Source organism: Actinomadura vinacea, from assembly GCF_039532545.1.
In the GTDB taxonomy this organism is placed as follows: Bacteria; Actinomycetota; Actinomycetes; order Streptosporangiales; family Streptosporangiaceae; genus Spirillospora; species Spirillospora vinacea.
Window position 1 is genome coordinate 224,353 of sequence record NZ_BAAARW010000038.1, and the last position, 54,743, is coordinate 279,095.

Here is a 54,743-nt window from a genome sequence, read left to right on the forward strand (position 1 = left end):
CGTCCCGCGCCCCGCGGCGTCCGATCGCCGTGCCCGGGGCCGTGCGGCCCTGGCGGAGAGGAGCTTGGCCGTGGCCGAGAACGAGTCGTCCGCCGCGCGTGGATCGCGGCGGCTCCAGCGGCGCACCGCGATCATCCTGGCGGTCGCGCTGGTGCTGGTCGGAGGGCCCACGCTGAGCGCCCTGCTCGGCGGGTACGAGCGGACCGGGGGCGGGGAGGTCGCGGTCGTCCGCAACGGGGGCTTCTTCGACGACAACAAGATCCGCCAGGTGATCCCCCAGGGGTCGGGCCGCACCTGGGTCGGCCTGTACTCCAAGGTGCACCGCTACCCCGCCCAGCAGCGCTTCTACACCATCACCTCGGAGGCCAAGAAGGCCGAGACCTCCGGTGTCGACGTCGTCACCGTGCCCAGCGCGGACGGCGTCAACATGGGCATCGAGGGCACCCTCTACTTCACCCTCAACCAGGACCGCGCCGCGCTGCGCGCCTTCGACGACAAGTTCGGCACCCGCAAGTTCCGCGGCGGGGGCGGTGACACGTACTACCCGTGGGAAGGCGACAAGGGCTGGCTGGCCTTCCTCGACCAGATCGTCCGGCCGGTGATCGACAACGATCTGCGCAGCCAGGTCAACAGCTTCCGGTGCGCCGAGCTTGTCTCGTCCTGCGCCCTGGTGCAGAACACCTCCGCGAAGCCCCGGCAGGGCGCCCAGGCGCAGAGCAACAACGCCAACATCGCCAAGGTGCAGACGGCGATCAACACCAGCCTGGCCGCGGATCTGCGCTCCACTCTCGGCGGCGACTTCCTGACCAACATCCGCTTCAACCTGGTCAAGGTCGCGCTGCCGGACCGGGTGCAGGACGCCGTCGACCGCGCGCAGGCCGCGTTCGCCCAGGTCAGCGAGGCGCAGGCGAAGGTCGCCACGGCACAGGCCGAGGCCGCGGCCAACAAGGCCCGCCAGGACGGGTACAACAAGTGCCCGACCTGCGCGCGGATCGAGGAGTTGAAGGCGCTGCCGCAGGGCATCACGGTGTACGCGCCGGGCAACCCCAACGGCGCGCTCCTGCCGAAGGACTGAGCCGGCCGATGCGAGCGCTGATCATGCTGGCGATCGCGGCCCTGATCGTCGTGGTCGCGATCCTGGTCTACTACGCCGTCACCGACCGGAAGGCGGCGCCGCCCGCGCGCTGGGAGACCCACACCGAGTCGTCCGGCGGCGTCACCACGGTCATGGTGCGCCAGGTCACCGAGGCCGGACGCGAATTGGGACGGCAGACCGTCGCCTCGATCCCGGACGGCGATCCCGAATGGGAGACCCGCTACCACGAGGCCATGGCGCAGGCCCGGTCGAGGGTCGCGGCGCTGCAGATAGAAGCCGACTGAAAAGGCGGGCCCCACCGAGTTGTTGACCGGACTACCGAGTGACACGCCGTGACGTAGAGCGCTTCCGTCGGGCGGTCTCGGTAGAGGTTGCGCATCCCCGACGAAGGAGCGCAACGCAGGTGATCGAGACGACTCGTGACATCCGGACGATCTGTCTGCCCCGGTGGGGGCGGGTGGCTGCTGATCCGGGGGTCGTTCCCTGGCTGGTTCTTGATGAGGAAGGAGAGGCTGTGCGGCCGATCCGCAGGTTCCTGCTTGATTTCGTTGCCTGGAACAACCGGACCGGCAGCGTGCGCAGCTACGCCTTCGATCTGCTGCGCTGGTGGCGGTGGCTGCCCGCATCCTGGGCCACAAGTCCCTGACCACCACCCAGGCCTACCTGGCGGTCTTCCAGGACGACCTGGTCCGCGCCTATCGCGGGTTCCTGGACCGGCGCCGCGCCGACCGGCCCGCCGAGGAATACCGCGACCCCACCGACCAGGAATGGCTCGACTTCCAGCAGCACTTCGAGCTCCGCAAGGTCTCCCTCGGCAACTGCGGACGCCCCTACGGCACGCCCTGCCAGCACGAACACGCCTGCTTCTCTGAACTACTGGCAGAGCTTACGGCGTGCGAAGAGAAACGCTTGTGAAGTCTTCTCAACCGGGTCGAGCAGCATCTGGGCCTCGACCTCAAATCCGGCGTCACGCAGCCAGGCGGCCACCTGGTCCGGCTGACGGCGGTGGACATGAACCTTCATGGGGTGACCACCGTAGCCCTGTGTCTTCAACTGCGACTCGTCGCCGACGTGAAACAGAAGCTGCAGAGGTCCGCCTGGACGCAATGTGCGATGGAAGTGCCCGAACACGGTCGGCACCTCGTCGTCGGGTATATGGATCAACGACTGCCAGGCGAGCAGGCCGGTCACTGAGGCGGCCGGGAGGTCCAAGTCCGTCATCGAGCCCACCTCGAACCGCAAGCCAGGGTGTTCGCGCTGGGCCACGTCGATCATCCCCGGGGAGAGGTCGATACCGAAGGCGTCGATGCCGAGCCTGTGCAGGTGGGCGGTGACTTGTCCGGGGCCGCAGCCGACATCCGCTACCGGCCCGCCGCCCGCGGCCCGCACGCTGTCGGCGAACAACGCCAGAGCGGCGCGAAGGTACTGGTGCCCGGCGATGGCATCGCGCACTTGATCGGCGTAGCTGATTGCGACCGTGTCGTAAGAGGTTCGGATGTCGGTCAACCAGTCGTCCGTGCTCATGCCCGGCACGGTAGTCCGTGATCACGAAATGCTGGTAAGTGATGAGGCAGCAGGCGGGTTTGGGGAACGCTTCGTGGATGTCGGCTCAGGGTTTGCTCACATCGCTGGTGTGGGCGACGATCTGATCGAGGGTGGGGATGCCCAGGATAACCGGGGCCCGTTGGCGTTCTTGTTGTGCGTCGAGTTGAGCGAGTTTGCCATCGGCGCCGGCGAGGTTGACCCGCAGTCCCTCAACCTCACCGAGCCCAGCCTTCACGTTCGGCTTCGGCGATGAGCAGGCCGTTGCCGGTTTCGAGGGGATAGATGCCGCCGGCGCTGGCGTGCAACGTGTCGCCGAGCTGGCGGGGGGGGGGGCAGGGTGGTCACGGGGTTCCTTCGGGTGCGGGCGGGACGGACCGGCCGGCGATGTCGGGGAATGCGGGCATGCCGAGGCGCACGCCCTGTTCCTGGCGTTGCAGGGAGGTGTCGATCTGTGCGAGCTTGTCCTCGGTGCCGGCGAGGCTGACCTTGAGGCCCTCGATCTCGCCGAGCCAGCCTTCGCGTTCAGCCTCGGCGATGCGGTCGTGCAGGTTGTCCCGGATCTCTTCGAGACGGCTCCGCTGGGCGGGGTCCGGCCTCAGGAGTGAGCACCTGACGCACGCGTGTTCATGGACGCAAGGTGACGCGAACGCGCGGGCGCAGGTGCCCACGGACACCTTCCGCTTCTCGAAATGCGCGAGGAAAGCGTCCCACTCTTCCTCGGTGGGAGTACGGTATTCCTCGCTGGGCCGGGTCGCTCGTCGACGGGCGATGAACGCCCGGTGGGCCTCGATCGCCTCGGCAGGGTAGACGGCCGTGTACCCGATCGTGGTGTCGATGGTCTTGTGCCCGCAGATGACCTGGGCGATGTGGGGCGGTAGGCCGCTCATGATGGCGTCGGTCACGAAGATCCTGCGGAAATCGTGCGGGGAGAACATGAGTGGGTCGCCGGCGGCGTCGGTCAGGCCGGTCGCGGCGAGCGTGTTGATGAGCAGTTTGCGGATCGCGCTGGGGGTGAATGCCCGGTTCTCGCTGCCGATGGGCCGTTGGAAAAGCAGCGGCATCGCAGGGTTCCAGACCCGTTCCCGGACGTCGTAGGAGACGGTCAGCGGGACGCCGCCGCTGGGGCCTCGGAGTCGGCTGATGATTGCCGACAGGATGTCGGCCAGCTCGGGGCTGACCAGGAGAAGTCTCTCGGTATCGGTCTTGCTCGGGGCGATCTGCAGCAGCGGGACGAGCTCGCCGGTCGAGGGTAGCCGGTACTCGGTGATGCCGTGGTGGGTGAGTTCCAGGAGCTCCTCGCAGCGGATCCCGGTCAGCCTCAGGACCTCGATCGTGGCGAACCCCCAGAAGGCTTCTTCTTCCTCATACGACAGGTTGCGGCGCTTGCCGGTGGCGGTGTCGTCGGCCCACACGTGCCTGCCGTTGGCCGTGGGCGTCATGGCCCTGCGCAGTGTCCCGCCGGTTCCTTCGATGATTTCGCCGGGCGGTGTCGTCGTGGCGGCCTGGAGGTGGCGGGCGGTGGTGGCCCTGCGTTCGGCGGCGGTGCGGGTGAGGACGGGCAGGACGGGCAGCCGCTCGCGGGTCCGCTGGTCCATCCGGGCCTTGCGCCGCCTGCGTTCCTTGGCCCAGTTGATCTCCGCGTCGCTGACCGGGCTCGGTACCGCCCACTGCGCCCAGCGTTCCGGCTCCTCCATGGCCCACTGGGCGATGTCGAGATAGAGCGCCCGGACGCGTATCAGCTCGTCCTTGGCGTTGATGCGCGGGCGGGTGACGACGGTTTTCTTCCCGTCGGGGCCGGTGACGCTGCGCTTGATCGTCTGCAGGTCTTCCTTCCAGGCCCGGGCGACCTCCGGCGGCAGCCGTAGCGTCGTGATGCCCGGGGACAGGGCCTCGACCCTGGCCCAGAACAGGCCCGCCAAGGACGCTGAGATGGTTTCCAAGCTGGCGTAGTCGAGTGCGGGCTGACGTTCCTTCAGGTAGTCCACGAGCAGGTCACGGACCGGTTTGCACTGCAGCCGATAGCGGTCGACAAGTTCCTCGATGGTCAGCTGTCCCTGGGCCATGCCGAACGCGCGGATGGTGGCCGGGGCGTCGGTGGGGAAGATTCCGAGAGCATGCAGCCGGAGGTAGAAGTCGACCTTGTTCTGACCGCCGCGGGAGTGGACCAGCCGCTGGGTGTCGGCCATCTCCACGCAGTCCCCGACGGCGATGTCGCTGATGACGCCGCCCTTGCAGGCCAGGATGGTCGCGATCCTGGTGGCCGCGAGCCTGGCGTCCTTCAGGGCGGACGCTGGCCCGGCCTCGGCGAGCTCGCGCAGCCGGGCGAACCCGGCGGGGTCGCGTACTTGCGCCATGACCGGGGCCAGGTGCCTGTGGGCCCGGGTCACCATCCAGGCCATGCCGGGGCGGATCACGTCCCCGCAGATCAGCATCAGCAGCCCCGACGAAAGGTCGTTCTCGTCATAGGAGGCCGCGGTGCCGTTGTCGCGCAGCCAGCCCAACGGGAGCAGCAGCCACGAACTGCCCGGATGCTCCTCGGCCCCGGAGGCTTCCCACCGCTGCTGCCAGGTGTCTCCGGGAAACGAGGACAGCCAGCGCAGCAGCTTGGCCGTTCCTCGGCGCCGTCCCGCCCGGGTCGCCTTCACTTCCGGGAGGAACGGCGGCGAGGTCAGCCGCCGCAGCACCTCGTCCTCGCCCTGGGCCGTCGCCGGCCACCATTCCTGGGCGACCCGGGGTGGGAACTGCCTGCGCAACTGGCTGTTGCGCGGCTGCGCCGGAGCCGCACTGCCCGCCGTTGCCTGCTTGCTCCGGATCGTGTGCTTCACGACAGCGGTCATGACGGCCGCCCGAACAGCACCGACAGCGACTGAGGGTCATAGCCCGGTGCCGGCTGCGGCGGCGGAGCCTGCTCCGCCCGGGACTGGCGGGCATGGTGGGCGAGCACGCCCTCGATCACCTCGTCCCGGGTGGGGGTCAGGTAGATCTCCGTCGTGGTCAGGTGCGCGTGCCCCATCACCCATTGCACGTCGGTCAGGCTGAGCTCGCCGTCACGGGCCATCCTGGATGCTGCCGAATGCCGCAGGTCGTGCAGCGTCCAGTTCGCTCCGAGTGAGGCGTTCACCCGCTCGAACATCCGGTGCGCCCCGTGATAGCTCAGCGGCCGGTAGGGCCGCCGCAGCGTCCACCAGGCCGGTTGCCGTCGACCCCGGGGCGTTCCCATCCGGAGCAGTTCCTGCTGGTAGAGCCGATGCCACACGAACGCGTCCGCTGATGCCGGGAGCTCCTGCACGGCCCGCGTGCCCTTGCGGACCACGCTGATCAGCTGCTCGCCGGGACGGAAGTCGCACTGCCGCATGCCCAGCAGCTCTGCGGCCCTGGCTCCAGTGGAGATCCAGAACGCGACAAGAGCCCGGTCCCGGTGCGAGCGCAGAGACGCGAACAGCTTGTTGAACCACTCATCGGGGATGGCCCGCGGGATCCGCTTGGGCACCGTCGGCCGGTAACGCCCGGCCCGCTCTGACCTCCACTCGTCCATCGGGTTGTGATGCGCGTTCGGGCGACCGCGACGGCGACGGGAGGCATCCAGCGGGAACGGGTTCAGCACCGGGCCGGTGCCGCAGTCGCGGTGGAAGTCGTAGAACCGGCGCAGCACCGTCTCGCTATGCGCCACAGTGGACGGCGCATACCCGTCGCCAGACGCCGGCTTGCCGGTCACCAGGTTCGGCGCTCCCGCTACCAGCGAGGACAGCCGGGCTGCCTGGGGCCGGGACGTCTGCAGCCGCTGCTTGGCCGTCAGCTGGATCCAGCAGCTGAAATCCCTCGCCTCGGTCCGCGACGCGCGATTCCACTCCACGGCGACGGCGTCCAGGAACCGCCACCATCGCAGGAGGTCAATCGAGTACGACCTCAGCGTCGACTCCGACCTGCCCGACGCCAGCAGGTCCCGCAGGAAAACCGACACCGGCTCCACGACCTCGCCGCCGGGACCCGCGATGCGATACGGCTCACCGGCATCGCCGGTAGCCACGAGACGACCCGCCCGCGACACCACGAGCCGGGACAGATCGCGTCCTTGTTCCCCATCCGATTCGATCACGCGGACAAATTAGCGCCAGTCATCGAAACTCGCCATGAACTGCTGAAACATCGGAGTTAGTTCAGTTAACGGGGCATCCGCTGCCCCGTCCTCCAACTCGACCCGGACCAGAAGCCCTGCCTCATCGAGATCATCGGCAACCTCCGCGACCGCGTCGCCGAAGCGAAGGCCAATGGCTGGCTCGGTGAGGTCGAAGGCCTCCAGGTCAGCCTCACCGCCGCGACCGCCAAGCTCACCAACCTCAACCGCACACCCGCCGACGGCCGCCCCCAACTAGTCGCCCTCGGCATCCCCACCTTCACCGACCCGCAACGATCAGGAGAACCCCGACCATGAAACCTCTCCTGTCCCGTCCACGCGAACCTTGCGAGTTCCGGATTTGCCTTGCGAGCGGCTGGACATCGACGGCTGCTGTTCGGACCTACCTTGCGAGTCCCTGCTCAGCGACCCCGGGCGCTCGCACGCCTCGGCCGGAACGGACACCTGTGACCGAGCACACTGGTTGGCGGATGAGCACCGTAGCTGGCCGCTTCGGTGCTCGGTGAGCCGATGACGTCTTTCAGTCGAGGATCGCGGTGGCTTCGATCTCGACCAGGTGGTCGGGGACGTCCAGTGCGGCAACGCCTATCAGCGTGGCCGGCGGGGCCGGGGTGACCCCCAGCTTCGCGGCTGCGCGGGAGATCCCTTCCAGGAGTGCCGGCATCTTGTCGGGGGTCCAGTCGACGACGTAGAAGGTCAGCTTCGCCACGTCGTCGAAGGAGCCCCCGATCTCGGCCAGGGCGGTGCCGACGTTGAGATAGCTCTGCTCGACCTGGGCGGTGAGGTCGCCTTCGCCGATCGTGACTCCCTCGGCGTCCCATGCGACCTGCCCGGCGATGAAGACCAGCCTCGATCCTGATGCGATCGACACCTGCCGGTAGACATCGATCTTGGGCAATCCACTGGGGTTCACAAAGGTGATGGCCATGCTGTCCGTCTCCTCGTCCTGAGCGCCCGTGGGTTCGCGTCCGCGACTACTAAGACACTCTTGATCTCTTGTGGTTACTCAGGAACTGTAGGAGAGTGGCTGCTGACATGGAAGAACGCACTTTTCAGTGACTGGAGAACCTTATGGTGACCAAGCAGTTCACGGGCTCGCCCGAGGACGCGGACCTGGCGCGTGCGGACTCCTTGGCGCGGGAGATCTTCTCCGACGTCGCCAACAAGTGGGCGTTCCTGATCGTCGAGGGTCTCGGTGATCGCACCCTGCGCTTCAGCCAGCTGCGGAACGAGATCGAGGGCATCAGCCACAAGATGCTCACCCAGAACCTGCGCATGCTGGAGCGCAACGGCCTGGTCGAGCGCACCGTGTATCCCACCGTCCCACCACGCGTCGAATACACCCTCACCGAGCCAGGCCAGGCCCTGCGAGCGACAGTCGACGGGATGTGCGGCTGGACCCGCCGATACCTCGGCCACATCGAGGCAGCCCGCCGTCACTTCGAGCGCTGACTTCTGTGGCCAACTGGGGGGCAGCCCACATAAGCCCAAAACCCACATTGGGATGATCTTGAGTGGATCCCGGGGGTGATACTGGCGGAAACGGGATGCGGGATGGGACAGCTACTGGTCAGCCTCGCGTGAGTGCTGAGTAGGCGGTGGAGCGGCCGATTTTGAGGGTGCGGGCGGCTTCGGTGACCGAGGCGCCGTCGTCGACCAGGCGGCGCAGCGTGGCCAGTTCGGCAGGGCCGATAGCGCGCGGCCGGCCGGTCTTCTTCTTGTCGGGCAGCATGGCGCCAGTGGCTTCGCGACGTTTGGCGGCGGCGATCCCCTCGGCCTGGCGTTCGGCGCGTAGCTCCAGTTCGTACTGGCGTGATGGGCCAGCACTCGCCTGAGGACCCGCCAGAGCAGGCCGTCGGCGACGACGGCGAGGACGCCCTGGATGCCGATATCGTTCAGTTCGCCACCTTGGAAAGCAAAGGCCCCTGGGTGCTGGCCTATCTGGTTGCCAGACAGGTCGAGCCCGGCGAAGGCTCCGGCGTCGGACTCGAACAAGAGTCCACGAAGCGTTTCGGTCGAAACACATCGTGGACTGATGTTCGAGATGTTGCGGACCGAAGCAGCTTCCGGCGCATCAGTGCCCGGGAGTTCGCCCGCCGGGCCGGCACCAGCGCCAAGCGGGTCATGGCCCTCTGGGACGTCTGGAACCGCCTGGCCGCCGAGGGCGTCGTTCCGCACGCCCTCGCCATGCATCCCGGCGACGACGTCGAACTTCCCGATGCCGAGCAGTATCCGTTCGATGGCAAGAACGGCTACTACCGCGGCTGGGATGCCAGGAACATCTCGCCCAAGCGGCGCGAGGCGATCGAGCGGGAGGCGGAAAAGTCCGGAACCCGCCCCTCGGCCAGCACCTACGTCATGACCCACCCGACGGCGGTCAAGACCGCTCTGCTGGCCGATGAGGGGTCCCGGGCGGCGGCGCGGGAGGACCTGGAGGAGTTCGAGGCCCGGCAGGCCGCCGCCGATGCGGCCGACCGCGCTGCGGCCGCCGAGGTCACCAGGCATCGGCAGAGCGAGTACGACAGCGAGTACGACGGCGAGTACGACGAGGCCGTGCGCGCCGAGCGGGAGTCGCTAGCCGCCCAAGCCCGCACGGCCTGTGACGGAACCGAGGCCGATGCCTCCATGGACGTCTTCAACGCCATGGCCGAGATCCGCATGGCCGCCTCGCGGCCACTGTCGCTGCTGCACAAGCAGCAGATCCGGTTCACCGCCGACCGCGCCCAGGCCAATCGCCGAACTCTGCGACGGTGCCGAGGCGGCCATCACCGCCGTCCGCGACCTGGCCACCGGCTCAGCCCTGGACGACGCCGCGAAGAGGTGTCCGTCCTCGATCGTCCGGAAAATCTTGCCCACACATATGGACGCCACGTTCATTACGCGATTATATGTACGTAGCGTTCATATCAATCGGTAAGGGAGAACCCCATGAACACCTCCACCACCGATCGCGTCGCGCTGGTCACCGGCGGCTCGGGCGGCATCGGCCGTGCCGTAGCCGAGCGGCTCGCCCAGGACGGTTTCGCGGTCGCCGTGCAGTACGCGGGCAACAAGGCCAGGGCCGAGGAAACCGTGTCCGCGATCACCGCGGCCGGCGGCAGGGCCCTGGCAGTGGGAGCCGATGTCGCAGACGAGACCGCAATGAGCACGGCGTTCGACGCGGTCGAGTCGGCCTTCGGCGGCGTCGACGTGGTCGTGAACACCGCCGGCATCATGATCCTGGCGCCGATCGCAACGTTCGACCTCGCCGACCTGGACCGGATGCACCGCACGAACATCCGCGGCACCTTCGTCGTCTCCCAGCAGGCGGCGCACAGCGTCCGCCCGGGTGGCGCGATCGTCAACTTCTCGACCTCGGTGGTCCGCACCCAGCTCCCCGCCTACGGCGCCTACGTCGCCAGCAAGGCCGCGGTCGAGGGCCTGACCCTCACCCTGGCCCGTGAGCTGCGCGGCCGCGACATCACCGTCAACGCCGTCGCGCCCGGCCCCACCGCCACACCGCTGTTCCTGGACGGCAAGGACAACGCCACCATCGCGAAGTTCGCCCAGGCGACCCCGCTCGAGCGGCTGGGCCGGCCCGAGGACATCGCCGAGGTCGTCTCCTTCCTCGCCGGACCCGCCCGCTGGGTCAACGGACAGATCCTCTACGCCAACGGCGGCCTCGCGTGACCCCTGCCGCGCACGCAGAAAACCCGCCCCCGGCCATCACTGCTGAAAGGAACCACGCTCATGTCCACCACCGGCAACGTCGTCGTCATCACCGGCGCCTCCAGCGGATTCGGGGCCCTCACCGCCCGCGCGCTGGCCGACGCCGGCCACACCGTCTACGCCGGCATGCGCCAGACCACCGGCCGCAACGCGCCCCAGGTCCAGGCCGCCGCCGACTACGCCGACGAGCACAACGTCGACCTGCGCTCCATCGAGCTCGACGTGAATTATCAGAACTCGGTCGACACCGCCATCGCACGGATCGAGGCCGAGCACGGCCACATCGACGTGCTGATCCACAACGCCGGCCACATGGTGACCGGGCCGGCCGAGGCGTTCACCCCCGACCAACTCACCGAACTCTACAACGTGAACGTGCTGTCCACCCAGCGCGTCAACCGCGCCGCGCTGCCGGGCATGCGCCGACGCGGACAAGGGCTGGTGCTCTGGGTCTCCAGCACCAGCGTCAAAGGCGGCACCCCGCCCTACCTCGCCCCCTACTTCGCCGCCAAGGCCGCCATGGACTCCCTCGCGGTGTCCTACGCCGGCGAACTCACCCGCTGGGGCGTGGAAACCTCGATCATCGTCCCCGGCTCGTTCACCAGCGGCACCAACCACTTCGCCCACTCCGGCCGCCCCGACGACACCACCGTCGAGGCCGAGTACGAGACCAGGTACGCCGGTCTGATGGACCAGGTGGCGACCAAGCTTGCCGCCCTCGCCCCCCAAGACGCGAGGGCGTCGCTAGTCTCCGACGAGATCGCCCGTATCGTCGCCCTGCCCGCCGGACAGCGCCCCTACCGCGTTCACATCGACCCCGCCGACGACGGATCCGAGGAGGTCTCCGAGACCGCAGACCGCATCCGCCGTGAGTTCCTCACCCGCATCGACCTCGCCGACCTGCTCACCGTCCAGCGCTGAACCCCGGGCCCGGGACGGGTGAGGGACATCAGCCCTCCCGTCCCGGCTCCCCTCACCACCGAGGCGATCACCATGACCACCATCGATACCCCGGCCGCCATCCAGACGTTCATCGAGGCGACCAACCAAGGCGACGCCAAGGCATTCGCCGCCGCGTTCACCCACGACGCCAACCTCGATGACTGGGGCCGCGAGTACCACGGCCGCGACGGCGTGCGCGCCTGGGACCGCACCGACAACATCGGCGTCCAGGCACACCTCGAGCTGGCCGCGATCGATCCCGGCTCGTCCCCCGACACCTATGTCGCGACCCTGACAGTGACCGGCAACGGCCACAACGGCACCGGCCCCATGACCTTCCACCTGCGCGACGGACTGATCGCCAGGCTGCGGATCGCCCGTGACACCGGCCGCGACACCACCCGCCGACTCGACCGCGGGCAGCGCCCGCCTGGAAACCGACACGCCCCCCGCAACCGAGCAGGAGCACACGTGGCGAACAACGCGAACGGCCCCGCCGCCAAGGAAGGCAACGGCCGCGGACGAGGCCGCCGACCCGCGGACGAGGTCCGCGCAGATGTCCTTCGCACCGTCGGCGACCTGCTGCTCACCGAAGGCATCGCCGACCTCACCTTCGAACGCATCGCCAGGACATCGGGCGTCAGCAAGACCACCCTCTACAAATGGTGGCCCTCCAAAGGAGCCCTCGCCCTGGACGGCTACGTACACGCCGTCCAGGAAACGCTCGCCTTCCCCGACACCGCAGACATCCGCGCCGACCTGCTCACCCAACTTCGCGCCTTCGCCCACGTCATGACCCAGACCCCAGGCGGGCGAGTACTGACCGAGCTGATCGGCCAGTCACAGACAGACCAGGACCTGGCCACCGCCTACCGGAAGCTGTACTCATCGCGCCGGCGCAGACTCGCGGCGGAACGCCTCCACCGAGCCCAGGAACTCGGCCAGATCCGCACCGACATCGACGTGCAAGTCCTCATCGACCAACTCTGGGGCGCCGTCTACCACCGACTGCTCATCCCCGACGAACCCGTCACCGACGACTTCATCGTCGCACTCGTCAACAACTTCCTGGACGGAATCCGCCCGACGTAGAACGGTCGTGACCGCGATGAACGCCACGAAGATCCAGATCGGCTGTGCCTCGGCCAGATTGACCCGGTTCGCGGCGGCGGTCAGCTCGACCACACAGCCGTTCCGGACGACCTCGGCCAGTACTTCGTACATCTCGGTCCCGCTCATCCCGGGCATCGCCGCCGCTGTGGGCTCACCGAAATCCTTGGTCAGAAGGTCCGTGACCTGGACCGAGATGTCGAGATCGAGCACCGGCACGCCCACCTCCCGCGCGTTCTGAAGAAGGCCGCATCATGAACGCGCTCGTAGTCCGGAAAAGGGGCCCGCCTGTGTCACTTCCCGTACCGCCGCCTGAACTTCTCCACCGCGCCGGTCGAGTCCAGGACCCTGGTCCGGCCCGTGTAGAACGGGTGACTGGCCGAGGAGACGTCCACGTCGATCACGGGGTAGGTCCGGCCGTCCTCCCACTCGATCGTCAGCCCGCCGCCGGCGGTCGAGCGGGTCAGGAACGCGTGCCCGGCGCCCCGGTCGCGGAAGACGACGGTCCGGTACTCGGGGTGAATGTTCTTCTTCATCGCTACCTCCCACCGAGCCCAACAGAGTGATAACCATTTTCATTCCACGTAGATCGTCCGGCGGGTGTATCTTCGCGAGGAATCCGCCGACGACCGGGAGTCCGATGGGCCGCCGCTGGAGATACCTGGGCCTGGCGCTCGCCACGGCCTTCTGCGTTGTGCCGCCCTCGTCCACGATCGGCATCGACCGTCCCACGGTGGACTCCGAGACGCGGGAACAGCTCACCGTCGCGGCCAGCAGCCTCGTCCAGTTCCGCTCCCGGGCCCTCGTGCGGAAGGTCAGCCACGACCCCGAGCGCGTCCCCACCGAGGTCATGGGCGTCGCCATCGCCCCGCGCCTGGCCCGCGTCCAGGAACGCGCCGTGCGCGACCTGGAGAACCGCAACCGCGCCCCCGTCGAGGGCGGGCCCGCCTACACCGGCGCCCGCACCCGCCTCGCCGACGCCCGGGCCGTCCGCGCCGGCGACCACATCACCCTCGACGCCGTCGAGAAGACCGAGATCCGCCACGAGGCCGGCAAGCTCGTCCAGTCCGTCCGCCGCCGCTTCGACTTCGTCGCCAGCGGCGACCGCATCATCCTCACCGGCGAACGCGTCCTGGACGCGGAAGCCCAACCCGTGAACGACCCCGACCCCCGCTCCCGCTAGTCCCGGGTCAGTCGCGAGGGCTCACATAGGACCCGCGCTGTGGCACGGTGTAGATCAGCCCCTGCTCCCGCAGATACGCGATAGCCCGCCGCGCCGTCACGCGACTGACCTCGAACTCCTCGACGATCTTCTTCTCGCTGGGGATCGGCCCGCCCGGGCGCAGCCGTCCCGCCTCGATGCGCTCCTTGAGTCGGGTGGCGATGCGCTGGTAGGCGGGCGCGCTGTCATTGGTCGACCAGGTGTCGATCACGCTCTCGGACCCGCTCTGGACGACATAGCTGCCACGCTGCGGCAAGGTGCGGACGAGTCCTTCGTCGCGGAGCCAGGCCACCGCTCTGCGGGCCGTCTCGCGCGCGATGCCGAACTCCTCGACCAGCTCCTTCTCGCTGGGGATCCGCCGTCCCGGAGGCAGGGCGCCGGACTCGATCCGACGCTTGATCACCCCAGCGACCTGCTGGTAGATCGGCGCGATGGCTCCCGGATCCCAGTCCATGATCCGGACACTAGACGTCTGCAGACGTCTTACTTTGTCCAGGTACGTCTGTCATACGTCTGTTGGCTAGACGTCTTTAACACGTCTAGATTGCTCGATGAGCGTTGTCGGAAGGGAGAAGAGATGGAGCCCAGGACGAGAGTGATGGTCCGCCGGGCCGGACGGCCGCGTGTCGTGAGTGAATACGGCGACGGCCTCGACCAGGTCATCAGCCGGCGAATCCAGGGGGCGTTCCTCGGATGGAACGTCCTGGTGAGCGACGTGGGGCGGTGGTGGGCGACCCGAGGGCCGCTCGACCGGACGCAACTCCGTGCGGGCTGGGAGGCGTCGCTGGACGCTGACACGCCCGGACAGCTCTGCGAGCGGCTCGCCGACGAGGCCGTCCGGGATCGGAGGCGGCTCGGACGGTGGGGCGTGTGAGTGACGGTGACGGCGTAGAGCGGCTGGAAGAACTGGCCGAAGCCCTGGGCAAGCTGGGCGTCCCGGCAAGGCTCAGGGCAGCGGACGACGGCCGGACCTGTCTGCGGGCCTCCCATCCCCAGGTGCCCCTCAGTACGGACGTGCACGTGCGATCCTTCGAGGCCGGGGCGTGCTTTCTCTCCGAATGGGAGACGATCATTTGCCCGGCGGCGAATACCGCGGAGGCCGTCGCCTACATAGCCCGGCTCCTCGACCTGCGAATTTCTTGACGCAGGGTAATAGGCCACGTCAGGTCATGGACAGAGAGTGATCATTGAGCGGCGGCTGCCCATCGAAGCCCGTGCTCAGACGTGGTCCGCATGGCCGCATCCGGACAGTCCGTCCGTGCGGAAATGCGGCACAATCGTCAGCCGATGATCGATTGGCCGCTGGATTGTCGTGAACGATGAGTCGTAGGCTGTCGGCATTGCCTGGAAAGCAACCCCTGGGCGTGAGGCCGTTCCGGCGACGAAAGGGTCGACCATGACCGACAAGAGAGGCGCCAGCATCGGGGCGCTGGAAGATCTTTCCCGGATGTTCAGCAAGCACTCCCGGAACCTGGACGCTCTGATCAAGGACCTGAACGGTCGCACGGTCAGCAGCCAGGAGATCTGGTGGGGCCCGCAGGCCGACCGGTTCCGCGCAGCGTGGATGGAGGCCAAGACCGCCTTCGACAAGATGGCCGTGGCGCTGGAGCAGGGCGGCCAGGACATCAAGCGTTCGCAGCAGAACATCGAGGCGGCCACCCGCTGACCGTCGCCTCCCGATAGACCGCGGGTCCCGGCCCATCCCCCCGAGGCCGGGACCCGTGCTTGACCTAACCCCGCGCTACCACCTGAGTGACAGGGTGACTCCATGGCGTGACGGATCGTCACGTTCGGTGGAACACTTAGGCGAGTAACGAGGGAGTGCACATTGAACGAGGCCGATCGTTTTCGGCTCCAGTTGCTGCTGGGCAGGCTTCAGCAGTCTTCTTGCGAGGAACCCCGGCCCTTCAGGGCCGGGAGGAATCGCATCCCCAATAGTGCGGCGCGCAGCGCCGCGGCACCTTCAGGGCATCCTGCGACATCCACCGTTCGGTGACTTTGGGTGATAGTATAGGTACGGAATGCTACGGTCGGCGGTGTGAAGCTCGTGGTGCAGGTGAAACTGCTACCCGCTGCCGAGCAGGCGGCGGCGTTGGGGGCGACCCTGCACGCGGTCAACGACGCGGCGAACTGGGTGTCGGCCGTGGCGTTCGAGCAGTACGGACTGAAGGCGCGTGAGAGGCCGTTGCGCAAGCTGTGCTACGGCGAACTCAAGGCCCGTGGCCTGGGGGCGCAGGCGGCCCAGCATGTGATCAAGCGGGTGGTGGACGCCTGCACCACGCTGCGCGCCAACATCCGCAACGGCAACCTCGGCGGCGAGCACTCCAAACGCCGCCGCAAGGCCACCTCCAAGGCCATCGTCTTCCGCCCCGACGCCGCGCACACCTTCGACGACCGCTGCCTGTCGTGGAATTACGACGGGCAGACGGTGAGCATCTGGACGGTGGCCGGGCGGATGAAGAACCTGCGGTTCGCCTGCTCCCCGGACGCGCTCAAGCAACTGATCGCACACCGCAAGGGCGAATCCGACCTCCTCCACCGGGACGGCACGTGGTTCCTGATCGCCACGATCGAGGTGCCCGAACCGCAGGTGCTCGAACCTAAGGACTTCCTCGGGGTGGACCGGGGCGTCGTCAACCTCGCCACCACCAGCGACGGCACCGACCACCAGGGCCGCAGGCTCGCCCGCTACCGGCGCCGGCAGGCCCGCAAGCGGGCCGAACTCCAGGCCAGACGAACACGCTCGGCCAAACAACTCCTCCGCAAACGGGCGCGGCGCGAGCAGCGCCACGCCACCCACCTCAACCACAAAATCTCCAAACAGGTCGTCGCCGTCGCGGCACGCACCGGACGCGGCATCGCCCTGGAACAACTCCAGGGCATCCGCGAACGGGTCACGGTTCCTCGCGACCAGCGGGCACGCCTGTCGTCCTGGCCCTTCCACCAACTCGGGGCCTTCATCGCCTACAAGGCCCGCCGCGCGGGCGTGCCGTTCATCGAGGTGGACCCGGCCTACACCTCCCAGCGCTGCCCGCGCTGCGGCCACACCGCCAGGAACAACCGTCCCTCGCGGGACCTTTTCTGCTGTCGTCGGTGCGGGCTCGCTGGCCCCGCCGACCACGTCGCCGCCGTGAACGTCAGAGACCGTGCACGGACGGCGTGGGTATTTGTCAACATGCCCGCACCGGCCCCGGCATAGCCGGGACCAGTGGATGTGACCCGCGACCGTCCTCCCCAAGCACGGCCGGGAGCATAAACAGAGCCCTATCGAGACTGAGCCAACAAGCTCGCTCCCTTCGGGGCCGAGTAGTTGACACCTTGTCGGACGAGCACTGGCACACGTTCACCGGCTCCAGGCGGGCCATGGACGACCACACCTGGGTCGGCGGCGCGTCCGCCCAAGGGTTCGGCCGCGAACTCGAACGCAGCGACCGCGACCTTCAAACCCAACTCCGCAAGGCGCTGGAAATCGTCCAGGACAACCTCCGCCAAGGACGCCCGAGCCCACTTCAAGGTCGAGAAGGAGAAGGAGGGGTCGGACCACATACTCAAGATCGTGGACGGCAAGAAGGAGTCCTTGGCCGTCCTCTCCGGACTCCGCCCGTACACGGCCGACATCCTCGCGACCCACATCCGCAAGGTGAACGACATCTACGGCACCTTTATCCTCGGTGCGAAACGTGCTGACGCCCCAGTCACCGACGTCGATCTCGACTACGTACTGCTCGACGTCTCCCGGGATGCCAACGCCTTCGACAAGCTGCTCAAGGCCCAGATCGCCCACGCGAAGGTCGACATCCAGAGCGCCGTAGGCACCGGCAACCGCGACCGCCTCAACGGGGCCGTCGTCGCAAACGCCCAGATCTTCGGCCACCTCCTGGAAGCCCGAAACCAGACGGTCCTTGCGGAAGGAGGCCGGGTCGAGGCGGCCAACAAGCAACTACAGGCCAACGTCTCCAGCCTCCTTGGCCTGGTCGGCAACGCGGGCGCGGAAATCGTAGGCCAGCGAGGCGGCGCCCCTGCCCAGATGGCCTACGACGCGACGATCCAGGCCGTCCTGGACAAGATCTCCGCCCAGGCCGTCAAGCCCTTCGAAGAGCAGCCCGCCGACATCACCATGGAGCCCAAAAACAACACCGAAGCCATAGAAGCACTCTTCGGCCAACTCCTGGTCTCCTCACTGATCACGCACAACAAAGCCGATCCGAACGACCTCAAGGGCGAGCCCTTCGCCACCGACGACGACCCTCCGCGCCTACGCCCTCTTGATTCGCTGACACCAGACGAATACGAGAAACTTCTGCAGTATTCGCGAAACAAATTTCCGACGATCCGTGCACTGCAAGGTGATGCTCTCAAGGAGATCGGCAACGGGATGACCCGGGCGACCTGGCACTATCGCACGGAGGATGGCCGTTCCAATGTTCGTCAAAGTGGGCAGGGATGAGATCGTACTGGCCCATTGCCCTGGTGCGCGTTGACGTTCTTGGCGGGAGATTGTAGCGATGGTGAGGGCACGCCCAGGCCGACTGCCGTGCCAAAAGTCGTGCCGATCACAGATGCAGCCCCATACCTATGTGACCTGGTCCCCGTGAAAGCATTTCGAGACGTTACGGGACTGGCAAGCCAGAAGCGTCCTGAGTGGAGTGGCGTCGAGGAAGGTTCGAGGCTGTGCATAGCGCACTCGAATCGTCGGAAAGCGCTGGGTATTCATTGGAGTTATCGTGACGGCGAGAAAATTCTCGAACCGCTAGAGCGTTCCTTTGTGGAGAACAGTCCATCGCGTCTTCCGCGGGAGTTGGGGCGGGGTTTCGCAAGCCCTGATGCGGGAGTCGCGCATCCCAACTATGTAATCAGCCTCTTCCGATGTGGGAAAGAAAGGCCGTGGATAAGTATCGATTTCGTCCCGGTGGTGCGGGGGGCGGGATGCGGTGCAGGATATGTTCGCGTTCATGCGGATCGCGCAGCAGCGGTTCGGTCAGATCTACAAATGCACACCGAGGCCGTCGTAACTGAAGAGGTGAAGCTGCCTCAGCGTCTCCGTGGTGCCGTTTGGGGACGGCGGTCATGCTGGGGCCGCGGATCCCGGTTCGTCTCCGAGGCCGGGATCCGCGCTCGCCCCGCGCTGGTCAGTCGAGGCAGAACTCGTTGCCCTCGGGGTCGGTCATCACGATGTGGCCGGCGCCGAGCGGGGGTGCGGGTTCGTGCCGCTCGACCCGGGTGGCGCCGTGGGAGACGAGCCGTTCGGCCTCGGCCTCCAGGGCCGCCATCCGTGCGTCGCCTTCGAGTCCGGGGGCGGCTCGCACATCGAGGTGCACGCGGTTCTTGGCCTGCTTGCCCTCCGGCACCCGTTGGAAGAACAGCCGCGGCCCGGAGCCCTCGGGGTCGACCACCGCCGAGGCGTCGTTGCGGCTCTCGGGTGGCACGCCTATCGCTTCCAATGCCTGCTCCCATGATTCGAAGCCTTCGGGCGGGTCCTGCAGCCGGTAGCCGAGGGCCTCGGCCCAGAACGCGGACAGCCCGGCCGGGTCGGCGCAGTCGAAGGTGATCTGGACGTCGCGGGCCATGTCAGCTCGCCTCCCGGTGTGAGTAGAGGTCGCGGAGCAGGCACACCTCTGCCAGATGGTGGATCATCTCGCGGTTGATGTGCAGCACCAGCCTTGCCAGTGAGGAGTCGGCGTACGGTCCCTCAGCCTCGCCGCATGGGCGGGCGAGGCCGGTTTCGCCGAGGGACTCGACCCCGGCCAGCCATGTGGCGTACTCCGCGTCGAGCTGGGCCAGTGCCTCGTCCGCGGTCGCGGCGTACTCGAACGACTGGTAGTCGGTGGGCGCGCGACCGAAGTGCGCGGCGTTGCGCACCGCGAGCACGCCGACGATCACGTGCCCGAGCCGCCACGCGATCGTGCTGAACGGCGGCGGGTCGGGCTCCGGCATCGCGAAGTCGATGGTCATCGCGCCGGATCCGGCCTGCACCGGTGCGGTGCCGGTGCCGCGCGGACGCACGCTCCAGCAGTCGGGCACCGGTTCCCAGAAGTACTCGTCGTCGGTGAGCCCGTCGAGGCGTGGGCGCAACTGGTTGGTCCAGTGCCAGGTGAGCTGGTCTCGGACCAGGAAGTTCCAGGTCTGGTCGGTCATGGGACCAGCCTGCCCACAATAGCGGACAGTATCGTTCCTTGATTGTGGAACGATGAGCGCGTGACCGTTGAGGCGACGACAGAGCGGGTGCTGCGGCTGTTGGCGCTGCTGCAGCGGAGGCCGTCCTGGACCGCCGCCGAACTCGCCGCCGAGCTGGGGGTCACCGACCGCTCGGTGCGCCGCGACGTGGAGCGGCTGCGCGCGCTCGGCTACCCGGTGCACGCGACGGTGGGCGTCGGCGGCGGCTACCGGCTCGGCGCGGGCACCCGGCTGCCGCCGCTGCTCCTCGACGACGAGGAGGCGATCGCGACGGCGGTTTCGCTGCGGCTGGCGTCGGGGGGCACGGTCACCGGGGCGGGCGAGGCGGCGCTGCGGGCGCTCGCGAAGCTCGACCAGGTGATGCCGCCCCGGCTGCGCGCCGAGGTGCGGGCGGTGCACGGCGCCACCGAGACCCTCGTCGGCCCAGGGGTCGAGATCGACGCGGAGTTGCTGGTGACGCTCGCGCGGGCCTGTCGCGACGCCGTGCGGGTGCGGTTCCTGTACCCCCTTCGGGACGGAGGGGAGCGCGAGCGCACGGTCGAACCGGTGCGGATGGTCACCACCGGCCGCCGCTGGTACCTGATGGCCTGGGACGTCGACCGCGACGACTGGCGCACCTTCCGCCTGGACCGGATGCGCGAGGTGGTGGCGACGACCTGGCGCTTCCACGCGAGGGAGCATCCGGACCCGGTCGCGTACGTGCAGCGGTCCGTGACCGCGGCGCCGTACCGGTATCCCGCCCGGGTGCGGCTGCACGCCCGGCCCGACCAGGTGCGGGAGCTGGTGCCGCCCCAGGTGGGGCGCGTCGAGGACGATCGCGACGGGTGGTGCGTGCTCGTCATCGGCGCGGAGGACCTGGACTGGATCGCCATGCATGTGGCCCGGCTGGGCTTCGAGGCGGAGGTGCTGGAGCCTCCGGAGCTACGGGAGGCCGCAGCCCGGCTCGCCCGCCGCCTCGCCGCGCTGGCCGGACCCGGCTGACGGCCCGGTGGTGACCCCGCGGATCAGGACGATGAGGGCGGGCAGGGGGAACAGCAGCAGGAACAGGTTGGGCAGCCACCAGGTGAGGGTGAAATCGCCGCGCAGCGCCCAGAATGCCACCGCCTGGAGGCCTGCGGTGCTGGTCAAGGTGAGGGAGACCAGCATCAGCGGACGCCAGGCCGACGAGGCGCACAAGGCGGCCAGCCCGGTGAGACTCGCGGCCAGGTCGAGCAGGACGAACGAGTTGTTCCAGTCGCTCAGGATCGGGTCGGTGTAGTCCTGGTAGGCCAGTTCGGGCGGGATCAGGTGGGTGAACACCACCGCCCAGTACAGAAGCAGGCAGACGTCGGTGACCAGCATGGCGATTTTCGTCGCGCTCAGCAGCACATGTCAGCCCTCCTGGCCGATCATCTCGGCGAGCCGGGCGCGTACCTGGCGGTGCAGGTCGTCGCGGGGCGGTGCCAGGTCCAGCAGCCGCGCCGGCCACCAGCCGTCGACGGCGAGCCGGACGAGGTGGGCCGTGGCCGGATCGAGGCCGTCGCCGGCCAGCCTGTCCTGCCAGACCTGGTAGCACCGCCGCAACGACTCGAGTGTCTCCGGGCCGCCGGACGGCCCGGCGAGCAGAGCGACCGCGACCAGGTCGGCGTGTGCTCCCGCGGGGACGTCGGTGTCAGGGATGGTGGCGTCGAGCCAGGCCCGGGTGAAGGCCCCCGGTGGTGAACCGGACGGGGGCAGTTCGGCCTCGAACCGCTCGACCAGCCGATCGAGCACGCCTTGGATCAGTGTCTGCTTCGACCTGAAGTGGTGGAGCAGGCCGCCCTTGCTGACTCCGGCCTCCGCGGCGACCAGGTCCAGCCGGATGGCGTCGGTCCCGCCCGAGACCAGCATTCGCTCGACGGCGTCCAGAATCCGATCTCGTATCCTCATGCTCCCATTGCCGACCGTCTAGACGCTTAGCCACATCTGGCAGGTCTAGGACAGAAATTGACCGCTACGGGGCCTAGCGTGGTTCGAGCCGGGAAGGAAGCCCGGTTCTGGAGCATGAAAGGCGGAGACCATGGGCGAGACCATCACGGTTACGGGCGAGCGGGCCGATCTGCTGGCGGCGCTGGGCAAGGCGCGGCACTTCCTGCGCTTCACCGCCCGCGATCTGACCGACGAGCAGGCCGGGCAGCGGACGACAGTGAGCGAGCTGTGCATCGGCGGCCTGATCAAGCACGTCGCGTCGGTCGAGCGGAACTGGGTCGTCTTCATTCTGGAGGGGCCGTCGGTCATGCCCGACTTCACGGCCATGACCGAGGAGGACTTCGCGCAGCGGGCCGCCGAGTTCCAGATGCAGCCCGGCGAGACGCTGGAGGGCGTGCTGGACGAGTACGAAGAGGTGGCGCGCCGGACGGATGAGGTGGTCGCCACCCTGCCCGACCTGGGCGCCGCGCATCCGCTTCCCAAGGCTCCGTGGAACCCGCCCGGCGAGGAGTGGTCGGCCCGCCGGGTCATCTTGCACATCGTTGCCGAGACCGCGCAGCATGCCGGCCACGCCGACATCCTCCGCGAGGCCCTGGACGGCTCCAAGACCATGGGCTGATTTATCCGCTGGCTGTCGCTTCGCGCTGTCAGTAGGGTCCCGGCATGGGGAAGTTGCCGGAGTTGTACGTGGCCGTCGATGTCGAGGCGGACGGGCCGATTCCCGGGCCGTACAGCATGATCTCGCTGGGCATGGCCGTCGTCGGGCGGGACGACCTGCGGTTCTACACCGAGTTGCGGCCGATCTCGGACGAGTTCGTCCCCGAAGCGCTGGCGGTGTCGGGGCTTGACCGGGATCGGCTGCTGCGGGAGGCGCCGGCTGCGGAGGAGGCGATGGCCGCGGCGGCGAAGTGGATCAACGGGCTTCGGAAGGAAGGGCGGCCCGTGTTCCTCGCCGGGCCGGCGGTGTTCGACGGGATGTTCGTGCACTGGTATTTCCACCGGTTTCTCGGCAAGAGCCCGTTCAGCGCGAGTGGCTCGGGGATCGATCTGCGCAGTTACTGGATGGGCTTGGAAGGGTGCGAGTGGGTCAGCTCGCGCAAGAGCGTCATCAAGCAGAAGCTCGGCGTCACGGGACTGCCGCACACGCATCACGCGGGTGAGGACGCGGCCGAGCTCGCGGGGGTGTTCGAGGCCATCCTGGCGTCCCGGAAGGAGTAGGTCACCTCTCCGAGTCGCCGCTGACCGGGGGCGGGAGGGCCACCTGGACGCCGGTGGTCATGCCGGTGGCGACGAACAGGCCGCGGCCGGTGGGGCCGCCCAGGGACGCGTTGCGCGGAAGGCGGAGGCCGAAGAGGTCGCCGTCGTCGGGGGAGCCGACCGACAGCAGGACGCCCGAACGGGACCGGCGCGTGTCGGACAGGAAGCCGCGGTAGCCGCGGCCGAGATCCTCGGTGGTGCCGCCGATGACGATGGCGTGCTCCCCGTCGCGGGCGGTGCGCAGCACTTCGCGGAGGGCGTCGTCGAGGTCGGTCTCGTCGAGGAGCTCGGCGTCGTCCACGACGACGACGTAGCGGTGCTCGTCGCCGATGGCGGCGTGCAGGTCGTCGGACTCGGAGTCTGAGGTGAGCAGGCCCAGGACGCCGGGACGGCCGGCCAGGAGGCGCAGGGGCGAGCGGCGCGGGGTGATGAGGACGACGGGGACCAGCCCGCCCGCGACGGTCGGGTCCAGGAGCGAGTGGACGATCGTGCGGAGCGTGGTGGAACGCCCCGAACGCGGTGGGCCCGCCACCACGAACCCTGGGCCTTCGTTGAGGAGGTCGATGCCGACGGGGGCGAGGGTGTCTCCGCCTACGCCGACCAGGCTCCAGAGCGCGGACGGGGCCAGGAAGTCCTGGTCGAGTGCCATCGCCTCCCGGTAGGTGATGCGGACGGGCAGTTCGTCCACGTGGACGGGGCGTTGCTTGCGGGGAAGGCGTCCGTAGCGGCTGACGCAGGTGCGGGCGATGTCCTGCAGGGCCGCGACCTGGGCGGTGCCGGACGGGTCGTCGCCGAGCAGGCCGATCTGCGATTCTCGCAGGGGGAGGCCCGGCGTGAGGAGTTCCAGGGCGCGTCCGGGCGGCATCGCAGCGGGGACCTGCTTTTCCTGGAGGCCCGCGTACCCGTAGTCGTTGGGGTCGGCCATGCGCAGGATGAGGCGGCGGTCGAAGACGGTGGAGATCTGGCCGCTGAGTCCGGTGCGGTCGCCGGTGAAGACGGCGCGCAGGCCCACGGCGGCGCCTTCGCGCAGGAGGCGGAGGACGGCGTCGACCAGGCGGCCGTAGTCGTAGTTCTCGAACGCGCCGACGAAGCCTTCCCAGCGGTCCAGCAGGAGGGTCATGTAGGGGAGGCGGTCGGTGGCCGCCACGGAGGCGCGCTGCTCGGCCAGGGACGCGAAGCCCGCTTCGGCTAGGAGTTGCTGCCGGCGGGCGACTTCGGCGGAGAGGGCGGTGAGCAGGCGTTCGCAGCGGTCGAGCTGGTCGCGGGTGACGACCGCGCCGCAGTGCGGGAGCGAGACGAGGGGGAGGAGCGCGTTCGCGCCGCAGTCGATCGCGTACAGGTGGACGTCGTAGGGCGAGCACGCGCCCGCCAGGGAACCGGCGATGGTGCGCAGGGCGGTGGAGCGGCCCGATTGGGCGGAACCTGCCAGGTAGAGGTGGCCCCCGTTGGCGAGGTCCAGCGCGAGGGGCTCTCTGCTTTGGACGGCGGGCAGGTCGGTGATGCCGAAGGCGATCGGGGGCACGTTCACCACGGAACCCCCTGCGGCCGTGCGGGGCGTTAGGCGGACCTGGTCGGGCAGTGGGGTGAGCCAAGGGGACGGCTGGCGCGGTATGCCGGAGCGTCGGGCCGCCTCGTCTATGGCGTGGACGAGGACGGCGAGGTCGGTGACCATCGTGTCGTCGGCCGGTTCGCGGGGCGCGGGCAGGGGGCGGCCCAGGCCCTGCCACGTGACGGGCAGGACGGTGGCCTCGTTGCCTAGCGCGGCGCCTGGGCGCCGCCCGCCGACGCGGGCGGACTGGACGGCGTGCAATTCGGACGCGCCAGAGCGGATGTAGCAGCGTCCAGGGGTCGCCTTGGAGATGTGCGCGGCCTCGGCCGCGTCCAGCACGTCGGTGGACTCGTCAGGGTCGGTGACGCGCAGCGCGACGCGCAGGTTGGTGTTGGCGCGGATGTCGGCGGTGACGACCCCCGCGGGACGTTGCGTGGCGAGGATGAGGTGCACCCCTAGGGAACGTCCCCGGCGACCGATGTCGACCAGTCCTGTCACGAAGTCGGGCAGGTCGGTGACCATGGCGGCGAATTCGTCGATGACGAGGACGAGCCTGGGCATGGCGGCGAAGTCGGGAGTGCGGGCCCGCAGGTCGTTGTAGTCCTCGATGTCCTTGGCGCCCGCGTCGAGCAGCGTCTCCTCGCGGCGGCGCAGTTCGGCGGCGAGCGATTCGAGGGCGCGTTCGGTGGCGTGGCCGTCGAGGTCGGTGACCATGCCGACGGTGTGGGGCAGCCTGGCGCAGTCTTTGAACGCGGCGCCGCCCTTGTAGTCGATGAGGACGAACGTCATCTCGTCCGGCCGGTTGGCCACGGCGAGGGAGGCGATGAGGGTCTGGAGCAGCTCGGACTTGCCCGCGCCGGTGGTTCCGGCGATGAGGCCGTGGGGGCCGTCCGTGCGGAGGTCGACCTCATGCGCGCCGTCGGTGCCGATTCCGATGGGGACGCGGGTCGTACGGCCGCCTGTGCGCGCCCAGGCGCCCAGTACGTGATCGGCGCTGGGGTTGGGCATGTCGAGCAGGTCCAGCAGCCGCACATTGGACGGGATCGCCTCTTCGGCGTCTTCACGTGACACGTCCCGCACGGGGGCAAGCGCGCGCGCAACGCGGTCGGTCCATGCCGGGGAGACCTGGTCGGCCAGCACTGGGCCTAGCACGTCCAAGCCTTGGCCACGGAGGCGCAGCGTTTCGGGCCGGTCCGGGTCCCAGGCGGCGACGGCGGTGCATTCCTCGGGCAGGAGGCGTTCCTCGTCGTCCACGCAGATGGCGTACAGGCCGTACTCGGGGCCGCGGGACAGGAGCATGGGCATGCCCGGCACGCGGCGCAGTGCGCGTGCCCCGTCCAGCACGATGAGGATGTTGTACGGGACGCTCTCGGCTGGTTTGCCCTGGCCGAAGTGGGCGGTCTGGGCCTGGGCGGTGCGCCGCCGTTCCGTCACCCGGATGGCGAGCTCGGTGATGCGGTGCGCGACCGATTCGGAGTCGGTGCCCACCAAGGCCATGCACTCCTCGCCCTCGCGCGGCGCGCAGTGCGGCAGCCAGCGCACCCAGTTCCATTCGTCCCCGGCCTCCTGGTCTGCGCTGAGCACGACGATGGCCAGGTCGCGGGGGCTGTGCAGCGCGGCGGCCTGCGCGACCATCCACCGTGCAAGCGCGCGCGAGGCGTGCCGGGGGCCGGTGAGGCCGACGACCCCGAGCTCTGGCAGCGGCAAGGCGACCGGTACGAGATGCGCCGTGGGCACTCGCACGTCGCCCAGTTCGGGATCGGTGGTGGAGGTGGCGGCTTTGTCGTCCAGGCCGGCCAGTTCGATACGGGCGGGGAGATCGGCCACACCTAGACGCAGATGCAGCGTGTCGGCGTCGGTGAGGCGGCGCTCCCAGAGGCGTCGCCTAGGGCCGGTCGCCGTCAGCAGCACTTCGGCGGGGTCGGGGTGGATCGCGCGCCGTTCGGCCTCGTCCTCCTTGCGAAGCCCGTCGAGCTTGCCTCCGAACTCGGCGACCTTGCCCTGGTACTCCTTCAGTGCCTTCTTGTACGACTTGCGCCCGTGCAACCGGTCGCCGACCCATTCCCCGACCGTCATCACAGGCCAGGCCAGCGCGAACAGCGCCCACCACCACTGCCCTAGGGCGAACGCCATGACGAGCCCGAAAGCGGAGAACAGCAGCGCGCCGAACAGTCTCAGCCGTTCGCGCGGGTTTCGTTCGGGACGCTTGGGCACCTCCAAGTGGCGGCCCCGTCCGGCAGGGTTGAGACGCGGCGGACGGTTGAACGCCAACCCGCCTTCGGGCAGCGGCTCCAGGTGCGTGTCGGGTGCGGCGCTGGGCGCGACGGTGAGGATGCTTGAACCGATGGCCAGCATCCCCCCGACCGGCCAGGTGGTCTTGCCGGAGATCGGTTCCCCGTCCAGCAGCGCGCCCCCGCCGAGTGTGCGCGCGGACGCCTCGACCTGCACGGCGTCGCGCTCCACGGTGACGCGCAGCGAACGTGCGGGGATCGCGGAATCGTGCACCGTGACGTCCACGTCGGGGCCCGATCCGAGCGTGCTGGCGCCGAGCCCGAGCCGGTGCACCGAGCCCGCCGCCGGGCCCGCGACCACGCGCACCTCGACCAGGCCGGTCGGCTCGGCGAGGACGGTCGCGGCGGCGGTGCGCTGCTCGACGGCCACGACCGCGCCGTCGCGCAGCTCCCGGACGGCGCGCGCCTGCGGGTCGAGCATCCGGCCGTCCATCCAGAGCGCCCGCTGACCGCTGTCACCGCCGTTCGCCGCCGCGTCCTGCACGGGACGGGCCGCGGCCAGTCCGCCGGTGGCCGGGCCGCCCGCGGCGATCTTCGGCAACGACTCCTTCGAAAAGCGTGGTCTCAGGACTCCGGGCCGATGATTCGGCGACGATTCTCCGTCCGCGCCTCCGCCGTGGCCGTCCTTGCCGTCGAGGGCGCTGAAAAGGGAACGAGCGACACCGTCGACGGTCACCTCCGAATCGAGATTGATCACGACATCCCGTGGCCCTCGGCCGGTCAGTGCCGTGAACGAGATCCGCATTCGAGCCCTCCCTGGCGCGCCGCCGCTCGGGTCAGCTTAATTACCCGGCGGGTTCAAGGGGGCGGAGCCGCGGGACCGGCCCGTTCGCCCCGGGCTCCGGGCAGCCCGGCCTTACCTTCGGTGGTCACCGGTCTTCCCCTTTCGTGCAACGTCCCGTTGCTCTCATGACATATCCGACGGTAACGGCAGAAGTCGGCTCCGTGTTGTCAGCGATTTCTGTGACTGTTCGTAAGAACGGAAGTGATCAACGTTAATGCTGGTCAACGGCGCACATCACGTTACGGACCGGCTTCACCTCGCCGAATCCATTGACGCGGCATCATCGGCACCGCAAGCATGGATCGCCCGGTGAAGCGGGATCTCGCGGGGGGCGGGTCCCGCAGGGGCGAGAAGGGAGCACGTGGGCAGTGCGATGAAGTCCAACCAGTCGGCCGTCGCAGGAGGCGTCGCGACCACACCGGCCGGCGGCCCCGGCGGCGACGGCCTCGGCCGTTCCGGGCTGGGCGCCGCGGGCGGCCAGCGGCTTCCGGCCGCCCCGCGCGAACGCAAGCCCGCGCTCGCCGCGCTGGCCGTGCTGCTCATCCTCGGCGGCGCGCTCGCCAGCGCATACCTGGTGATGGCCAGCGGCCAGCGGGTCTCGGCGATCCGGATCGCGCAGCCGGTCGCGGCCGGGCAGCGCATCCCGCTCAACGCCCTCGAGGAGGTCCAGGTCAGCGACACCGGCGCCGACTACTACATCAACTGGACCGAGCGCGCCGCGGTGGCCCGCACCTACGCCGCCGTCCCGCTCGTCCAGGGCGCGCTGCTCACCAACCGGATGGTCAGCCGCACCGACGACGCCGCCAAGGGCCGCGTCGTCGTCGGGCTGGCGCTCAAGCCCGGCCAGTTCCCCTCCCGCGGCATGGAGACCGGCAAGCGGGTCAGCCTGTACGCGGTGGGCGGCGGCACCGGCGGCGGCCCGCGCGCCGGCACCGTCCTGTCCGCGGACGCGATCGTGGTCGGCGTGACGCAGGGCGGCGACAGCGGCCGGCTGCGCGGCGACCAGACCACGGTGGACGTGGCGGTGCCGCCGAACGAGGCGCCGCTGGTGACCCAGGGAGCCTCCGCCGGCACGGTCGCGGTCGCGCTGATCCCCGAGGGCACCCGGGTTTCGGGCGGGCAGCCGCAGCAGCCGCCCCCGACAGGGAACCAGGGGCAGCCGGAGGGGCCGCAGAGCCCCTCGCCCGGCGCGTCCCCGAACGGCGGGACGGGAGGGGCCGGCGGCGCGGGCGGCCGCACCCCGCAAGGCCCGGGCGGCGGCTCCCAGGCCCCGAACGGTACGGGCGGGAACTGACCGTGGCACTCATCGCGCTCGCGGCCGACAAGGGGGCGCCGGGCGTCACGACGGCCGCCGTCGCCCTCGGCGCCGTCTGGCCGCGCCCGGTCCTGGTCGCCGAATGCGACCAGGGCGGCGGCGACCTGGTGTACCGGCTGCCCGCCGACGGCTCCGGAGGCGCCCGGGACGGCGGCATGCTCAACCCGTCCCGCGGGCTGCTCAGCCTGGCCGCCACCGCCCGCCGCGGCCTGCGCCCCGACCAGATCGCCGAGCACTGCCAGCGGCTGGTCGGCGGCCTGGACGTGCTGGTCGGCCTCACCAACGCCGAGCAGGCGCAGGCCATGACCTGGCTGTGGGGCCCGCTCGGCCGCGCCTTCGCCGGGCTGTCCCCGGTGGACGTGCTGGCCGACTGCGGGCGGCTGGGCGCCGGCTCCCCGCTGAACGACCTGCTGCGCGAGGCCGACATGGTGGTGCTGTTCACCCGCGCCACCCTGGAACAGGTCGCGCACCTGCGCGAACGGGTGTCGGCGCTGGCCGCCGAGCTGCGCGGCGGGCCGCCGATCGGGGTGATCGTGCTGGCCGATCCGCGCGACTTCCGCGCCTCGATCGCCGAGGTCGACCGCATCGTCGCCGGCGTCCAGAGCCGGCTGCGCGGCCAGGACGGCGCGCCCGCCGATGCCGACTACGGGCCCGCACCGCCGCCGGTGAGCGTGCTGGGCGGGCTGGCGCTCGACCTCAAGGGCGCCGAACTGCTGTCCGGAAGCTGGGGCGGGCGGCTCGACCGGTCGCTGCTGATCCGCTCGGCGCGCGAGGCCGCGGGCACGCTCGTCAGCCGCCTCGGCGCCGTCCGGCCCGCCGTCCAGCCCCCGGCTCCGCCTCCGCCCGGCGGCACCGTCCAGGACGTCCCGGCACGCCCGCTCCCGGACCCGCGGCAGCAGTACCAGGAAGGGAGGCTCTAGGTGGACCACGGCCTCGTCAAGCGGCTGCGCCAGGAGGTCGGCGACCGGCTGGCCCAGCAGCGGCGGCTGGACGCCTCCGGCGGCCTCCCGCCGATGACCGGTGAGGACGAGCGGCAGTTCGCCCGCGCCCTCATCGGCCAGGTGCTGGAGGAGTTCGCGCGCGGCGAGATCACCTCCGGGCGGCGCCCGCCGAACGCCGAAGAGGAGGAGGCGCTGGCCGCGGGCGTGCACGCCGCGCTGTTCGGCGTCGGACGACTCCAGCCGCTCCTGGAGGACCCGGAGATCGAGAACATCGACATCAACGGCTGCGACCGGGTCTTCATCGGGTACGCCGACGGCCGCGAGGTCATGGGCGAGCCGGTCGCGGAGAGCGACGAGGAGCTGGTCGAGCTCATCCAGATCCTCGCCGCCTACAGCGGGCTGTCGTCCCGGCCGTTCGACACCGCCAACCCGCAGCTCGACCTGCGCCTGCCCGACGGCTCCCGGCTGTCGGCGGTGATGGACGTGACGGTGCGGCCCGCGCTGTCGATCCGGCGCGCCCGGCTGGGCAAGGTGTTCCTGTCCGACCTGGTCGGCAACGGCACCTTCACCCCCGAGATCGGCCACTTCTTCAAGGCCGCCGTGCACGCCCGCAAGAACATCATGATCGCCGGGGCCACCAACGCCGGGAAGACCACGCTGCTGCGCGCCGTCGCCAACGAGATCCCCGCGCACGAGCGGCTGATCACCGTGGAGCGTGCGCTGGAGCTGGGCCTGGACGCCTTCCCCGAGCTGCACCCCAACTGCGTCGCGTTCGAGCAGCGGCTGCCCAACTCCGAGGGGCAGGGCGCGATCTCGATGGCCGAGCTGGTCCGCCGGTCGCTGCGGATGAACCCGTCCCGGGTGATCGTCGGCGAGGTGCTGGGCGACGAGATCGTCACCATGCTGAACGCGATGACGCAGGGCAACGACGGCTCGCTCTCGACCATCCACGCCAACTCCTCGATGGAGGTCTTCAACCGCATCGCCACCTACGCGATCCAGTCGGAGGAGCGGCTGCCGATCGAGGCCACGCACATGCTGATCGCGGGCGCCATCGAGTTCGTGGTGTTCATCGAGAAGCGCAACGACTACGCGCGCGGCGGCCGGCTGCGCCGGTTCGTCTCCAGCGTCCGCGAGGTGACCGGCGCGGACGGCCGGGTGCTGTCCTCGGAGGTCTTCGCCGCCGGACCGGACGGCATCGCCGTGCCCGCCGCGCCCATCGCCTGCGCCGACGACCTGGCCGAGTTCGGCTACGACACGTCCATCGGAGGTGCCTGGTGAGCGTGTCCCTGCGCGGCGCCGGCCTGCGTTGCCGGCGGCAGAGCGGGGTGCGGTGATGTACGCGCCCGATGTGCTGCTGGCCATCGCCGCCGGCGGGCTCGGCGGCGGCGGGATCCTGCTGCTGGTCCTGGCGATCCGGGGGATGCCCGCACGGTCGGGGCCGCCGCCCAAGCGCAGCCGCGAGGAGCTGGTGCGCACCCTCACCACCCGTACCGCGCTCGCGATCATCGTCGGGCTGGCGGTGCTGGTCGTCACCCGCTGGCCGATCGCCGCCGCCGGCACCGGCGTGCTCGTGCTGGCCTGGAACGGTCTCGCGGGCGGCGCCGCCGAGGAGCGGAAGAGCATGGCAAGGCTGGAGGCCCTCGCCGCCTGGACCGAGTCGCTGCGCGACACGATCGCCGGCGCGGTCGGTCTTGAGCAGGCCATTCCCGCCTCGCTGCGCGCTTCCTCGCCCGTCCTGCAGCAGCCGCTGCGCTCGCTGGTCGACCGGATGCACACCCGCGTCCCGCTGCCGGACGCGCTGCGCCGCTTCGCCGACGACCTGAACGACCCGTCCGCCGACCTGGTGATCGCCGCGCTGATCCTGAACGCCAAGCTGCGCGGCCCGGGGCTGCGCGACATGCTCGGCGCGCTGGCCACCTCCGCGCGGGCCGAACTGGACATGCGCCGCCGCGTCGAGGCCGACCGGCGCGCCACCCGCCGCAGCGTCCGCATCGTCGTCGGCGTCTCGGTCGGGACGGCGATCGGCCTGGCCGTCTTCAACCACTCCTACGTCGAGCCGTACGACGACCTCCTGGGCCAGCTGGTGCTGTGCCTGGTGATCGCGCTGTACGGGGCGGGCTTCCTGTGGCTGCGCCGTCTCGCCAAGTACGAGATGCCCAGCCGGTTCCTGACCACGTCGCGTGCGGCGCGTCCAGGCGACCCGGGCGAGGTGCCGACGACGTTCGCCGCGTTGCAGGCCAAGGGCGGCCAGAGCGTGCTGCGCGGGCGGCACGCCATGGACGCCGGAGGCGGTGGTGGGCAATGACTCATACCGCTGAGTCGGAATCGTTGTGCGCGGGATGCGAATGGTGTGAACATGGCCGGACGTCGCTTCTGTGTCGGGGTGGTGTGACGTGACCGGTCCGTTGCTCGCGGGCGCCATCGTGGGCGCCGGGCTCTACCTCTTCGTCCGCGCCATCTTCCCGGCCCGGCCGGGGCTGGCGGCGCGGCTGGCCGCCTTCGACGCCGCACGCCGCCGCGACCTGGAGGACGCGCAAGCCGGGCGGAAGTCGCCCACGCTCGACAAGGTCGGGACGCTGCGCGCCAAGGTCGGCGCGGAGCTGGCCCGGTACTGCGAGTCGCGCGGCTGGAAGCTGCGCTCGATCCGCGCGGACCTGGCCATCACCGAACGCTCGCTGGAAGGCTTCCTGGCCACCAAGTTCCTGCTGCCCGCGGGCGCGCTGCTGTTCATCCCGATCGTGGTGGCCTACTTCGCGCTGCTGGGCGCGGGGGTGTCGTTCCAGGTCCCGATGTGGATCTGCGTGTTCTTCGCGGTGCTGTTCTTCTTCTTCCCCGACATGCAGCTGCGGCAGGAGGCGGCCTCGCGGCGGCAGGACTTCCGGCACGTCGTCGGCGCGTTCCTCGACCTGGTGTCGATGAACCTGGCCGGCGGCCGGGGCGTGCCCGAGGCGCTGATGACCGCGTCCGGGGTGGGCGAGGGGTGGGCGATGCACCGGATCCGGGACGCCCTGTCCAACGCCCGCATCACCGGGCAGACGCCGTGGCAGGCGCTGGGCCGGCTCGGCGACGAGCTCGACATCGCCGAGCTGCGCGACATGGCCGGCGCGCTGGCGCTGGTCGCCGACGACGGCGCGCAGATCCGCAAGTCGCTGGCGGCTCGGGCCGCCTCGATGCGCAGCCGCGAGCTGTCGGAGCTGGAGGGCAAGGCGGGCGAGCGGTCCCAGTCGATGCTGGTCGCCCAGCTCCTGCTCTGCGCCGCGTTCCTGGTCTTCCTCGCCTACCCCGCGCTGATGCGGGTCATGGCGGCCTGACAAACAGAACAGTTCGCAAACCTCGTACCCCTGAAGGAGGATGTGTGGGTCCTTTGAATCCCTGGAACGACCCGGTCGTCGTCTACCTGCGGGCCATGGTCGGCAGCCGCGTCGACCGGCTCCGCAACGAGCCGGACCGGAGCAAGGGGGCCTCGGCGATCGAATGGGCGATCATCACCGCGATCCTCGCCGTCATCGCGATCACCATCGGCGCGACGATCCGGAACCTGATCGTCAACAAGGCCAACAGCATCCGGACCGAGTAGTGGCGGCGCGGCGCCGCGAACCGGGCGACCGCGGGGCTTCGTCGATCGAATGGGCGTTGCTGACGCCGATCCTGATCCTGGTGATGCTGGCCGTGGTGCAGTTCGCGATGGTGTACCACGCGCGCCATGTCGCGCTGGCGTCCGCGCAGGCGGGCGCGCGGGTGGCCCGTACCCAGCCGGTCGGAGGCGGCTGGGAGGGCGCGGCCGAGGAGAAGGCCGCCGGCGACGTGCAGAAGATCGGCCGCAACCTCATCAGCGGGTTGCGGGTGAGCAGCGGCGAGACCGGCGACCAGCGCTGGGTGGAGGTGAGCGGCGAGGCGGTGCGCGTCGTGCCGTTCATGACCTTCCGCGTGTCGCAGCGGTCGCAGGGCCCCATCGAATGCTTCCGCCCGGACGTGGGCGAGGGCGTGGCGTGCGGGGGAGGCGCTCAATGAGACCGTTCCACCGCCTTCGTGCGAGGCCCGACCGGGGCTCGATGTCGATGGAGATGGTGCTGGTCACGCCCCTGTTCGTGGTGTTCCTCATGCTGCTGGCCGGGGCGGGCCGGATGGTGGACGCGCAGAGCCAGGTCGACGGCGCCGCCCGCGACGCGGTGCGGTCCGCGTCCATCGCCCGCAGCGCCGGCGGCGCGGAGCGGCTCGCGCAGGAGGCCGCGTCCGCCAACCTCAACGGGCGCGACTGGTGCGCGGGCGGCCCGGTCGTGGTCACCGACACCACCGACTGGGGGCCGGGCGGACGCGTCGCCGTGACCATCACCTGCGACGTGGATCTGGCCGACCTGTCGTTCATCGGGCTGCCCGGCAGCAAGACGCTGCGCGGCAAGGCGCTCGCGCCGATCGACACCTTCACCTACCGCGGCGGCGGCAACCCCGGGGACGCCGGATGATCCGCCGCACGCCGGGGACGCCGCGCGACCGCGGGACGATCGGCATGTACGTCGTGCTGTTCACCCCGGCGGTGTTCCTGCTGGCCGGGCTGCTGGTGGACGGCGGCCTGGCGATCCACGCCCGGCAGCGCGCGGCGGACATGGCCGAGCAGGCCGCGCGGGCGGGCGCGAACGAGATCGACACCGACGCGCTGCGGCGCACCGGGGAGCCGGTGATCGACCCGGGCCGGGCCCGGGCCGCGGCGTGCGATCTGGTGGCGAGCCACGACGACGAGGTGACCGGCTCGCGCTGCGACGCCGACGAGGAGCAGGTGGACGTGACCGTGCAGCTGACGGTGCGGCTCCAGCTGCTCGGCATTGTGCCGGGGATGGGGGAGTTTACGATGACCTCGACGGCGTCCGCCCATCCAGTCACCGACGAGGATCAGTAGGGGACCCCGATGACGGCACGGCACGCAGGCGGCAGGCGGTCCGAGGGCGTCCGGGACGCCTCGGGAAGGCGGCTGGGGCAGGGCGCCCCCGAGCCCGTGCGGGTGCGCGGGCGGCGCGGCGCGGGCGACGTGCTCGCCGGCCTGGGGGCGCTGGCCGCGCTGGTGGCGCTGCTGGCCGGGGTGCCGTTCGCGCTGCTGACGTTCTTCGACTCGCCGATCCCCGACAGCGTGCCGACGCTGTCGGACCTGTCCCAGCCGATCGGGGACAGCACGCTGATCCCGATCCTGGTCGTGCTGGTCTGGCTGGCGTGGCTGCAGCTGGCGCTGTGCGTGATCGTGGAGGTGTACGCCGGGATCCGCGGGGTGGGCGTCCCGGCCCGGGTGCCGCTGGCGGGCGGTACGCAGTCGCTGGTGCACCGGCTGGTGGTCGCGGCGCTGCTGCTGTTCACCGCGACCACCGCGATCGTGCCCGCGTTCAGCGGCCGGGACCTGCACCAGCGGCCGCCGCAGACCCAGTCGCAGGAGTTTCAGCCGATCGCGGTGGCGCCGGAGCTTCCGATGGAGCGGGCGCCCGGCGCCGCGCAGGCCGCCGCCCCGGCCGTCCAGCCGATGGAGAAGGCCGCCACGACGAAGATCTACCGGGTGCAGCCGCCGGAGGGACGGCACCACGAGAGCCTCTGGGAGATCGCCGACAAGTGCCTGGGCGAGGGCCGCCGCTACAAGGAGATCTTCGAGCTCAACAAGGGCCATGTGCAGCCGGACGGCAGCAGGCTGAACATCGCCAGCCTGATCCGGCCCGGCTGGATCCTGGAGATGCCGGCGGACGCCAAGCACGCCGAGGTCATCCCGGCGAAGGATCTGGACGACTACTTCCGCCACGGTCACGCCGTCCCGGACAAGGCCCCGGCCGCCGAGCCGCAGCCGGACCGTCAGCCCGCGCCCGCGCCGAAGCCCGACGACCGCAAGCCCGAGCCCGACCCGGAGCAGAAGCCGGGTGCGGAGAAGCCGGGCGCGGAGAAGCCGGGCGCGCAGATTCCGGGTGTGGAAGTGCCCGGATCGGAGGTCCCCGACGGGGGCGTGCCCGAGGACCCGCCTCCCCCGCCGGAGCAGACCGGCCCCGAACTGCCGTCCACGCAGGCGCCGCCGCCCGAGCAACCGGCGCAGCAGCCGTCCCAGCCGGCGCCCCGCCCGGACGGCGAGCTCGGCGGCGGTGCGGGCACCGGCGGCGCCACCGTCCCGGGCCGCGACACCGCTCGCGCCCACGACACCGCGCTGCCGTTCGACCTCGGCTGGCCGCAGGGCCTGGCGGCCGCGTCGCTGCTGGCCGCCGGGGTGCTCAGCGCGCTCGGCCGGCGCCGCCGCACGCAGATGTGGCACCGCGCGTTCGGGCACATGATCGCGCGGCCCAAGGGCGCGGCCGCGCTGACCGAGCAGGCGCTGCGCGTCGGCGCCGACGAGGACGCCACCCGCCTGCTCGACCTGGGGCTGCGGCACCTGTCGAAGTCGATGGCGGCGGGCGGCCGGGCGCTGCCCACGGTGTACGGGGTGCACCTGGGCTCCGGCAGCCTGGACCTGTGGATCGCGCCCGCCGACCGCAACCCGCCCGCCCCCTGGCAGGCCTTCGACGACGGCCAGGTGTGGCGGCTGCACGCCGGTGCGCTCGCCGCGCTGGACGAGGCCGACCTCGCCGACGTGCTCGCCCCCTACCCAGGGCTGGTCTCCATCGGCACCAACGCGGGCGGCCGGATCCTGGTCGACCTGGAGGCCGCGCACGGCCTGATCGCGCTGCGCGGCCCGGTGGAGTCCCGGCGCGCGGTGCTGGCCGCGCTGGCGCTGGAGCTGGCCACCAACCGCTGGTCCGACCACATGCGGATCACGCTGGTGGGCTTCGGCGGCGAGCTGGGCGAGACGCTGGCGGAGATCGCGCCGGACCGGGTCCGCACCGTGGCCACGCTGGAGGAGGCGCTGCCCGAGCTGGAGGGGCGCGGCGAGGAGGTGCGGCAGGCGCTGGCGGCGTCCGGGATGGACTCGGTGCTCACCGGGCGCAGCCGCGGCGTGTTCGGCGAGGCCTGGATGCCGCACTACCTGATCATGGCGGACGAGCCGTCCGAGCGGGACGCCGACCGGCTGGTCGCGCTGGCCCGCACCGGCACCCGGATGGCGGCGGGGTACCTGGTGCCCGGCGACGTCCAGGGCGCGACCTGGACGTGGGACGTGGACGCCGAGGGGCGGCTCCAGGCGGGCGTGCTCGGCTTCGAGGTGGACGCGCAGCTGGTCCCCGAGGAGCACTACCGCGGCCTGGGCGAGCTGTTCCGCGGCGCGTCGCGGCTGGAGTCGGTGCCGCTGCCCGACCTGGCCCCCGTGGCGGACGACGACCTGGGCGGCCCCGGCGAGCCGACGGTGGCCGGGGTGCCCGGCGCGCCGGGCGGGCAGCAGCAGGCGTCGGCCGACATCAAGGTCCTCGGGCCGATCGAGGTCGACGCACCCGGGCCGATGGACGAGAGCAGGCGGGCGCTGTGCACCGAGGTCCTGGTGTACCTGGCGGCGCACCCGGGCGGCGTCCACCCGACCGTGCTGGGCGGGGCGATCTGGCCGCGCGGCGTCAGCGCCGGGGTGCGCGACGCCTGCGTGGCGCGGGTGTCGGACTGGCTCGGCCGCGACGCCCGCGGCCGGCCCAACCTGTACTACGACGACCGCGGCCGGATCCGGCTGGGCTCGGAGGTGCGGGTCGACTGGGCGGTGTTCCGCTGGCTGGTGTGGCGGTCGGCGGCCGAGCCCGCGTCCGAGACCGCCTACATGTCGTACGCGCTGGACCTGGTGCGCGGCCCGGTGCTGGCCGACCGGCCGCGCGGCCGGTACGGCTGGCTGGCCGCCGACGACCTGGAGTACGAGGCGACCGCCCGGGTCATCGACGTCGCGCACCGGCTGGTGGTGCTGCGGCTGGACGAGGGCGACGTGCGGGGCGCGGTCGGCGCGGCCCGCGCCGGGCTGCGGCTCGCCCCCGACGACGAGGGCCTGTGGCGCGACCTGCTGCGCGCCACGCACGCCACCGGAGACCAGACCCAGGTGCAGATCGCCGTCGACGAGCTGCGCAACCGCGTGGGCCGCGACCCGCTTCTCGACCAGCTCCAGCCGGAGACCGAGGCCCTGGTCGAGGAGCTCCTCCCGCAGTGGCGCCAGGTAGCCGCCAGCTGACGCTGTGTTTATTTCAATCCCGGCCCAGGGTGCTCGCCTGGCGGCTCGCACCCTGACCGTGCTTGGTGCGAGCGCGACATCGCTTCGCGATCTGGCCGGTGACGCTCGCCTCCGGCGTCGCGTCGCCGGCCAGGTAGCGCGCTCGCGCGGGACCTGAGGCCACGTCGAGACGGCATCAGCGGTAGAGGCCGGGCCCGCCCAGCGAGTAGCGGGCCGGCTGCGGGTAGACGCACGGGTTTCCGGGGCGCCCCCCGACCCGGACCGCGTACAGGGGACGGCCCGTGCCGGTCGACAGCGCGTACACCGTGCCCGCCGCCGGGTCGGACAGCCAGAGCGCCGTGCCGTCGGCGGACACCCCGCCCGGCACCGCCGCCTGCCCGCTGGGCAGCCGCCACAGGTGGGAGACGCGCCGGGTGGCCAGGTCGAGCGAGGAGACCGTCCCGTCGCCGCCCAGCACGTACAGCAGGCGCGAGCCGCGGCCGAGGACCAGGGCGTGCGCGCCGGGCCCGGTGGGGACGAAGCCGGTCGTCCGGAAGCGCGCGGCGTCGACCAGCCACAGGCCGCCCTTGGCGGCGTCGGCGACGTAGAAGGTGGTGCCGTCCGGGGACAGCCGCAGATCGACCGGGCGGGCCCCGGCGGGCAGCCGCAGCGTCCCGGTGACGGTCCGCCGGGACGGGTCCACGCGGACCACGCCGCCGGTGGCGGGGCACGGGGTGACCAGGAACGACGCGTCGGCGGCGAAGTCGGCGCGGAGCGCGCCCGCGCATGGCAGCCGCAGTGCGCCCAGCGGCCGCATCGTGTGCGGGTCGCGGAAGTCGATGCGGGCCAGCCGGCCCACCATGAGGAGCGCGGCGCGGCCGTCCGGGGTGAAGTAGAGCGGCCCGGGACGGGCGATCCGCAGCGCCCTGCCGCGGTGCGCGTAGCGGGGGCCGATGGGCTGGAGCAGGCCGTGGTCCAGATCGGAGATCCAGAGCCGGCGCAGGTCCCAGCCGGGGACGATCAGGGACGGCGTGCCGCCGGTGCGGACGCGGCCGAGCAGCCGTCCGGTGCGCTGGTCGATGACGTCGGCGGTGCCGGTGGCGGCGTTGGGGACGAACACCCGGGGCGGCAGGTTCCGGGCGGCGGGGCCGAGCATGCCGGGGCCGGTCGCGGCGTACACGTCGAGGCCGGGGGCGGCGGCGGTGCCGGCGTCGCGGCCTCCCCGGCGGGCCGCGTCGGGGTGTGAGGCGTGCGTGTCGGCCGGGTACGGCGCGGGGCCGCCCAGCGCGATCGTCGGGGCGTCCGGGGCGCCGTGTCCCGGCGGGTGGAACGGCACCGGCGACTCGCATCCGGCCGTCGGCAGCGCCGCCGCGACCAGGAGGGCGACGGCGGCGGCCGCCCGGCCGGGACGCGGCCGCGGGCCGCGCGGCGCCGTGCGGTGTGCCGTGCGCTGCTGTGTGCGACATGCCCCCATCACGGGCGGGACTGTACCGCTTCCGGCACTCCCCGTGTACGGCTCATCACCAAACGCGTAGGCGGGCGGGCCTCAACCGGACTTGCCGATGCCGATCCCGAACTCGCGGTAGACCCGCTCCCAGAAGCCGTCCCGCAGCCAGGTGCGCGCCTCCTGGTAGGGGCGGAGCGAGCCGCCGAGCTCCTTCTCCGCCTCGATCAGCAGTTCCTTGTCGATCACCGGCGGCAGGATCGGGCCGGGCAGCAGGTCGCGGATGTTGTCGCGGCCGCGCTCGAACAGCCACTTCTGCGCGACATGCTCGCCGATCTCCAGCATGGAGTCGCGGTCGGGGCCGAGCTTGCCGTCGGTGGGGGCCGGCGCGGCGGTGGAGTTCATCGACGCGGCGACCGTGGCCGGGGACGCGGGCGCGCCGGCCGTGGCCGGGACGCCGCCCGCGCGGACGCCCGCCGCCACGTGCGACGGCTTGACCGCCGGGGTGCGGCCCGCGAACACCTGCGACGGCGACGGGACGGCGGGGGTGCGCCCCGCGGCGGCCGCGTCGCGGACGGCGGGCGCGGCGGCGCCTGCGGGCACGGGCAGGACCTTGGCCTTGGTGAAGTAGGGGCGGAGGAAATCGGCCGGTAGCACCTCGACAGTGTCGGACTCCCACACCAGCCACTCGGCCTGGTTGGAGCCGTGCGTGGGCTCCACCCCCCACAGGTGGACGCGCACGCCGTAACGCTGGGCCGCCTCCACCGCGGGCAGCATGTCCTCGTCGCCCGCCAGCAGCACCGCGTCGGTGATCGCCCGGTGCCGGGCCAGCGCCTCCAGGTCGGCGCGCAACTGGGCGTCCACGCCCTTCTGCTGGCCCTGCGCGTTCAGGTTGCCCAGCCGCAGCTTCACCAGCGGCAGATTGGCGATCACCCGCTGGTCGACGGTCGGCTGCCTTTTGGGCGCCGCGTCGAACCAGTAGACGCGCAGCAACTCGCCCAACAGCTGGCTGTCGGCATGGCTGGTCAATGCCTTGATGAGCTTCTCCGCCGCGACCCGGTACTCGCGCCGCGAGCTACAGCCCAATAGCAGCGCACCGGAGGCCGCGTAGAGGTATCCCGCGTCGACGAATACGGCGTAGCGAGCGGGCTGTGGAACGAACTCCGAGGTGGCCATGGCCTTTCACCTTATTCGTGCACGGGCCTGTCCTGGGCGCGAACCACGGTTAGATGTCCTTCGAGCCTGCTCCAAGGCGCGCCGTCCACAAGGGTTCTGCCTGCGTTACTCCACGTTACGCCGGGTGTGCGGCCGATGAACGAGCGGCACCCTTATGCCCCGGGGAAATGTGGAATGTCGGCCGCCCGGAATGGCGCCGGATCAGCGCGGGAACGCGCTGGCCCGCCAGGCGCCCGGACCGCGGGGCCGCCGCCCTTCCGCGACGGGCCCGCGCAGCATCCGGGAACGGTCGGCCCAGCCGGAGACCCGCCCGGCCCCGGCCTTGGACGGCTCCGCCGCCGCGGCGTGCGCGCGGGCGCGTGCCGTCAGCACCGCCACCAGGGCCGCGACCTCCTCCGGGGTGGCGTCGCCCCGGACGATCTGCAGGAACGGCCGATCGGCGGTGCTGCTCACATCGCCTCCTTAACGGCGTGTCGCGTCATTCTGCTCAGAGCGGGATGTTGCCGTGCTTCTTCGGCGGCAGCGTCTTGCGCTTCTCGCGCAGCGACCGCAGCGCCCGGATGATCTGCCCCCGGGTCTCCGACGGCTTGATCACGTTGTCGATGTAGCCGCGCTCGGCCGCGATGTACGGGTTGGCCAGCGTGTCCTCGTACTCGGTGATCAGCTCGGCGCGGCGGGAGTCCGGATCGTGCGCGGCGGCCAGCTCGCGCCGGTACAGGATGTTGACCGCGCCCTGCGCGCCCATCACCGCGATCTGCGCGGTCGGCCAGGCCAGGTTGATGTCCGCGCCGAGGTGCTTGGAGCCCATGACGTCGTACGCGCCGCCGTACGCCTTCCGGGTGATCACGGTGACCAGCGGGACGGTCGCCTCGGCGTAGGCGTACAGCAGCTTGGCGCCGCGCCGGATGATCCCGTTCCACTCCTGGTCGGTGCCGGGCAGGAAGCCGGGCACGTCGACGAAGGTGAGCACCGGGATGTTGAAGGCATCGCAGGTCCGGACGAACCGGGCGGCCTTCTCCGAGGCGTGGATGTCCAGCGTCCCGGCGAACTGCATCGGCTGGTTGGCGACCACGCCGACCGAATGCCCCTCGACCCGGCCGAACCCGACCACGATGTTGGGCGCGTACAGCTCCTGGACCTCCAGGAACTCCCCGTCGTCCAGCACGTGCTCGAGCACGGTGTGCATGTCGTACGGCTGGTTCGGCGAGTCCGGGATGAGCGCGTCCAGCTCCCCGTCGGCCTCCGCCTCGTCCAGGTCGACGGCGAGGTCGAACGCGGGCGGGTCGGCGAGGTTGTTGGACGGCAGGTAGGACAGCAGCGCCTTGACGTACTCGATCGCGTCGTCCTCGTCGGAGCCCTGGTAGTGCGCCACGCCCGACCGGGTGTTGTGCGAATGCGCGCCGCCCAGCTCCTCCATGGTCACCGTCTCGCCGGTGACCGTCTTGATCACGTCCGGGCCGGTGATGAACATGTGCGAGGTCTGGTCGACCATGACGATGAAGTCGGTGATCGCGGGGGAGTACACCGCGCCGCCCGCGCACGGGCCCATGACCAGCGAGATCTGCGGGATGACCCCGGAGGCGTGCACGTTCCGCTTGAAGATCTCGGCGTACAGGCCGAGCGCGACCACGCCCTCCTGGATCCGCGCGCCACCGGAGTCGTTGATCCCGATCACCGGGCAGCCGGTCTTGATCGCGTGATCCATGACCTTGCAGATCTTCTCCCCGAACACCTCGCCGAGGGAGCCGCCGGAGACGGTGAAGTCCTGGCTGAAGACCGCGACGTGCCGGCCGTCGACCGTGCCGTACCCGGTGACGACGCCGTCCCCGTACGGCCGGCTCTTCTCCATCCCGAAGTTGGTGGAGCGGTGCCGCGCCATCTCGTCGAACTCCACGAACGAGCCGGGGTCCAGCAGCGCGCCGATCCGCTCCCGGGCGGTCATCTTGCCCTTGGCGTGCTGCTTCTCGACCGCGCGCGCCGAGCCCGCGTGCACGGCCTCGTACCGGCGCCGTTCCAGGTCCGCGATCTTTCCCGCGGTGGTGTGGACGTCGGTCTCCGCCGCGGGTTCAGGAGCTTCCATCGCCATGCCGGTCAGAGTAACCGGTGGGCCGCCGCGCGATCGGCGCCGGGGCGGCCCATACCCTGGTCGCGTGGCTACGAACACGCGCGACACCCTCCGGCAGGACATGCCCGAACCGCTGCGCCGCGATGTGCGGCTGCTCGGCGCCATGCTCGGCGACGGGCTGGTCGAGTACGGCGGCCAGGGGCTGCTGGACGACGTCGAGCGGCTCCGGCACGCCGTGATCGCCGCCCGCCGCGGCGAGATCGACGGCGCGGAGGTGGCGGCCATGGTCGACGGCTGGTCGCTGGAACGCGCCGAACTGGTCGCCCGCGCGTTCACCGTCTACTTCCACCTGACCAACCTGGCCGAGGAGCACCACCGGATCCGGACGCTGCGGGAACGTGACAACCGGGACGAGACGGTGTCCGGCTCGGCGGCCGCGGCGGTCGAGGGGATCCGGGCGTCCGCCGGCCGGCCGGCGGAGGTGGTCGAGGGCCTGGAGTTCCGCCCGGTCTTCACCGCGCACCCGACCGAGGCGCGCCGCCGCGCCGTGGTCACCTCGATCCAGCGGGTCAGCGACCTGCTGGCGAGGCTGAACGCGGCGCCGGGCGCGAGCGAGGCCCGCGAACTGGAGCGGCGGCTGCGGGAGGAGATCGACCTGCTGTGGCGGACCGCGCTGCGCCGGCACGCCCAGATGGACCCGCTGGACGAGGTCCGCACCGCGATGGCCGCCTTCAACGAGACGATCTTCCGGACCGTCCCGGAGATCTACCGCGCGCTGGACGCCGCGCTCGACCCGGAGGGCGCCGGCACCCGTCCCCCGAAGGCCCGCGCGTACCTGCGGCTGGGCAGCTGGATCGGCGGCGACCGGGACGGCAACCCGTACGTGACCGCGCAGGTCACCCGGGACGCGGTGATGATCCAGGCCGAGCACGTGCTGCGCGCCCTGGAGGCGGCCTGCGACCGGATCGGCCGCGAGCTGACCGCGCACGCCTCCACCACGCCGCCCTCGCCCGCGCTGCGCGAGGCGCTGGCCGCCGCCCGCACCGCCCAGCCCGGCGTGATCGGCGAGATCGCCAAGCGGTCCCCGGACGAGCCGCACCGCCAGTTCCTGCTGTACGCCGCCGCCCGGATCGCCGCCACCCGCCGCCGCGACGCCGACCTTTCTTACGGCTCGCCCGACGAACTCCTGGACGACCTGCTGATCGTGCGCGCGTCGCTGGCCGAGGCCGGCGCGTCCCGGCTCGCCTACGGCCGCGTCCAGAACCTGGTTTGGCAGGTCGAGACGTTCGGCTTCCACCTGGCCGAACTGGAGATCCGCCAGCACTCGGAGGTCCACGAGAAGGCCCTCGCCGAGGTCAGAGCCGGCGAATCTCTCTCCGAGGCGTCGGAGGAGGTCCTGGAGACCCTCCGCGTCGTCGCGTGGATCCAGGGGCGGTTCGGCGTGCGGGCGTGCAGCCGCTACATCGTGTCGTTCACCCGGTCCGCCGGCGACATCGCCGCCGTCCACGAACTGGCCGCCTCCCTCGGCGAGCACGCGCCCGTCCTGGACGTCATCCCGCTGTTCGAGACCGGCGAGGACCTCGAACGCGCCCCCGCCGTCCTGGACGGCATGCTGGAGATCCCGGCCGTCCAGCGCCGCCTCGCCGACACCGGCCGCCGCCTGGAGGTCATGCTCGGCTACTCCGACTCGGCCAAGCAGCTCGGCCCCACCAGCGCCACGCTGCGCCTGTACGACACCCAGGAGGCCCTGACCTCCTGGGCCGCCGCCAACGACATCACGCTGACGCTCTTCCACGGCCGCGGCGGCTCCCTCGGCCGCGGCGGCGGCCCCGCCAACCGCGCCATCCTCGCCCAGGCCCCCGGCTCGGTGGCCGGCCGGTTCAAGGTCACCGAACAGGGTGAGGTGATCTTCGCCCGGTACGGGCACCCGCAGATCGCCCGCCGCCATGTCGAACAGGTCACCAACGCGGTGCTGCTGGCCTCGACCGACGCCGTCCAGGACCGGGCCAGGAAGGCCGCCGCCCGCTACCGCCCGCTGGCCGACAAGATCAGCGACGCTGCCCGCGCCGCGTTCCGGTCCCTGATCGAGACCGACGGCTTCGCCGCGTGGTTCGCCCGCGTCAGCCCGCTCGAAGAGATCGCCGAACTGCGCATCGGCTCCCGTCCCGCCCGCCGCAAGGCCGCCCGCGGCCTGGAAGACCTCCGCGCCATCCCCTGGGTCTTCGCCTGGACGCAGACCCGCGTCAACCTCCCCGGCTGGTACGGCCTGGGCAGCGGCCTCGCCGCCGTCTCCGGCGAAGGCCAGGACCTGGACGAGCTACGGGAGGCGTACGAGGCCTGGCCCCTGTTCAACACGCTCCTCGACAACGCCGAGATGAGCCTGGCCAAGTCCGACCGCGCGATCGCCGAACGCTACCTGACCCTGGGCGGACGGCCCGAGCTGACCGAGACCGTCCTGGCCGAGTACGACCGGACCCGGTCCCTAGTCCTCGCCGTCACCGGCCACGACCGGCTCCTGGAGAACCGCAAGGTCCTCTCCCGCGCCGTCGAACTCCGCAACCCGTACGTGGACGCCCTCTCCCACCTCCAACTACGCGCCCTGGCAGCCCTACGCGCAGGCGTGTCGGACGAGACAGAACGAGAGCACCTGGAAGAACTCCTCCTGCTCTCCGTCAACGGCGTTGCAGCCGGCCTCCAGAACACAGGCTGACGACGTCTCCGTAAGACAATTCGTATTGCGTGACGTGCTACAGTTCGGAGTATGTCAACCATAACGATCAGAGCTGATGAGGCGACCGAGCAGGCCCTGGCCGAGCTCACCGAAGACGGTGCCGAACGGTCCGCCGCCATCCGCGAGGCCATTCAGGAGGCCGCCCGGCTCCACCGTGCCCGCAAGGTCCGGGCCGAAGCGGAGGCGCTGGCGGCCGACCCGGATGACCGCGCCGAGATCGCCGCCGTCCTCAAGGACATGGAGGACCTGCGTGCGTGGTGATGTCTACGCGCTCCGTGCCCCGCGCGGTGCCAAGGGGCACGAACAGCGAGGAGGTCGGTTCGCCGTGGTCGTGCAGTCGGACCTCTTGCCCTTGTCCACATGGCTGGTCGCCCCCACCTCCACCAGCGCGCGCCCGGCATCCTTCCGTCCCGAAGTGGAAGTGGCGGGTAAGACCACCCGGGTGCTGGCCGAGCAGACAACGGCCGTTGCGCCGGAGCGACTCGGTGATCGCGTCGGCGCCCTGACCTTGAGTGAACTTCAGGCGGTGGACGCGGCACTGGTGACCGTGCTCGGGCTTGGTCGCTGACACGCCTTAGGACGGCCAGTTGGGTTTGCGTTTTTCGTTGAAGGCGGCGATGCCTTCCTGGCGGTCGGGGGAGAACGCGGCGGTGCGCCAGGCGTTCTCTTCGATGTCCAGGGCCGCGTCGAGGCTTCCGGTTCCGGCGCCCAGGCGCATCGCGCGTTTGGCGGCGCGGACCGCCACGGGGGAGTTCGCGGCGATCGTCGCGGCGATCGAGAGGGCCTCCTCGCGGGCGGTGCCCGCGGGGACCTTGCGGTCCACCAGGCCGAATTCCCGCGCCTCGTCGACGTCCAGGCGGCGGCCGGTCAGTACCAGGTCGGCGGCGCGGCCGGGGCCGAGCCTGCGGAGGGCGAGCTGGGTGCCGCCGCCGCCGGGGACGAGTCCCACGCTCACCTCGGGCAGGCCGAAGACCGCGGTCTTGTCCGCCACGATGAGGTCGCAGGACAGCGCGAACTCGCAGCCGCCGCCCAGCGCGTAGCCGTGGACCGCGGCGATCACCGGTTGGGGCAGGTCCAGGACGCCGCCGAACGCGGCGCGGAACACGGGCCGCTGGGCCATGAGCTCGGCGTCGGTCATGGTGTTGCGTTCCTTGAGGTCGGCCCCGACGCAGAAGGCCTTCTCGCCCGAGGCGGACAGGACCACCGCGCGGACCGCCGGGTCGGCGGCCGTCTCCGCGCAGATCTCGGTCAGGTGCTGTGCCATCGCCGTCGACAGGGCGTTCAGGGCCTCTGGCCGGTCCAGCACGATCTCGGCGACATGCGGGCTCGTCTCATCGCGCCGTAGCGTCACTCCGTTCACGCCGAGCACTTTAGAGGACGGCTGATGAGCCCTGTTTGGCCGCGTGGGGTTGGATGATGGGGTGAGTGAGTCTCCCTACGCCGACCTGGACCGGCCCCCGCTCCACGAAGGGGCCCTCCGGCGCGCGCTCGTGCGCCCCGACACGCTGTGGCAGGACGTGCGCGTGGTGCCGGAGACGGGGTCCACCAACGCCGACCTGGCCGCCGCGGCCGGTGAGGGCGCCCCGGAGGGCACGGTGCTGGTCACCGAGCTGCAGATCGCGGGACGCGGCAGGCTGGGCCGGCCGTGGGCCGCGCCCGCCCGCTCGGGGCTGATGTTCTCGATGCTGCTGCGGCCCGGCGTGCCCGCCGCGCGGCTGGGCTGGTCGCCGCTGCTGACCGGCGTGGCGGTGGCGATGGCGGTCCGGCGGATGACGGCGTGGTCCCAGGAGGGCGCGGGGTTCTTCGCGGAGGAGGGCGACCGTACCGACGCCGCCGTGGACGTCCGTCTCAAATGGCCCAACGACCTGCTGGTCGGCGAGCGGAAACTGGCCGGGATCCTGGTCGAGAAGGTCGAGGACGCGCTGGTGGTCGGCATCGGCCTCAACGTCGGCCTGCGCGAGAGTGAACTGCCCGTCCCGACCGCGACGTCGCTGGCCATCGAGGGCGCCCCGCTGAGCGACCGGGCGCCGCTGCTGCGCGCGATCCTCCGCGAGTTCGAGACCTGGTACCGGGAATGGACGTCGCTCGGCGGTGATCCGGAGACCAGCGGCCTGCGTACGGCGTACAAGGGCCTGTGCGCCACGCTCGGCCGCGAGGTGCGGATCGAGTTGCCCGGCGGGGACGTCCTGCGCGGCACGGCCAGTGACGTCGACGCCTCCGGCCGTCTGGTCGTCACCGGGCCCGACCAGGCGGAACGCGCGGTGGGCGCGGGGGACGTGGTGCACGTACGGTGAAGCCGGCGGGTGGATACACGGACCTGTCGGTCCAGGGACCGTCGCGTCTGCCACGATATGTCGCGGAACTCGACCACGTCGCCGCCGGCGTCTTCGGCGCCGCCGGCGCGCTGAGGGGCAGGGGAGATGCCAGCAGAGGGCGGGGCGGGGTCTTTGCCCGATCCGAAGGAGATCGAAGAGCTCCTGCTCGGCGGCGAGCTGCGTTACAACCGTGTCGACGCCGTCCGGCTGGCCGGGGTCAGCAGGGCGTTCTCGGGCCGGGTGTGGCGCGCCTTCGGCTACCCCTCGATGCCCGACGGCGAGGTCGCCTACACCGAGGGCGACGTCGCCGCGCTCTACCGGATCCGCCGGCTGATGGACGACGGCGTGCTCGACGAGGACGGGGTGATCCGCCTGGTCCGCGCCTTCGGCCAGACCATGACCCGGCTCGCCGAATGGCAGGTCAACCTGCTGAGCAGCACGCTGAGCGAGAGCCCCGGCGAGGCGCCCGACCCGGGGGCGGTCCGCACCATCGTCGAGATTGCCGAAAAGCACATGGAGGAGTTCGAGCCCCTGGTCGTGCACGCCTGGCGGCGCCAGCTCGCCGCCGCCGGTACCCGGGCCATCGCCGCCTCCGCCACCCGCGCGCCGGGCTCGTCCGCGACGCGGCCGCACATCACGGTCGGGTTCGCCGACATGGTCTCCTTCACCCAGATGAGCCGGGAGCTGGAGGAGCTGGAGCTGGCCCGGGTCGTGGAGCGGTTCGAGGAGACCGCCTCCGACATCGTCGCCTCCTGCGGGGGACGGCTGGTCAAGACGCTGGGCGACGAGGTGCTGTTCTGCGCCGACGACCCGGTCGTCGGCGGTGAGATCGCGCTGACCATCGCGGCGGCCGTCAAGGACGAGACGGAGGTCCCCGACGTCCGGGTCGGGGCCGCCTACGGGCCCGTCCTGCCGCTCATGGGCGACGTGTTCGGCACCACCGTGAACCTCGCCGCCCGCCTGACGTCCCTGGCCCGGCCGGGCTCCGTCGTGATCGACGAGGAGCTCGCCGGCCGGCTGGAGGCCCGGCCGGACTTCACCGCGACCCCCATCGTCCGCCGGCCCGTCCGCGGCCTGGGCATCATCCAGCCGTACGTTCTCCGCAGAACCCGAGCGAAGGATCGCTAGGGCCTGTCTCGACGTGGCTTCAGGTACCGCGCGAGCGCGCTACCTGGCCGGTGGGGCGACGCCGGAGGCGAGTCTCACCGGGCAGATCGCGAAGCGATGCCGCGCTCGCCCCAAGCCCGGTCAGGGTGCGAGCCGCCAGGCGAGCGCCCTGGGCCGGGGTTGCAAATCAGTTGGGTGAGCTCATGCCTTCGCCGGGGGCGTCGGTCAGGCGCTGGAGGTAGTTCTGCTCGCCCAGGGACTCGACCAGGCCCAGTTCGGTCTCCAGGTAGTCGATGTGCTCCTCCTCGTCGGCGAGGATGTCCTCGAAGATCCGGGCTGAGGTGACGTCGCCGCGGGAGCGCATCAGCTCGATGCCGGGACGGAGCCGCGCCACGGCCTCCAGCTCGACCTGGAGGTCGGCCTTGAGCTGCTCGACCACGGTCTGGCCGATCCGCAGCGTGCCGATCTTCTGGTAGTTGGGCAGCCCCTCCAGGAAGAGGATGCGGTCGGTGAGCCGCTCCGCGTGCCGCATCTCGTCGATGGACTCTTCGCGGGTGTGCCTGGCCAAGCGGGTGAATCCCCAGTTCTCCTGCATCTTGGCGTGCAGGAAGTACTGGTTGATCGCGGTGAGCTCGGCGGTCAACTGCTCGTTGAGCAGTCCGATGATGTCCTTGTCGCCTTCCATGAAGCCCCATGCTTCCATGGCCGCCCGGATGTGGACAGCACTAACCCCCCGTTCAGCGCATTTTCCTTGCGAAATGGCTGCTGAGACGGGGTGCCCGTTGGCTGTCGTCTTAAGCGGCGGTGGGTTCGGACCCCCTTTCGGACGGGCGCACGGGAAGCGTGGGGCCGGCGACCTGGACGGGCCGGGACACCGTTTCGGTGCATTCGACCGGCATCACCGGGGACGCGGGGCCGCCGGTGATGGCGTCGACCAGATCGCTGGCGGTGCGGTACTCGCTGATGAGGGCGTACAGCCGCTTGGTGCAGGAGCCGCAGCCCGGCCTCATGCCGCAGGCGTCCTTGACGTCCTTGGGGGAGCTGGCGCCGCCGTCGAGGCAGCCGCGGACGTCGTCCTCCGTGACGGCGTTGCAGATGCAGACGTACATGCGGCGACGGACCCTTCATCCGGCAGTAAGGACACCCTCATTAAGGTAAGGCTCCCCTAAGGTAGCCCACGATGTCCGTTCTGGCCAGTGGCGACCGGTTCTTTTGTGTGTGGCCTTCCTGGCGGACCCGCGCCGCGAGGAGGTCCCGCGGCCGGTTTTCACCCGCCCGTCTCGCCGCACATGGCGCGACACACCTCTTTAGAACATCCAGGCGGCGCGGTAACGAACGTCAGGAACCGGGCGAGGGCCGGAGCCCGCCGGAAGCCCCGTGAGCGTGCGGCCGCCGCCCGGGATCGCGGTCGACACGCGGGGTTACCTCCGGTTGCCCTGAGGAATGTCCGTGTTCGGGGATGTACTACGAGTGGCAAACCGCAGGTCAAGAGCGCGGCGGGTGCCGGGAAACGTTCATGAATGGTCATACGATCGGTCTCATGACCTCAGTACTGCTCGCCGAGGACGACACGTCCATCTCCGAGCCTCTCGCCCGTGCGCTGCGCCGTGAGGGCTACACCGTCGAAGTCAGCCCGGACGGCCCGCAGGCGCTGGAGCGGGCACTCGGGGGCGGCGTGGACCTCATCGTCCTCGATCTCGGACTGCCCGAGCTGGACGGGCTCGAGGTGGCGCGCCGGGTACGCGCCGAGGGGCACGGCGTGCCCATCCTGATCCTGACCGCTCGCGCCGACGAGGTCGACACCGTCGTGGGCTTGGACGCCGGTGCCGACGATTACGTCACCAAGCCGTTCCGCCTGGCCGAGCTGCTGGCCCGTGTCCGGGCCCTGCTGCGCCGCGGCAGCACCGAGACCCCGATCGTGCAGGGGGTGCGGATCGACGCCGAGTCGCGGCGGGCCTGGATGGGCGACCAGGAGCTCCAGCTCACCACCAAGGAGTTCGACCTGCTCCGCGTGCTGGTACGCGACGCGGGCAAGGTCGTCACCCGTGAACAGATCATGCGCGAGGTGTGGGACACCAACTGGTGGGGTTCCACCAAGACCCTCGACATGCATATTTCCTGGCTGCGCCGCAAACTCGGCGACGACGCCGGCAGCCCGCGCTACATCACGACCGTGCGCGGCGTCGGCTTCCGATTCGAGCGCGGCGACTAGGGCGGTTTTGTGGGTCCGCGCAGATCCACGAAACCCGCCCTGAGGCGCGTCCGCCCAGAGCCCCGTCCGCCATGATCATGCGGTTCCGTCGCGGGCCGGCCCGAGACCGGCCGCGGCCGCGGACCGCGTGATCATGGCCCACCCTCGAAGGAGCCCTGATGAGGCGCCGACTGCTGCTGTCGACGCTCGCGGTGGCGGTCGTCGCGATCCTGCTGCTCGGCATACCCCTCGCCTACGCCGCCCACAAGCTCATCTACGAGGAGGCCCGCCAGTCGCTGGACCGCGAGGCCGCCTCGATCCTCGGCGGGATCGGCTTCAGCCTGGAGTCCGGCCAGCCGATCACCGCGCAGAAGATCTCCCAGGAGTACCCCGGCCGGTACATCGTGATCAGGCTGGCCAACGACCAGCTGGTCACCGCCGGGGCCCGGCCGGCCCGCGGCGTGGCGCTGCTCACCTCCACGGGGAACGGCGGCGGGGTGCGCGTCCAGGTGTCCCGCCCGGCCGGCGAGGTGCAGGACGAGGCGCTGCGGCTGATGCTGCTGATCGGCAGCCTGGCCGCGCTGGGCGTCGCGGTCACCGTGGGCCTGGCCATGGTGCAGGCTCGCAAGCTCACCCTGCCGCTGATCGACCTGGCCGAGACCGCCGACCGGCTGGGCACCGGCAACGCCCGCCCGCGCCGCCGCCGGTACGGCATCGCCGAGGTCGACCGGGTCGCCGAGGTGCTGGACCGCAGCGCGGTCCGGATCGCCGACCTGCTGGCCGCCAGCCGCGAGTTCGCCTCCGACGCCAGCCACCAGCTGCGCACCCCGCTGACCGCGCTGTCGATGCGGCTGGAGGAGATGATCGAGGCGGCCGAGTACCCGGACATCGTGCGCGAGGAGGGCGCCGCCGCGGTCGCGCAGGCGGAACGGCTGGTCGCGGTGGTGGAGCAGCTGCTGGCCCGGTCCCGGCACGACCGCACCGGGGCGGCGGTCGCCGCCCCGATCGACGACATCATCGCCCAGCAGGTGGAGGAGTGGCGGCCGATCTTCCGCCGGGACGGCCGGGACGTGGCGATGACCGGCGAGCGCGGCCTGATCGGCATGACCAGCCCGGAAGGGCTGTCCCAGATCATCGCGACGCTGCTGGACAACTCGCTGGTGCACGGCTCCGGACCGGTCACGATCAACACCAAGCTCGGCGCCTGCTCGGTGGTGGTGGAGGTCGGCGACCAGGGCACCGGGATCCCGCCGGAGCTGGAGCCCAGGATCTTCGAGCGCAGCGTCAGCAGCGGGAAGGGCACCGGGCTCGGGCTCTACCTGGCCCGGTCACTGGCGGTGGTGGACGGCGGCCGGCTGGAGCTGATCCAGTCCCGTCCCGCGGTGTTCGGGGTGTTCCTCCGCCAGGCGGCCGAGGCGCGGCTGGCGTCCGAACGGGTCGTGATCGGCCCGGCCTGACCGCCCGGTCAGCGTCCCGTCTGGGTGAACTCGGCGTACCCCTCGGCGGGGCGCGAGTCGATCGGAAGGCCCAGGTCGTGCGCGGGCGGCGCGCTGCCGTTGACCGTCCCGGGAGCCGCCGGCCGCGGGGCGGCGGTCTCGGGAAGCCCCGAGTGCGGGTCGACCTGCGCGGCCTCGACCGGCAGGAACACCCACTTCTTGTACGACCAGAAGCGGAACAGCGTCGCCACGCCGGTGCCGACGACCATGGAGGCGTTGTACGGGATCGGCCCGGTCAGCCCGAGCACGTAGCTGGTGAAGCCGATGAACAGCTGGGTGATCACCAGGCCGACGCCGTTCAGCGCGAAGAACAGCACGTACTCGCGGCCCAGGCCGGTGCGGTCGCGGTGGCGGAACGTCCAGTAGCGGTTGGCCAGGTAGGCGAACGTGGTCGCCACCACCGTCGCGATCGCGTTGGACGACAGCGGCCCCATCCCCAGGCCCGACTCCAGGTGCAGCGCGTTGCTCAGGACGAACGTGATCACGAAGGCGATCGCGCCGACGCTGCCGAACTTCGCCAGCTCCCGCGCCAGGTGCCTGAACCGGCGGTAGATCTGGGAGAACAGGTTCACGAAGGGGAACCTTCCTTCCGGGATACGGCTACCGCGGCGCGGCGCTCGGCCGGCGCGGGTCGGCTTCTGCGGTGGCGAGAAGAGGATAGACGTGTGTGACCGCTGGGGCGGTACAACCAGACGTTCACGGTACCGTGCCTCTTCCCCTCCCCGCGCAGGGGCTGATCACACTCGTGCCCATTCAGCTTTGACGCGGGGATGGCCTGATCTGTTCACTCGATCGGCCCACCGGCCCGGTCGGCACGCTGACGAGGGACGATCACGGTCCGCGAGGGCGGTGCACCCCGTCCCGCCCGATAATCTACTGATCGTGACAGATCCAGCGCAGATGCCGGTGGTGGGCATGGCCGGCGGCGGCCAGCTGGCCCGGATGACCCAGCAGGCGGCGATCGCCCTCGGCGTGTCGCTGCGCGTGCTCGCGGGCTCGGCCGGCGACTCGGCCGCCCGGGTGGTCGCGGACGTCCGCGTCGGCGACGACTCCTCCCTCGACGACCTGCGCGCCTTCGCCAAGGGCTGCGACGTGGTGACCTTCGACCACGAGCACGTCCCCGGGGCGCACATCCGCGATCTCGAGGAGTCGGGGATCCCGTGCCGTCCCGGCTCGGCGGCGCTGCTGCACGCCCAGGACAAGCTGGTGATGCGGGAGCGGCTGAGCGCGATCGGCGCGCCCTGCCCCGCCTACGCCCACGTGCCCGACCGTGCCCCGATGGCGTTCCTGGAGGTCTTCGCCCGCGACCACGGCTGGCCGCTGGTGCTCAAGGCGACCCGCGGCGGCTACGACGGCAAGGGCGTGTGGGTCCTGGACGCCCTCGACCGCGACGCGTGGGACCTGGTGAGCCGCCTGGTCGGCGAGGGCGTCGACCTCATGGTGGAGGAGCACGTCCCGTTCCGCCGCGAGCTGGCCGCGCTGGTCGCCCGCTCCCCGCACGGGCAGGGCGCCGCCTACCCGATCGTGGAGACCGTCCAGGAGAACGGCATCTGCGTCGAGGTGATCGCGCCCGCGCCCGGCCTGGACGGCGACCGCGCCGCCGAGGCGCAGCGGCTCGCCCTCGACATCGCCGACCGGCTCGGCGTCACCGGGCTGCTGGCGGTGGAGCTGTTCGAGACCGAGGACGGGCTGCTGGTGAACGAGCTGGCGATGCGCCCGCACAACTCCGGCCACTGGACGATCGAGGGCGCCCGCACCTCCCAGTTCGAGCAGCACCTGCGGGCCGTGCTCGACCTGCCGCTGGGCTCCACCGACCCGGCCGCCCCCTACACCGTCATGGCGAACGTGCTGGGCGGCGACGCCCCCGCGATCTACCATCGCTACCTGCACGTGATGGCCCACGACCCCGGCGTCAAAGTGCACTTCTACGGCAAGGACGTCCGCCCCGGCCGCAAGATCGGCCATGTGACCGTGCTCGGCTCCGACCTGGACGACCTGCGGGCACGTGCCAGGCACGCGGCGGACTTCCTGCGCCGGGGCTCGGCGATGGACGAGAAGGAGGACGCGTGACGAGCGTCGGCGTGGTGATGGGCAGCGACTCCGACTGGCCGGTGATGAAGGCCGCGGCCGA

At 70.9% G+C, this 54,743-nt stretch carries 59 protein-coding genes (1 of these 59 running past the window's edge); 38 read left to right on the plus strand and 21 right to left on the minus strand.

Annotation, left to right across the window (positions count from 1 at the left end):
• The first annotated feature begins 70 nt into the window (after window positions 1-70).
• The 4 genes from ABD340_RS40840 (at window position 71) to ABD340_RS40855 (ending at window position 2,011) form a co-directional block, all read left to right on the plus strand.
• The gene (locus ABD340_RS40840; protein WP_344596658.1) at window positions 71-1,075 is read left to right on the plus strand and encodes an SPFH domain-containing protein; all 1,005 of its coding nucleotides are present in this window, start codon (window positions 71-73) and stop codon (window positions 1,073-1,075) included.
• Window positions 1,076-1,083: 8 nt separating this feature from the next.
• Window positions 1,084-1,380 (plus strand): hypothetical protein, encoded by a 297-nt coding sequence (locus ABD340_RS40845; protein ID WP_344596659.1) that lies wholly within the window; start codon window positions 1,084-1,086, stop codon window positions 1,378-1,380.
• A gap of 119 nt (window positions 1,381-1,499) precedes the next feature.
• On the plus strand, window positions 1,500-1,742 hold the full coding sequence (locus ABD340_RS40850) for a hypothetical protein (RefSeq protein ID WP_344596661.1): 243 nt from the start codon (window positions 1,500-1,502) through the stop codon (window positions 1,740-1,742).
• The gene (locus ABD340_RS40855; RefSeq protein ID WP_344596663.1) at window positions 1,709-2,011 is read left to right on the plus strand and encodes a hypothetical protein; all 303 of its coding nucleotides are present in this window, start codon (window positions 1,709-1,711) and stop codon (window positions 2,009-2,011) included. The genes ABD340_RS40850 and ABD340_RS40855 overlap by 34 nt, the downstream gene beginning before the upstream one ends.
• Here the strand turns inward: ABD340_RS40855 and ABD340_RS40860 are convergent.
• Complete coding sequence (locus tag ABD340_RS40860) at window positions 1,970-2,620, minus strand: class I SAM-dependent methyltransferase (RefSeq protein WP_344596665.1); 651 nt, start codon at window positions 2,618-2,620, stop codon at window positions 1,970-1,972. The two genes, ABD340_RS40855 and ABD340_RS40860, sit on opposite strands and share 42 nt — an antisense overlap.
• On the opposite strand from ABD340_RS40860, the gene ABD340_RS40865 reads away from it, so the two are divergent.
• Window positions 2,592-2,894, plus strand: coding sequence for a hypothetical protein (locus tag ABD340_RS40865; protein ID WP_344596666.1), 303 nt, complete (start codon window positions 2,592-2,594; stop codon window positions 2,892-2,894). The two genes, ABD340_RS40860 and ABD340_RS40865, sit on opposite strands and share 29 nt — an antisense overlap.
• 88 nt (window positions 2,895-2,982) lie before the next feature.
• Here the strand turns inward: ABD340_RS40865 and ABD340_RS40870 are convergent, their stop codons facing one another.
• The 4 genes from ABD340_RS40870 to ABD340_RS40885 form a co-directional block, all read right to left on the minus strand.
• The gene (locus ABD340_RS40870) at window positions 2,983-5,478 is read right to left on the minus strand and encodes a tyrosine-type recombinase/integrase (protein WP_344596667.1); all 2,496 of its coding nucleotides are present in this window, start codon (window positions 5,476-5,478) and stop codon (window positions 2,983-2,985) included.
• Window positions 5,475-6,737, minus strand: a complete 1,263-nt coding sequence (locus tag ABD340_RS40875) for a tyrosine-type recombinase/integrase (protein ID WP_344596669.1) — start codon at window positions 6,735-6,737, stop codon at window positions 5,475-5,477. The genes ABD340_RS40870 and ABD340_RS40875 overlap by 4 nt, the downstream gene beginning before the upstream one ends.
• Before the next feature lie 9 nt (window positions 6,738-6,746).
• The gene (locus ABD340_RS40880) at window positions 6,747-7,010 is read right to left on the minus strand and encodes a hypothetical protein (RefSeq protein ID WP_344596670.1); all 264 of its coding nucleotides are present in this window, start codon (window positions 7,008-7,010) and stop codon (window positions 6,747-6,749) included.
• Between the two features lie 286 nt (window positions 7,011-7,296).
• Window positions 7,297-7,704, minus strand: a complete 408-nt coding sequence (locus ABD340_RS40885) for a RidA family protein (RefSeq protein ID WP_344596671.1) — start codon at window positions 7,702-7,704, stop codon at window positions 7,297-7,299.
• A gap of 143 nt (window positions 7,705-7,847) precedes the next feature.
• Between ABD340_RS40885 and ABD340_RS40890 the strand changes: the two genes are divergently transcribed.
• A complete protein-coding gene (locus ABD340_RS40890) occupies window positions 7,848-8,228 on the plus strand; it encodes a winged helix-turn-helix transcriptional regulator (RefSeq protein ID WP_344596673.1) in 381 nt (126 codons plus the stop codon).
• A 118-nt stretch (window positions 8,229-8,346) separates the two neighbouring features.
• Here the strand turns inward: ABD340_RS40890 and ABD340_RS40895 are convergent, their stop codons facing one another.
• Entirely contained in the window at window positions 8,347-8,508 is a 162-nt protein-coding gene (locus tag ABD340_RS40895) for a helix-turn-helix domain-containing protein (RefSeq protein WP_344596674.1), read from the minus strand.
• Between the two features lie 83 nt (window positions 8,509-8,591).
• Here ABD340_RS40895 and ABD340_RS40900 point away from each other — a divergent pair, with 83 nt between their 5' ends.
• The 4 genes from ABD340_RS40900 (at window position 8,592) to ABD340_RS40915 (ending at window position 12,518) form a co-directional block, all read left to right on the plus strand.
• Window positions 8,592-9,674 (plus strand): hypothetical protein, encoded by a 1,083-nt coding sequence (locus ABD340_RS40900; RefSeq protein WP_344596676.1) that lies wholly within the window; start codon window positions 8,592-8,594, stop codon window positions 9,672-9,674.
• 30 nt (window positions 9,675-9,704) lie between these two features.
• On the plus strand, window positions 9,705-10,445 hold the full coding sequence (locus tag ABD340_RS40905; RefSeq protein WP_344596677.1) for an SDR family oxidoreductase: 741 nt from the start codon (window positions 9,705-9,707) through the stop codon (window positions 10,443-10,445).
• A gap of 60 nt (window positions 10,446-10,505) precedes the next feature.
• Entirely contained in the window at window positions 10,506-11,405 is a 900-nt protein-coding gene (locus ABD340_RS40910; protein ID WP_344596678.1) for an SDR family oxidoreductase, read from the plus strand.
• A 72-nt stretch (window positions 11,406-11,477) separates the two neighbouring features.
• On the plus strand, window positions 11,478-12,518 hold the full coding sequence (locus ABD340_RS40915) for a TetR/AcrR family transcriptional regulator C-terminal ligand-binding domain-containing protein (protein ID WP_344596679.1): 1,041 nt from the start codon (window positions 11,478-11,480) through the stop codon (window positions 12,516-12,518).
• Window positions 12,519-12,829: 311 nt separating this feature from the next.
• Here ABD340_RS40915 and ABD340_RS40920 read toward each other — a convergent pair whose 3' ends face one another.
• Window positions 12,830-13,072 carry a type B 50S ribosomal protein L31 gene (locus ABD340_RS40920; protein ID WP_344596681.1) on the minus strand — a complete coding sequence of 81 codons (243 nt, stop codon included), beginning with the start codon at window positions 13,070-13,072 and terminating at the stop codon, window positions 12,830-12,832.
• A gap of 104 nt (window positions 13,073-13,176) precedes the next feature.
• Here ABD340_RS40920 and ABD340_RS40925 point away from each other — a divergent pair, with 104 nt between their 5' ends.
• Window positions 13,177-13,719 (plus strand): hypothetical protein, encoded by a 543-nt coding sequence (locus ABD340_RS40925; RefSeq protein WP_344596683.1) that lies wholly within the window; start codon window positions 13,177-13,179, stop codon window positions 13,717-13,719.
• A gap of 7 nt (window positions 13,720-13,726) precedes the next feature.
• Here the strand turns inward: ABD340_RS40925 and ABD340_RS40930 are convergent, their stop codons facing one another.
• Window positions 13,727-14,212 (minus strand): GntR family transcriptional regulator, encoded by a 486-nt coding sequence (locus ABD340_RS40930; protein ID WP_344596685.1) that lies wholly within the window; start codon window positions 14,210-14,212, stop codon window positions 13,727-13,729.
• Window positions 14,213-14,386: 174 nt separating this feature from the next.
• Between ABD340_RS40930 and ABD340_RS40935 the strand changes: the two genes are divergently transcribed.
• The 5 genes from ABD340_RS40935 (at window position 14,387) to ABD340_RS40955 (ending at window position 18,205) form a co-directional block, all read left to right on the plus strand.
• Window positions 14,387-14,632 carry a hypothetical protein gene (locus tag ABD340_RS40935; RefSeq protein WP_344596686.1) on the plus strand — a complete coding sequence of 82 codons (246 nt, stop codon included), beginning with the start codon at window positions 14,387-14,389 and terminating at the stop codon, window positions 14,630-14,632.
• Complete coding sequence (locus ABD340_RS40940) at window positions 14,629-14,901, plus strand: hypothetical protein (protein ID WP_344596688.1); 273 nt, start codon at window positions 14,629-14,631, stop codon at window positions 14,899-14,901. The genes ABD340_RS40935 and ABD340_RS40940 overlap by 4 nt, the downstream gene beginning before the upstream one ends.
• Window positions 14,902-15,154: 253 nt before the next feature.
• Window positions 15,155-15,424 (plus strand): WXG100 family type VII secretion target, encoded by a 270-nt coding sequence (locus ABD340_RS40945; protein WP_344596690.1) that lies wholly within the window; start codon window positions 15,155-15,157, stop codon window positions 15,422-15,424.
• 372 nt (window positions 15,425-15,796) lie between these two features.
• A complete protein-coding gene (locus ABD340_RS40950) occupies window positions 15,797-16,957 on the plus strand; it encodes an RNA-guided endonuclease InsQ/TnpB family protein (protein ID WP_344596691.1) in 1,161 nt (386 codons plus the stop codon).
• 357 nt (window positions 16,958-17,314) lie between these two features.
• A complete protein-coding gene (locus tag ABD340_RS40955) occupies window positions 17,315-18,205 on the plus strand; it encodes a DUF6571 family protein (protein ID WP_344596693.1) in 891 nt (296 codons plus the stop codon).
• A gap of 682 nt (window positions 18,206-18,887) precedes the next feature.
• Here ABD340_RS40955 and ABD340_RS40960 read toward each other — a convergent pair.
• Window positions 18,888-19,325: a VOC family protein gene (locus ABD340_RS40960; protein WP_344596695.1), complete on the minus strand. Its 438-nt coding sequence runs from the start codon at window positions 19,323-19,325 to the stop codon at window positions 18,888-18,890.
• Window position 19,326: 1 nt separating this feature from the next.
• Window positions 19,327-19,893, minus strand: a complete 567-nt coding sequence (locus ABD340_RS40965) for a DinB family protein (RefSeq protein ID WP_344596697.1) — start codon at window positions 19,891-19,893, stop codon at window positions 19,327-19,329.
• Window positions 19,894-19,953: 60 nt separating this feature from the next.
• Between ABD340_RS40965 and ABD340_RS40970 the strand changes: the two genes are divergently transcribed.
• The gene (locus ABD340_RS40970) at window positions 19,954-20,913 is read left to right on the plus strand and encodes a helix-turn-helix transcriptional regulator (RefSeq protein ID WP_344596698.1); all 960 of its coding nucleotides are present in this window, start codon (window positions 19,954-19,956) and stop codon (window positions 20,911-20,913) included.
• Here the strand turns inward: ABD340_RS40970 and ABD340_RS40975 are convergent.
• Together ABD340_RS40975 and ABD340_RS40980 are read right to left on the minus strand one after the other, a co-directional pair.
• The gene (locus tag ABD340_RS40975; protein WP_344596699.1) at window positions 20,854-21,300 is read right to left on the minus strand and encodes a DUF5360 family protein; all 447 of its coding nucleotides are present in this window, start codon (window positions 21,298-21,300) and stop codon (window positions 20,854-20,856) included. The two genes, ABD340_RS40970 and ABD340_RS40975, sit on opposite strands and share 60 nt — an antisense overlap.
• Window positions 21,301-21,303: 3 nt before the next feature.
• Complete coding sequence (locus tag ABD340_RS40980; protein ID WP_344596701.1) at window positions 21,304-21,840, minus strand: TetR/AcrR family transcriptional regulator; 537 nt, start codon at window positions 21,838-21,840, stop codon at window positions 21,304-21,306.
• Between the two features lie 130 nt (window positions 21,841-21,970).
• Between ABD340_RS40980 and ABD340_RS40985 the strand changes: the two genes are divergently transcribed.
• Together ABD340_RS40985 and ABD340_RS40990 are read left to right on the plus strand one after the other, a co-directional pair.
• Window positions 21,971-22,498: a DinB family protein gene (locus ABD340_RS40985; protein ID WP_344596702.1), complete on the plus strand. Its 528-nt coding sequence runs from the start codon at window positions 21,971-21,973 to the stop codon at window positions 22,496-22,498.
• 44 nt (window positions 22,499-22,542) lie between these two features.
• Window positions 22,543-23,097 carry an exonuclease gene (locus ABD340_RS40990; RefSeq protein WP_344596703.1) on the plus strand — a complete coding sequence of 185 codons (555 nt, stop codon included), beginning with the start codon at window positions 22,543-22,545 and terminating at the stop codon, window positions 23,095-23,097.
• Between the two features lies 1 nt (window position 23,098).
• Here the strand turns inward: ABD340_RS40990 and ABD340_RS40995 are convergent, their stop codons facing one another.
• A complete protein-coding gene (locus ABD340_RS40995) occupies window positions 23,099-27,721 on the minus strand; it encodes an FtsK/SpoIIIE domain-containing protein (protein ID WP_425547517.1) in 4,623 nt (1,540 codons plus the stop codon).
• 400 nt (window positions 27,722-28,121) lie between these two features.
• On the opposite strand from ABD340_RS40995, the gene ABD340_RS41000 reads away from it, so the two are divergent.
• The 10 genes from ABD340_RS41000 (at window position 28,122) to ABD340_RS41045 (ending at window position 38,108) form a co-directional block, all read left to right on the plus strand.
• Window positions 28,122-29,054, plus strand: coding sequence for a hypothetical protein (locus ABD340_RS41000; protein WP_344596706.1), 933 nt, complete (start codon window positions 28,122-28,124; stop codon window positions 29,052-29,054).
• Between the two features lie 2 nt (window positions 29,055-29,056).
• The gene (locus tag ABD340_RS41005) at window positions 29,057-29,995 is read left to right on the plus strand and encodes a hypothetical protein (RefSeq protein ID WP_344596707.1); all 939 of its coding nucleotides are present in this window, start codon (window positions 29,057-29,059) and stop codon (window positions 29,993-29,995) included.
• Complete coding sequence (locus tag ABD340_RS41010; protein ID WP_344596708.1) at window positions 29,996-31,297, plus strand: TadA family conjugal transfer-associated ATPase; 1,302 nt, start codon at window positions 29,996-29,998, stop codon at window positions 31,295-31,297. It begins immediately after the preceding gene.
• A gap of 55 nt (window positions 31,298-31,352) precedes the next feature.
• Window positions 31,353-32,324, plus strand: a complete 972-nt coding sequence (locus ABD340_RS41015; protein WP_344596709.1) for a type II secretion system F family protein — start codon at window positions 31,353-31,355, stop codon at window positions 32,322-32,324.
• An 88-nt stretch (window positions 32,325-32,412) separates the two neighbouring features.
• Window positions 32,413-33,330, plus strand: coding sequence for a type II secretion system F family protein (locus tag ABD340_RS41020; RefSeq protein ID WP_344596711.1), 918 nt, complete (start codon window positions 32,413-32,415; stop codon window positions 33,328-33,330).
• Between the two features lie 44 nt (window positions 33,331-33,374).
• Window positions 33,375-33,596, plus strand: coding sequence for a Flp family type IVb pilin (locus ABD340_RS41025; protein WP_344596712.1), 222 nt, complete (start codon window positions 33,375-33,377; stop codon window positions 33,594-33,596).
• A complete protein-coding gene (locus tag ABD340_RS41030) occupies window positions 33,596-34,030 on the plus strand; it encodes a TadE/TadG family type IV pilus assembly protein (protein ID WP_344596714.1) in 435 nt (144 codons plus the stop codon). Before ABD340_RS41025 ends, ABD340_RS41030 begins: the two co-directional genes overlap by 1 nt.
• On the plus strand, window positions 34,027-34,482 hold the full coding sequence (locus ABD340_RS41035; protein ID WP_344596715.1) for a TadE/TadG family type IV pilus assembly protein: 456 nt from the start codon (window positions 34,027-34,029) through the stop codon (window positions 34,480-34,482). Before ABD340_RS41030 ends, ABD340_RS41035 begins: the two co-directional genes overlap by 4 nt.
• Window positions 34,479-34,913, plus strand: coding sequence for a TadE/TadG family type IV pilus assembly protein (locus ABD340_RS41040; RefSeq protein WP_344596716.1), 435 nt, complete (start codon window positions 34,479-34,481; stop codon window positions 34,911-34,913). The genes ABD340_RS41035 and ABD340_RS41040 overlap by 4 nt, the downstream gene beginning before the upstream one ends.
• Window positions 34,914-34,922: 9 nt before the next feature.
• Complete coding sequence (locus ABD340_RS41045) at window positions 34,923-38,108, plus strand: BTAD domain-containing putative transcriptional regulator (protein WP_344596718.1); 3,186 nt, start codon at window positions 34,923-34,925, stop codon at window positions 38,106-38,108.
• 175 nt (window positions 38,109-38,283) lie between these two features.
• Here the strand turns inward: ABD340_RS41045 and ABD340_RS41050 are convergent, their stop codons facing one another.
• The 4 genes from ABD340_RS41050 to ABD340_RS41065 form a co-directional block, all read right to left on the minus strand.
• Window positions 38,284-39,564: a YncE family protein gene (locus tag ABD340_RS41050; RefSeq protein WP_344596720.1), complete on the minus strand. Its 1,281-nt coding sequence runs from the start codon at window positions 39,562-39,564 to the stop codon at window positions 38,284-38,286.
• Window positions 39,565-39,633: 69 nt separating this feature from the next.
• Entirely contained in the window at window positions 39,634-40,707 is a 1,074-nt protein-coding gene (locus ABD340_RS41055) for an NYN domain-containing protein (protein ID WP_344596722.1), read from the minus strand.
• Window positions 40,708-40,908: 201 nt separating this feature from the next.
• The gene (locus ABD340_RS41060) at window positions 40,909-41,160 is read right to left on the minus strand and encodes an acyl-CoA carboxylase subunit epsilon (RefSeq protein ID WP_344596723.1); all 252 of its coding nucleotides are present in this window, start codon (window positions 41,158-41,160) and stop codon (window positions 40,909-40,911) included.
• A gap of 34 nt (window positions 41,161-41,194) precedes the next feature.
• Window positions 41,195-42,793, minus strand: coding sequence for an acyl-CoA carboxylase subunit beta (locus tag ABD340_RS41065; protein ID WP_344596725.1), 1,599 nt, complete (start codon window positions 42,791-42,793; stop codon window positions 41,195-41,197).
• 100 nt (window positions 42,794-42,893) lie between these two features.
• On the opposite strand from ABD340_RS41065, the gene ABD340_RS41070 reads away from it, so the two are divergent.
• The 3 genes from ABD340_RS41070 to ABD340_RS41080 are packed head-to-tail and all read left to right on the plus strand — an operon-like array spanning window position 42,894 to window position 46,071.
• Window positions 42,894-45,482 carry a phosphoenolpyruvate carboxylase gene (locus ABD340_RS41070; RefSeq protein WP_344596804.1) on the plus strand — a complete coding sequence of 863 codons (2,589 nt, stop codon included), beginning with the start codon at window positions 42,894-42,896 and terminating at the stop codon, window positions 45,480-45,482.
• A gap of 51 nt (window positions 45,483-45,533) precedes the next feature.
• Window positions 45,534-45,764 (plus strand): hypothetical protein, encoded by a 231-nt coding sequence (locus tag ABD340_RS41075; RefSeq protein WP_344596726.1) that lies wholly within the window; start codon window positions 45,534-45,536, stop codon window positions 45,762-45,764.
• The gene (locus tag ABD340_RS41080; RefSeq protein ID WP_344596728.1) at window positions 45,706-46,071 is read left to right on the plus strand and encodes a type II toxin-antitoxin system PemK/MazF family toxin; all 366 of its coding nucleotides are present in this window, start codon (window positions 45,706-45,708) and stop codon (window positions 46,069-46,071) included. Before ABD340_RS41075 ends, ABD340_RS41080 begins: the two co-directional genes overlap by 59 nt.
• Before the next feature lie 6 nt (window positions 46,072-46,077).
• Here the strand turns inward: ABD340_RS41080 and ABD340_RS41085 are convergent, their stop codons facing one another.
• Complete coding sequence (locus tag ABD340_RS41085; RefSeq protein ID WP_344596730.1) at window positions 46,078-46,863, minus strand: enoyl-CoA hydratase/isomerase family protein; 786 nt, start codon at window positions 46,861-46,863, stop codon at window positions 46,078-46,080.
• 61 nt (window positions 46,864-46,924) lie between these two features.
• Here ABD340_RS41085 and ABD340_RS41090 point away from each other — a divergent pair, with 61 nt between their 5' ends.
• A complete protein-coding gene (locus ABD340_RS41090; protein ID WP_344596732.1) occupies window positions 46,925-47,797 on the plus strand; it encodes a biotin--[acetyl-CoA-carboxylase] ligase in 873 nt (290 codons plus the stop codon).
• A 153-nt stretch (window positions 47,798-47,950) separates the two neighbouring features.
• Window positions 47,951-48,946: an adenylate/guanylate cyclase domain-containing protein gene (locus ABD340_RS41095; protein WP_344596734.1), complete on the plus strand. Its 996-nt coding sequence runs from the start codon at window positions 47,951-47,953 to the stop codon at window positions 48,944-48,946.
• 166 nt (window positions 48,947-49,112) lie between these two features.
• On the opposite strand, the gene bfr is transcribed toward ABD340_RS41095, so the two are convergent.
• Complete coding sequence (bfr, locus tag ABD340_RS41100) at window positions 49,113-49,610, minus strand: bacterioferritin (protein ID WP_344596736.1); 498 nt, start codon at window positions 49,608-49,610, stop codon at window positions 49,113-49,115.
• A 109-nt stretch (window positions 49,611-49,719) separates the two neighbouring features.
• Window positions 49,720-50,034, minus strand: a complete 315-nt coding sequence (locus ABD340_RS41105) for a (2Fe-2S)-binding protein (protein WP_344596737.1) — start codon at window positions 50,032-50,034, stop codon at window positions 49,720-49,722.
• 431 nt (window positions 50,035-50,465) lie between these two features.
• Here ABD340_RS41105 and ABD340_RS41110 point away from each other — a divergent pair, with 431 nt between their 5' ends.
• Together ABD340_RS41110 and ABD340_RS41115 are read left to right on the plus strand one after the other, a co-directional pair.
• Window positions 50,466-51,137, plus strand: coding sequence for a response regulator transcription factor (locus ABD340_RS41110; RefSeq protein WP_019629095.1), 672 nt, complete (start codon window positions 50,466-50,468; stop codon window positions 51,135-51,137).
• Window positions 51,138-51,295: 158 nt separating this feature from the next.
• Window positions 51,296-52,573 (plus strand): ATP-binding protein, encoded by a 1,278-nt coding sequence (locus ABD340_RS41115; RefSeq protein ID WP_344596739.1) that lies wholly within the window; start codon window positions 51,296-51,298, stop codon window positions 52,571-52,573.
• An 8-nt stretch (window positions 52,574-52,581) separates the two neighbouring features.
• Here ABD340_RS41115 and ABD340_RS41120 read toward each other — a convergent pair whose 3' ends face one another.
• Window positions 52,582-53,184, minus strand: a complete 603-nt coding sequence (locus tag ABD340_RS41120) for a GtrA family protein (protein ID WP_344596740.1) — start codon at window positions 53,182-53,184, stop codon at window positions 52,582-52,584.
• A gap of 328 nt (window positions 53,185-53,512) precedes the next feature.
• Between ABD340_RS41120 and ABD340_RS41125 the strand changes: the two genes are divergently transcribed.
• Both ABD340_RS41125 and purE read left to right on the plus strand, forming a co-directional pair.
• Complete coding sequence (locus ABD340_RS41125; protein WP_344596806.1) at window positions 53,513-54,682, plus strand: 5-(carboxyamino)imidazole ribonucleotide synthase; 1,170 nt, start codon at window positions 53,513-53,515, stop codon at window positions 54,680-54,682.
• 17 nt (window positions 54,683-54,699) lie between these two features.
• Window positions 54,700-54,743: the 5' end (the start) of a 5-(carboxyamino)imidazole ribonucleotide mutase gene (purE, locus tag ABD340_RS41130; protein ID WP_344596807.1), read on the plus strand. 424 nt of this gene lie beyond the right edge of the window; the window shows 44 of its 468 coding nt (coding positions 1-44); it begins with the start codon at window positions 54,700-54,702; its stop codon lies off the right edge, out of view.

Excerpts from the sequence above, each read along its gene's own strand:
- ABD340_RS40845 (WP_344596659.1), top strand. The coding sequence starts at position 1,084 with ATGCGAGCGCTGATCATGCTGGCGATCGCGGCCCTGATCGTCGTGGTC.
- ABD340_RS40865 (WP_344596666.1), top strand. The coding sequence starts at position 2,592 with ATGTCGGTCAACCAGTCGTCCGTGCTCATGCCCGGCACGGTAGTCCGT.
- ABD340_RS40860 (WP_344596665.1), bottom strand. The coding sequence starts at position 2,620 with ATGAGCACGGACGACTGGTTGACCGACATCCGAACCTCTTACGACACG.
- ABD340_RS40870 (WP_344596667.1), bottom strand. The coding sequence starts at position 5,478 with ATGACCGCTGTCGTGAAGCACACGATCCGGAGCAAGCAGGCAACGGCG.
- ABD340_RS40885 (WP_344596671.1), bottom strand. The coding sequence starts at position 7,704 with ATGGCCATCACCTTTGTGAACCCCAGTGGATTGCCCAAGATCGATGTC.
- ABD340_RS40890 (WP_344596673.1), top strand. The coding sequence starts at position 7,848 with ATGGTGACCAAGCAGTTCACGGGCTCGCCCGAGGACGCGGACCTGGCG.
- ABD340_RS40895 (WP_344596674.1), bottom strand. The coding sequence starts at position 8,508 with ATGCTGCCCGACAAGAAGAAGACCGGCCGGCCGCGCGCTATCGGCCCT.
- ABD340_RS40900 (WP_344596676.1), top strand. The coding sequence starts at position 8,592 with ATGGGCCAGCACTCGCCTGAGGACCCGCCAGAGCAGGCCGTCGGCGAC.
- ABD340_RS40905 (WP_344596677.1), top strand. The coding sequence starts at position 9,705 with ATGAACACCTCCACCACCGATCGCGTCGCGCTGGTCACCGGCGGCTCG.
- ABD340_RS40910 (WP_344596678.1), top strand. The coding sequence starts at position 10,506 with ATGTCCACCACCGGCAACGTCGTCGTCATCACCGGCGCCTCCAGCGGA.
- ABD340_RS40915 (WP_344596679.1), top strand. The coding sequence starts at position 11,478 with ATGACCACCATCGATACCCCGGCCGCCATCCAGACGTTCATCGAGGCG.
- ABD340_RS40920 (WP_344596681.1), bottom strand. The coding sequence starts at position 13,072 with ATGAAGAAGAACATTCACCCCGAGTACCGGACCGTCGTCTTCCGCGAC.
- ABD340_RS40925 (WP_344596683.1), top strand. The coding sequence starts at position 13,177 with ATGGGCCGCCGCTGGAGATACCTGGGCCTGGCGCTCGCCACGGCCTTC.
- ABD340_RS40930 (WP_344596685.1), bottom strand. The coding sequence starts at position 14,212 with ATGGACTGGGATCCGGGAGCCATCGCGCCGATCTACCAGCAGGTCGCT.
- ABD340_RS40945 (WP_344596690.1), top strand. The coding sequence starts at position 15,155 with ATGACCGACAAGAGAGGCGCCAGCATCGGGGCGCTGGAAGATCTTTCC.
- ABD340_RS40960 (WP_344596695.1), bottom strand. The coding sequence starts at position 19,325 with ATGGCCCGCGACGTCCAGATCACCTTCGACTGCGCCGACCCGGCCGGG.
- ABD340_RS40965 (WP_344596697.1), bottom strand. The coding sequence starts at position 19,893 with ATGACCGACCAGACCTGGAACTTCCTGGTCCGAGACCAGCTCACCTGG.
- ABD340_RS40980 (WP_344596701.1), bottom strand. The coding sequence starts at position 21,840 with ATGAGGATACGAGATCGGATTCTGGACGCCGTCGAGCGAATGCTGGTC.
- ABD340_RS40985 (WP_344596702.1), top strand. The coding sequence starts at position 21,971 with ATGGGCGAGACCATCACGGTTACGGGCGAGCGGGCCGATCTGCTGGCG.
- ABD340_RS40990 (WP_344596703.1), top strand. The coding sequence starts at position 22,543 with ATGGGGAAGTTGCCGGAGTTGTACGTGGCCGTCGATGTCGAGGCGGAC.
- ABD340_RS40995 (WP_425547517.1), bottom strand. The coding sequence starts at position 27,721 with ATGCGGATCTCGTTCACGGCACTGACCGGCCGAGGGCCACGGGATGTC.
- ABD340_RS41015 (WP_344596709.1), top strand. The coding sequence starts at position 31,353 with ATGTACGCGCCCGATGTGCTGCTGGCCATCGCCGCCGGCGGGCTCGGC.
- ABD340_RS41035 (WP_344596715.1), top strand. The coding sequence starts at position 34,027 with ATGAGACCGTTCCACCGCCTTCGTGCGAGGCCCGACCGGGGCTCGATG.
- ABD340_RS41040 (WP_344596716.1), top strand. The coding sequence starts at position 34,479 with ATGATCCGCCGCACGCCGGGGACGCCGCGCGACCGCGGGACGATCGGC.
- ABD340_RS41045 (WP_344596718.1), top strand. The coding sequence starts at position 34,923 with ATGACGGCACGGCACGCAGGCGGCAGGCGGTCCGAGGGCGTCCGGGAC.
- ABD340_RS41055 (WP_344596722.1), bottom strand. The coding sequence starts at position 40,707 with ATGGCCACCTCGGAGTTCGTTCCACAGCCCGCTCGCTACGCCGTATTC.
- ABD340_RS41065 (WP_344596725.1), bottom strand. The coding sequence starts at position 42,793 with ATGGCGATGGAAGCTCCTGAACCCGCGGCGGAGACCGACGTCCACACC.
- ABD340_RS41070 (WP_344596804.1), top strand. The coding sequence starts at position 42,894 with ATGCCCGAACCGCTGCGCCGCGATGTGCGGCTGCTCGGCGCCATGCTC.
- ABD340_RS41075 (WP_344596726.1), top strand. The coding sequence starts at position 45,534 with ATGTCAACCATAACGATCAGAGCTGATGAGGCGACCGAGCAGGCCCTG.
- ABD340_RS41080 (WP_344596728.1), top strand. The coding sequence starts at position 45,706 with ATGACCGCGCCGAGATCGCCGCCGTCCTCAAGGACATGGAGGACCTGC.
- bfr (WP_344596736.1), bottom strand. The coding sequence starts at position 49,610 with ATGGAAGGCGACAAGGACATCATCGGACTGCTCAACGAGCAGTTGACC.
- ABD340_RS41105 (WP_344596737.1), bottom strand. The coding sequence starts at position 50,034 with ATGTACGTCTGCATCTGCAACGCCGTCACGGAGGACGACGTCCGCGGC.
- ABD340_RS41110 (WP_019629095.1), top strand. The coding sequence starts at position 50,466 with ATGACCTCAGTACTGCTCGCCGAGGACGACACGTCCATCTCCGAGCCT.
- ABD340_RS41115 (WP_344596739.1), top strand. The coding sequence starts at position 51,296 with ATGAGGCGCCGACTGCTGCTGTCGACGCTCGCGGTGGCGGTCGTCGCG.
- ABD340_RS41125 (WP_344596806.1), top strand. The coding sequence starts at position 53,513 with ATGCCGGTGGTGGGCATGGCCGGCGGCGGCCAGCTGGCCCGGATGACC.